This is a genomic window from Nostoc sp. ChiSLP03a (assembly GCF_034531215.2).
In the GTDB taxonomy this organism is placed as follows: domain Bacteria; phylum Cyanobacteriota; class Cyanobacteriia; order Cyanobacteriales; family Nostocaceae; genus Nostoc.
In genome coordinates this window covers 1-43,417 of sequence record NZ_JAVRBQ020000058.1, presented here as the reverse complement: position 1 = coordinate 43,417, position 43,417 = coordinate 1, and the positions used below count along the sequence as shown (strand labels likewise).

Here is a 43,417-nt window from a genome sequence, read left to right as displayed (position 1 = left end):
GGCGCTCGCCACCCGTTACTGATGTAGAGAAACTTGTATCATGAAAAGTACCCTGAAAGCTTTAACCGAATTAACAATAGTGCTTTTAAGCCTGCTATTGAGCGTGGTTCTGGGCTTCTATGGTTACTACATTGGTGAAGTGGTATTGCCACTATCCCGTTGGGAAGATTATCTAATAAGACCAGCCCAGGTCAGGGATCTCATCATGATTTAACCCTAGAGTTCAGATTAATTCTAGGCAATTTTGATGTGTAAAAATTTATGCAATGTAGAAATTTTCACCATTTTTAGCGTTTCTAGCCTGTATTGTGGAGCAAAGAGTTTCTCAGAAGATGAAAGTGGCTCATCAAGCCTAAGCGCGTAACTTTCGGAATCACTGCTCATTTCAACCCTTGTATTGCATTGCAAGCATTTAGCCCAACACACCTGCTTTTCTCAAGTCTGACAGATGGAAAAACTACATTTTTTGACCTTTCCTTCAAGTAATCTTGATATACTACTATTTGAAGTATAAAGACGGGTTGAATTCAGCTTTTGAGGCTAGGACTCACGCACTGAAGTCTGAAACCTAGATCCCCCCTAGCTCCCCTTGCCAAGGGGGTTGGGGGATCTGAGTGCGTAAGTCCTGATCTATTTAATCCACATCTGTAGTCGTGGCGCAATGCCCATTAATGTCAACTTCAGGTTAAAGCCAGTCTAGAAAAAGCTTTTAGCAGATTATCTCGTTTCCAGTCTCCGACTGAGAATGCCCCTGATTGAGGCTTTGCCTCCCTCTCCTCGCGGCAGAACCGCCAAGAGTAGCATTTCCAGCCAGAGGCTGAAAACGAGATTTTAAAAGGGTTTTGGCTTAAGTTGACACCAATGCACAATGCCTCTACGTTTGCCAAGCGTCCCGCAAGGAATATTTTTTAATTGCAAGTTCCTAGAACGCACGGCGTAACTACATCATTCAAAATCAATGAAATCCTTACGGTATAGTAATTACGAATTCCGCATAATTGGTGACAGCTAAATGAAAGCGTCAAAATAGAAGACACAGGCTTTGTACAAAAAGCCTTGCCTTGATTAACGGAGTTATTATCAGTGGTATTACAAGTACAAACAAGCACCTACGAAGCTAAAACTCAAGAAATTGCTAAACAACTTTTAGCCGCAACGCAGGAAAATCGTTCATTTTTTTCTTCCCTGCGGGATCAAATGCGTTGGGATGATAAATTACTAGCTTGGGCAATGAGTAACCCTGGCTTGCGGGTGCAACTATTTCGGTTTATAGATACGTTACCTGCTTTACACAGTAAATCAGAAATTGCCTCACATTTACAAGAATATTTAGGCGATGAATCTGTAGAATTGCCGGCAGCTTTGAAGGGAATGCTAAACTTTGCTAACCCCGACTCGATGCCTGGACAAGTTGCTGCTACAACCGTTGGTACAGCGGTTGAGACACTTGCCCATAAATATATTTCTGGGGAAAATATCAAACAAGTCATCAAAACAGTTGAACGACTGCGAAAAGAAAAAATGGCCTTCACCATCGACTTACTTGGTGAAGCCGTAATTACCGAAGCCGAAGCGCAGTCTTATCTAGAACGCTATCTAGAATTAATCCAACAATTGGTGAAAGCATCGAAGAATTGGGCAGTTATTCCGGCGATTGATGAGGCTGATGGCGAACCGATACCAAAAGTTCAGGTTTCTGTGAAATTAACGGCCTTTTATTCCCAATTTGACCCATTAGATGCTAAGGGTAGTGAAGAGCGAGTTAGCGATCGCATTCGGATTCTCCTACGTCGTGCTAAAGAATTAGGCGCAGCTGTACATTTTGATATGGAACAGTATGCCTATAAGGATATAACTCTCAGCATTCTGAAAAAACTCTTACTAGAAGAAGAATTTCGGCAACGCACAGATATTGGCATGACAATTCAAGCATATCTGCGTGATAGCGAACAAGATGCCAAAGACGTAATTTCTTGGTTGAAAGAACGTGGTTATCCCCTGACAATCCGCTTGGTGAAGGGCGCATATTGGGATCAAGAAACGATTAAAGCAGCGCAGAAGCATTGGCCGCAGCCAGTTTACAACGACAAAGCCGCAACTGATGCTAACTTTGAAACCATCACTCAATTGTTGTTAGAAAATCATCAATATGTGTATTCTGCCATTGGTAGCCATAATGTGCGATCGCACTCTCGCGCTATTGCCATAGCTGAAAGTTTAAATGTCCCCCGTCGTCGCTTTGAGTTGCAAGTCCTCTACGGTATGGGTGATAAAGTTGCCAAGGCTTTGGTTGATAAAGGTTATCGGGTGAGAGTTTACTGTCCCTACGGTGAATTATTGCCTGGAATGGCGTATTTAATTCGCCGATTGTTGGAAAATACCGCTAATAGTTCTTTTTTACGGCAAAATCTTGAAAATCGACCGATTGAAGAATTATTAGCGCCGCCGATTGTCAAAGAAGAAAAAAACTCTTTAACTCCTAACTCCTCACTCCTAACTCCTCACTCTCATTTCTCTGGTGCTGCTGATACCGATTACGCCGAGGAAGAGGTGAGAAAGAAGACAGCGCAAGCTTTCCAAAGCGTTCGTCAACAATTGGGTAAAACTTATTTACCACTGATTAATGGCGAGTATGTTAATCCACCGGAATTTGTTGATTCTCTGAATCCTTCTAAGTTCAGTCAGGTAATTGGTAAAGTTGGGTTGATTAGCGTTGAACAAGCTCAACAGGCGATGCAAGCTGCCAAAGCTGCCTTTCCTGAATGGAAGAAAACACCAGCTAAACAACGCGCTGATATTTTGCGGAAAGCCGGTGATTTGCTGGAACTCCGCCGCGCTGAACTTTCAGCTTGGATAGTTTTGGAAGTTGGGAAACCAGTTAAGGAAGCTGATGGAGAGGTTTCAGAAGCGATAGATTTCTGTCGGTATTACGCTGATGAGATAGAACGGTTAGACGAAGGTGTGAATTATGACATATCTGGCGAAACTAATCGTTATATTTACCAGCCAAGGGGAATTGCTGTAGTGATTTCTCCTTGGAATTTTCCGCTAGCGATCGCTTGTGGAATGACTGTTGCAGCTTTGGTTTCGGGCAATTGCACTCTCCTCAAACCTGCGGAAACTTCTTCTGTAATTGCAGCGAAACTCACAGAAATCTTGGTAGACGCTGGTTTTCCCAAAGGTGTATTTCAATACGTACCTGGTAAGGGTTCGCAAGTCGGCGCTTATTTGGTAAATCATCCAGATACTCATGTAATTGCTTTTACGGGTTCCCAGGAAGTTGGCTGTAGAATTTACGCAGAGGCGGCAATCTTAAAACCCGGACAAAAGCACATGAAACGGGTGATTGCGGAAATGGGAGGTAAAAATGCGATTATTGTGGATGAAAGTGCTGATTTAGACCAAGCTGTTGTCGGGGTAGTGCAATCGGCATTTGGTTACAGCGGACAAAAATGTTCTGCTGCTTCCAGGGTGATTGTGCTGGAACCGATTTATGATGCCTTTGTGCAACGATTGGTGGAAGCGACAAAATCCTTGAACATTGGGGAAGCAGAGTTACCGAGTACACAAGTTGGGCCAGTAATTGATGCTAATGCCCGCGAGCGCATTCGCGAGTATATTGAGAAGGGTAAGGCAGAAGCAGAAGTGGCGTTGGAATTACCAGCACCCGAACAAGGCTACTTTATCGGCCCAGTCATCTTTAGTGAAGTATCGCCAAATGCGGTAATTTCCCAGGAAGAAATTTTTGGCCCTGTGCTGGCAGTAATTCGGGTGAAAGATTTCCAGGAAGCGTTAGCAGTCGCCAACGGTACAAACTACGCCTTAACTGGCGGACTTTATTCTAGAACACCTTCGCATATTCAGCAGGCGCAGACAGAATTTGAAGTTGGTAATTTGTACATCAACCGCAATATTACCGGAGCGATCGTTGGACGGCAACCCTTTGGTGGATTCAAACTTTCGGGAGTAGGTTCTAAAGCAGGGGGCCCTGACTACTTACTGCAATTTTTAGAACCACGCGCGGTGACAGAAAATATTCAACGTCAAGGTTTTGCACCAATTGAAGGAGCAGATTAAACTTAAACCTTTCCCTGATTGGTCGCGGCAGGAAGCAGTGTTTCGACACAACGACCGGCTCAGTGCATAGCTAGGCTCAACAACTGGGCAGTATTCCAACTGAGCCTCCTGCCTCTCTTATTAAATTACAATAGGTAGTAACATCAAACAGAGTTTAATGAGTAATTTAGTTATAAAAGTTGCTGAATTACCTAAAGACTTTCCGGCAATTCAAGTAATTAGAAAATCAGTTTTTAAAGAAGAACAAGGGGTAGATCCCGCTTGATAATTTGATGGCAAAGATGAAATATCCGATCGTCTAATTGCTTATTTAAATGTGGAAGCTGTAAGTATTGCTAGAATAAGATATTTAGATGAAAATATTTTATGAGCAATTAACTAAAATATTTCATTAAAATTGACTCTAGCTGGACTATACGAATTGGCTTGATCAGGTAGTCATCAAAACTACCTGGTAGCATGGCGATTTCCTCTTCTAAAGGTTCGCTAAAGGTCATCATCACAATCGGTAAATGTTCCCGATAAGGCTCTTTTCTAAGGATATTCAGCAAATTCCAGATATGAATATCTTTTACTAACTGCAAATCAAAAAAAACTAAATTTGGTTGAAAGCTTTCTACCTGTTTCAAAAAGTCGTTAACATTATCTATCCACTTGACTTGGTAGCCAATTGTGTGCAGATAATCTTGCAATACTGTTGCTGTGTTTTCCTCTTCTTCTACAAGCAAAATAGTTTTATTTGTGGAGATGCCTGAAGAAGAGGAGGACGAGGTTAAGTTTGCTTCCTCTTCTGTCTCATCAAGATGATTTGTCTCATCTTCCCCATTTTCCGGATGCTCTGGATTTGGTAGAAACAGAGTGAACTGACTGCCCTTTCCTAAAGTTGATGTCACGGTAACATCTCCACAATGTAAACGCGCTAATTTCCGCGTCAAGGCTAAACCCAAACCAGTGCCTTCATACTGCCGATTTAACCGACTGTCAAGCTGTTTAAACGGTTCAAATAAAAATTGAAACTGACTTGAGTCTATACCAATGCCAGTATCTGAAACTGTAAACGTTATCCCTTGTGGCACTTTTTTGACTACCAGCGATACTTCGCCTGCTGGGGTGAATTTAATCGCATTAGTGAGCAAGTTGAGTAGCATTTGCTTGATGCGCCGCTCATCAGCAATGCAAATATCAGCTTCTTGGTCAATTTCATGTGTGAGTTGCAATCCCTTTTCTGAGGCGCGATCGCGCACTGTCCAGATGGCATAATTACATATATCTGCCACTGACAAAGATGATAGTAACAGTTCCTCTTTGCCTGCTTCTACCTTTGATAAATCAAGGATATCGTTAATCACTGCCAGCAGGTGTTCGCCACTACTATATATACAACTTACATATTCGTTCTGCTTTTCATTCAGAGAACCAACTATTTCTTGTTGCAATAACTGTGACAAACCCATAATCGCATTCAGAGGCGTTCGCAACTCATGGCTCATAGTTGCTAAAAATTCAGTTTTTGCTCGATTGGCAGCTTCTGCTGCTTCTTGAGAGGCACGTAGTTTCAACTCTGTTTGTTTACGTTCAGTAATATCCTCAATCATCGCTAGAAAAAACTCAGGTTTACCATTGCTGCCTGGTATAACAGAAACAGAGATATGAGTCCAAAGTAAGTTACCATTTTGATGCTGGCAGCATCTTTCTATCTCAATACGATGTCTTTCAACAAGCTGTTTCTGATGTTTGGATGGTTGCAAACCGTCCCTCGAAGTTTTCTTTAAGTCTGTGCGAATTCCTGACATCAGTTGTTTGTAAAGTTTTAAATCCTCCTTTTCTATGGAAATGTAATCTGTAAAGCATTTGCCGTATAACTCTTCTCGGCTGTATCCTAAAATCTCGCATAATGCCAGATTAGTATCAACTATCTGCCCTTTCATATCTATCAGGCCAATGCCGATAGAGGAACGCTCAAAAATCGCCCGAAATTGTGTCTCACTCTGTCGCAGTGCTTCCTGTACGACGTTTCGCTCACTCGCTTCTATAGCCAATGTCACAAAATCTGCAATTGAGCCAGCAAAACTCTCTTCTTCTAAAGTCCATTGGCGACCTTCACCTATGTGTTCGTGACACACTACGCCTACTAAATGACCCTCTAGCCAAATTGGTGCGTCTATTATAGATGTGATGCCCAAAACTGAAAGATAAGACTCGGATAATTCTTGGGTTCTGGGATCGTTTCTAGCATCATCTGCGGCAATAGTACGCTCCTCTTCTAAAGCCTGGAAATAAACAGGAAAATTTGTTTTTAAAAGCGAGTTACCAAAGGTATGCTTCTTATTCCTGACATCATACAAATCAATGCATTTAATTTTTGAACGTTCTTCATTATATAACCATACCCCAACTCGCTCTACTAACAGCGTCTGAGCAGCAGTTTCTGTAATTTCCCTCAACACCGCATTGAGATTACCTTGCTGAAATGTCTTGCTTCTTGCCAGTTGCACCAGCATCTGGCTTTGTTTTCGCCGACTATTTTCTCTGATTCGTAAAGCCTCTTGGGCCTGGTTGTGCTCTGTTATATTTCTAGCTGACACTACCTGCATTAGTTGCCCTCAAGAAGAAATAATTTGGACTTGCAGTTCTACGGAAAAAGTAGAACTGTCTTTGTATAACTACAATTACTTGCTATGGTTTTTCATAACCGGAAAGTATAATTTTTTTAACTAAATTTTATGATTCTGGCTAATTAGTTATAAGCTAGATTTTGCTGATTACTTCTGTTACTTCATACCAATAATTTTTGCCAGGGGATAATTAGCATTTCTAGTAATTTCACTATTAAGTAATTTTACTATCAAGTAGTATAAGTAGTATAGTATTTTTTATTTGAAACTGGGGAGTGCTAAAGACTTTTCCCAATACCCAATCTTTAGTACAATTTATTGCTTAGTACTGATTAGCAAAATACCCTTGATTCTCCTAGAGAAAGATACCTAATGGCTCAAATTCTGCCAAACTTAAGGTAACGGCAGCTTTTGCGGAGGTGGAGCGATGACAGATAGTGATGTAAGAATTGTTTCCCTGATTCCCGGTGGAACGGAGATTTTAGCGACACTAGGGTTGGTTAATGCTATTGTGGGGCGATCGCACGAATGCGATTACCCTCCAGAAATCCTCAATCGCCCCATTTGTACCCAAGCACGTTTAAATAGTGATGCCTCCAGCAGCCAAATTCACGACGACGTGAACAATTTATTGCAATCTGCTCTGAGTATTTATGAAATCAAAACAGATGTTTTAGAGCAATTGCAGCCTACCCACATTCTCACTCAAGACCAGTGCGATGTTTGTGCTGTCAGCTTACACGATGTTGAAAAGGCAGTTGCTACACTAATTGACAGTAAACCTCAGATTATTTCTTTACAACCCAATATTCTCCAGGATGTTTGGGCTGACATTGAACGAGTCAGCAACATCTTTGGCGTAGACTCGGTAAAAGTCTTAGAAAATTTAGAAGCTCGCGTCAAAATTTGTCAGCAAAAAATCCAAGGACTTTCTTTAGATGAACTGCCTACTGTCGCTTGTATCGAGTGGATCGATCCTTTGATGATCGCCGCTAATTGGATTCCTGAATTAGTTAACTTAGCAGGAGGACAGTCTTTATTTTGCGCTACAGGTCAGCCTTCTCCGATCTTGCCTTGGGAAACACTAGTAACAACTAATCCCGATATAATTATTTTTATGCCTTGTGGCTTTGATTTAAACCGCACTCGCAAAGAAGCTAATTTATTAACTCAACGTCCAGAGTGGGAAAAACTACACGCTACCGAAACTGGTAGAGTCTACATTACCGATGGCAATTCTTATTTCAATCGTCCAGGACCACGACTGGTAGATTCGCTAGAAATTTTGGCAGAAATTTTGCATCCAGAAATTTTTCAATACGGCTACAAAGGAACTGCTTGGGAACGTTTGTAAAAAAGAATTCAGAACTCAGGAGCAAAGCCAGAGACTCCGAAAGCTCCGGTCAGAATTCAGTATGAATTCAAGTCAGGCTGAGTGAGATTGGTTTAAAACCTTGACGCGTTCCAATCGCCCACAAAGACTAATTCTGATTCCTGGATTCTGAATTCTGAATTCTTGTTCAAGGTGTTTGTTCAGAATCTGCCGATGGTTCATTGTTAAATAACAGCAGACGTGCAGCAAGAATGGCAAATCCTACAGCCGCGATCGCTTTTAAAACCCGTGTAGGTAATAATTCGGCTACTGCACCCCCTGCTAACGATCCCAACAGGCTTGTCAACAGCAATGCGCCTGCTGCACCGAAAAATACTGCACGGGGAGAATTAGAACGTCCTGAAAGTGCGATCGCCGCTAGCTGACTTTTGTCACCCAATTCTGATAAAAAAACCGTAATAAAGCTCAGTCCTAATAAATGCCAATCCATATAATTAAGGGGCAGTGGGGAATTTTTCTAATGACCAACGATCTTGTACAGACGCGATTAATCGTGTCTCTACTAACTAATGACTAGTAAATACATCCCAAAACAGCATTAGAGAAATTACCAATAACATCACGCCAGCTGATTTTTCTACAGCTTTTGGGCTGAGTCGGCTGGCTATCCAACTACCTAAAAGTACACCTAATAAACTGGTGGTTATTAGGGCTGCCGCCGAGCCGATAAATACTACCCACGGCGAATGAGATTGTGCGCTCATTAACAAAGTGGATAGCTGAGTTTTATCTCCAATTTCTGCTAGAAAAATGGTTACAAAAGTCGTACCGAAAACTACTAGCGCTGATTGCTGCTTTTGAGGACTATCGGCAATTACAGGCCGAACCAAGGGAGCGATCGCAGGAGTTAAGTTAAAATCATTGCTGTCTTCCAGTTCTAGCTCGATCTCAGTGTGAGATATGCCAGAAATATCCAAAGGTGCAGAATCAAGTTTCACAAGCAGTAGTTTTGGTTTCTAGGGTGTTTTCATATTTCTATCATTTTCTCAGATTTTTGTCATAAATTGCAATCTCACACAAAAAAAGCAGAGTTGGATGTCAAAGGCCGACAGCTTGGTCGAAGCGTAGTATTTCTAAACTGCGATCGCCATAAACTCCTTCTATTTGCTGGCGACAGCAGTCAATAGCAAAATCGTTGACTTCTTCTGGTTCAACCCCATACATATCTTGAAACACTTCTGATTCCACACGGCAGAAGCGCGGACGATTGGGGTAGATGCGACATTCTCGCGTGGTATGGTCGAAATTAACGCACCATCCCCCTTCGCCTACCATGCTGAGGTAAAGTTCTAGTTCTGGTGGAGAGAGGTACTCTTCCAAGTCTGGACGCTCTGCTGGATCGAGATTACAACAGGCTCCACATTGCTTTACACATTGCCAAGTTGACATTTTGGATTAGGGATTGAAGAAGGGAATAGAGAACAGGGAATAGGGTACAGATTATTCCCTGTTCCCTATTCCCAATCCCTCTATTTTACGTTTTTATATCTTTTCTTATAATTTTGTTAAGTAAATTAAATCTAACAGTCCATAGCCATATATGATCGATTTCGGGTTTTCTAATTTAAGTTATTGAATTTTTTAAGACTATTGGCAGGAGAAAAGGAAAAATGTTTGACGCTGTGTCTGACTTGTTTAACGCTTTTACCAGTATCAATTGGGAAGTTATTTTCCAATTGTTGTCCGTGGCGCTCATCGTGATTGCTGGCCCAGCAGTAATCTTTGTGCTGGCATTTCGCAACGGCAACTTATAAGAGTGCTGAGTGCTGACTAAGGAGTTAACAGTTAAGAGTTAGGAGTGAGAAGTTAATAAAGAATTCATAACTCATAACTCATAACTCAGCACTCAGTACTGATAACGCCTGAAGGGCAGCTTGGATAATATTGTCATACTGTGGTTGAGAAATATTAACTTCTTTAGCGTTTTGACGATTAGTGCCCAGCAAACCAATTATATGTCCTGGCTGGATGGCTAAGACTTTACCTTCAGAATTTCTAATTCTTAATTCTGCTTCAATACCGTTTTTATAGAAACCACAAGTATATTGTCGCTGGTTGTATTCAAATGTGATGCTTGACTGGATAGGTGGCGAAGCAAAAAATTGTTGAATCTGAGTTGGCATTCTGACTCCGATTAACTCTAGCTCAATGCTAGTGTTACCGTTAAAGTAATTTTCTCGCAGTTTATAAGCGATATCCACTCGCGGTGGTAAACGGAAGTAGTCGCCCCAACGCCAAGCGATCACTTTAATTCTATATTCCTGATTCTCAACAGTTTGGGCAACGGTCAGTTTGATGTGACCCTTACCAACAATTTTTTGCTCAACCACTTGAACATTAGGTGTCCAGAAAACTGGATCGGGGTTGTCCATACCGCAGGGATGTAGAGCATTAAGCTGTTGATAAAGCTGTTGATTGATGTGATTGAGGTTGACTTCGGCATCAATTTTCAGCAGAGGCTTGAGATGCTGGGGTTCAAGACACTGGTTAGCAAACTCAATCAAACGCGATCGCAACATCTGTAAATTCTCTGCTGGTAGAGAGAATCCCCCGGCTGCTTTGTGTCCGCCAAATTTCCCTAGTAAATCGTGACAATATTCCAAAGCTTCAAACACATGAAACTCTGGAATTGAGCGTGCAGAACCGCGTATATGTCCCTCATCTTCATAAGTCCCAATAAATACAGGAACACCGTAGCGTTCCACCAAACGAGAGGCGACAATCCCAATAACGCCATGATGCCAATTGGGTTGAACAACAATTAATACACGGTCTTTATGTAGAGACGCAACAAATTCCGTCTCTACATAAGCGATCGCTTCTTGTTCAATTTGCTGACACATTTCCTGGCGAGAGGCGTTGACTTGTTCGCACTGCATTGCTCTTTCCAGTGCCACCCCCATATCATCTGTAGTCAGCAATTCAATTACAGTCTGGGGATTACCAATCCGACCTATAGCATTAATTCGTGGCCCCAAGCGAAACCCAATATCTTCAGGCTTAAGCGATTTTGGATTTTGAATTTTGGATTTTGGATTGGCAATTTTCTCCTCTGCTCCCCTGCTCCCCTGCTCCCCTGCTCCCTCATCTCTCGCCTGCACGCCGCCTACCTGAATCAACGCCTGTATTCCAGGTAAGTGGGATTTGGGTAAATGCTGTAAACCACGTTTTACCCAGCGACGATTTACGCCAGTTAAGGGGGCTAAATCTGCGATTGTTCCCAGTGTAAATAATGCTAGCATCGGTTGGATCAAGCCCTTAGTCTGGCCTAGCTGTTGTGCTAGAGAAACTGCCAAAATGTAGGCAACACCAACACCAGCAACACCCCGATAAGGCGAGGATTCAGCTATCAATTTAGGGTTGAGGATAGCGTTAGCTGGCGGCAATTTTTGGGGGATATCATGATGATCGGTGATAATCACTGCTAAACCAAGTTCTCTAGCTCTCGCTACTGGTTCAAACGCAGAGATACCATTATCGACTGTGAGAATTAATCCCACACCTTCACTGTGAAATTCTTCAACTATGCGTTTATTGATACCGTAACCTTCGTGCATCCGGCTGGGGATAGCATAATCTACTTGTGCGCCTAAAGTGCGGAGACTACGCAAAAGTAGAGCAGTGCTGGTCATTCCATCAGCATCGTAATCACCACAAATAGCAATTTTTGTTTGAGAAGCGATCGCATTTTCCAACAATTCCAAACTTATCGCCAAATCTGGGAAATCTTCTAACGGCGAAGGTAAGATTAAAGACTCTGGATTTAAAAATGCTTGTACCTGTTCTGGTGTTTCCATACCCCGATTAATCAATAACTGGCTGACAATCGGTGAAAGATTTGTCAAAACCGCTAACTTTTGGGCAAATTCTGGTTTCTGTGGATAGATTTGCCAGCGCTGATCGGGTAAGCGCCTGCTAGGTTTTGATAGCTCAGATACAGGTCGGTGTAGCACAATACAAGTCAGGAGTTATTAGTTAGGAGTGTTGAATTTAAAATTTTTTCTTAACTTATAACTAATAACATTATTTGCTATCTAAAACACGTTTATTCTGCCATCATCCATAATATATAACGAGCGATCGCCCGGAGAGCGCCAAGTCGGACGGAGTTCTAGCCGCAATGTACCAAAGTTAAGTTTAGAGACAATTGCTTGTAGTGATAAACCTGTTTCGCTCCAAAATATCAGAGATGTATTTGGTTCTGTACCTTCTATTTGTCCTAAATTTAATTTCTGCCCTGGACTTAGGGATATTGCATCAGTCCCAGAGGGTTTTTGAATTTTGATCGGGTTAGGTGTGCTATTTACAACTTCAACTCGGATGTGTTGCCCAGGTGTAAACTGAATTGGGTGCGACCCACACTTAGAGGCACAAGTTCGAGCGAAAGTGGCACTAGGATTATTAATTGATGCAACTAGAATGGTAGCTGCAAGTAAAGCAAATGACATAGGTTTAAACATAATACACAGTATAAGTACTAAACTGAAATATTACTTCAATTTAGTACTATTAAGCCTCAGCATATTTTCCAGAATTAAGCTAAATGCAAAGTCATCATTCTTCGATAAGCGATTTAATTGTGATTTAGCCAGTCGTCGAGTTGTTGTTGAGTCACTACTGGAGCGATCGCTTCGCTATGCTAGTTGGACTGGTGTAAGCCATAATCAAGACAGAATTAGGAATCAGGAACACAGAAGTGAATCATGCACATCCTATCCCTTCATTATCCCGATGATTTGCTTATTACCTCCGGTAAATCACCCCAAGCGTTAGAAGCAGAACTCACATTTTTGCTTGCAGTCAAACTATTTGAGCTACGCAGACTATCGCTTGGTAAAGCCGCCGCCTTTTGCAGCATGAACAAACCGCAGTTCATGTACGAACTAGGACGTTTGCAAATCCCTGTTATCAACTTGGATGATGACCAGATCGCCGACGAATTGCGCGATGATTAACTCTGTCATCGTTGCCGATAGCAGCCCTCTCATTTCCTTGGCAATTATCGCGCAACTGGAACTTTTACCCCAACTTTATCAGCGAATATTACTTCCCACAGCCGTATGGGATGAAGTAACAATCCAAGGTGTAGGTTTACCTGGCGCACAAGCCGTCAGTCAGTTAACTTGGTTGGAAATTCAGGCCCCTGAAGCCCTGATATTAGAACCATTATCAATCCTAGTCGATCGTGGAGAAGCTGAAGCTATTGCCTTGGCTCAGTCCACTCCAGATAGTACGGTACTTTTGGATGATGCTCAAGCACGAAGGGTTGCAGAACGCTTAGGAATTCGCCGGATAGGTACTCTTGGCATTTTGCGTAAGGCGAAAAAAGCAGGCTTGATTGTTGAACTTAAAGTATATATTGAGAAGTTACGCACCAATGGAATTTATATCCGACCTAGCCTCATTGATGCAGTGCTACGGGATGTCGGAGAAATAGATTAATCGCGGGTTCAGATAAAACTCAAACAAAATTTTTTGAGTGTTATGCAGCATAGTGTGACTCTTCTACGCATTATAGATTGAGTCTGTAGTGCGATCGCTATTTTCGTGAGTCTGGTATCACAAAACAAAACCCTGTACAAAATTTACCTTATTGTACAAGGTTATCTATTATCCTAAATACTTAGGATAAGCTCTTTAACCGAAGCGTCCACTGATATAATCCTCAGCTTCTTTGGTTTGAGGAGAACTGAACATTTGCGCTGTCGGATTAAACTCAACTAATTTGCCGCGGCGTTTACCATGCTCGTCAATTTCTGTATTGAAGAAAGCCGTGTAATCTGCCACTCTAGAAGCTTGCTGCATATTGTGTGTCACCATAATGATGGTGTATTGTTCCTTGAGTTCTAAGCAGAGTTCTTCTACTTGGCGGCTAGAAATTGGGTCGAGAGCAGAACATGGTTCATCCATCAATAATACATCTGGCTTCATGGCGATCGCACGCGCAATACAAAGTCGTTGCTGTTGTCCGCCAGATAATGCAGTTCCCTTCTCTTTGAGTTTGTCTTTGACTTCATCCCAGATAGCAGCGCGTCTGAGAGAATCTTCCACCAATTCATCAATGTTACCTTTATAACCGTTAGCCCGCGGCCCAAAGGAAATATTTTCGTATATTGACTTGGGGAAAGGATTCGGTCTTTGAAAAACCATTCCGACTTGGCGGCGTAATTTTACAGAATTGATCTTCGGATCGTAAATATTGCGATCGCGATAATTCAGTCTACCCTCAACTTTAGCTCCAGGGATTAAATCATTCATCCGATTGAAGCAACGCAGTAAGGTACTTTTACCACACCCTGAAGGCCCAATAAAAGCAATAATTTGTTTTTCAGGAATCTTTAAATATACATCTAAAAGTGCCAGAAATCCTCCATACAATACCTTTACACCTTCAACACTAAAGACGCTCTTATCTTGGTCGATTGTGGCACTATCTGATTTACTTCTACTATTGCTATAAGTCATTTGGTTGAACTCCAATATCTGTGAATCTATCCAAATTAGATATTTAATTACCTAATTTATTGAGAAGCGTTGTCGAATATAAATTGCAACACCATTTAAAGCTAAAATCAAAATTAACAACGCAATAATTGTGGCTGCTGCTGCACTAGCAAAACCCGGTTCGGGACGAGTTATATAACTGTAAATTTGAATGGGTAATGCCATAAATCTCTGAAACAAACCAGGGTTAAAGGTGAGAAAACCCACAGCACCGACAACAATCAGAGAAGCTGCATCACCTATAGCGCGCGATATAGAGATAATCACCCCCGTCAGAATACCGGGAACAGCATAAGGTATGACATGATTGCTAATAGTTCGCCATTTTGTGACACCTAATCCGTAAGAAGCATTTCTCAGAGAATCTGGAACAGCGCGAATTGCTTCTCTAGCTGTCACAATAATTACTGGTAAAGACAACAAAGATAAAGTCAATGCACCGGAAATCAAAGCAGGGCCAAACCCAAGCAGATAATTGAAAACCCCTAAACCCAGCAATCCATAGACGATAGAAGGTACACCCGCCAGATTACTGATATTAATCTCAATAATCGCTGTCCACCAAGCTTTAGGTGCATACTCTTCTAGATATAAAGCTGCTCCGACACCAACAGGGACAGTAACTAAAATCACAACCAACCCTAAAAGAATGCTGCTGACAATTGCAGGACGGATACCACCTTGGTCAGGAAAACGAGAAGGAGTTTCTGTGAGAAAGCCGGGTGATAAAAATCTGCCTAATCCGTCTTTCAAAATATCAAAAAGTAGCAACGCTAGGACAAATAAACCAATCAGCAATCCTAACAAAAAAAGTACTTCAAATACTTTCCCTAATGTCTCTCTACTTTCAACATTATTGGTAAATTCTGCCGCCGAATCGAGAGAATCATCTTGTTGATAACTTGTAGCCATATCTATTTAGTCGTATTTTTCTTTAAAGCGATTAGCAATCCAGAAACTCACAATATTCAAAGCAAGGGTAAGTAGAAATAAAACAGCGCCTACAGCATATAATGTTTTGAAATTGAGGCTACCGCGTGGACTATCTCCACCAGAAATTTGTGCCATGTAGGCTGTCATTGTTTCTACTGATTCGGCAAAGTTGATAGTTAGTCTTGGTTGCTGTCCGGCGGCGATGAGGACAGTCATTGTTTCACCCACAGCTCGAGAAATACCCAAAATAATCGAGGCGATGATTCCAGAAAGTGCGGCTGGTAGAACTACTTTAAAAATGGTTTCCAGTTTAGTAATACCTAAAGCATAAGATCCTTCTCGCAAAGAACGTGGAACTGCTCGGATGGCATCTAAGCTGATAGAACCAACGGTAGGAGTAATCATTATCCCCATCATCAATCCCGCACTCAAAGCGTTGAATATTTCCAGAGGGATAACATTTCGCAGTAATGGTGTTAGGAACAACAGAGCAAAGTAACCATATACTACTGTAGGTACTCCTGCCAAAAGTTCCACTGCCGGACGTAAAATAGCTGCTACTTTGGGTTGAGCATACTCACTTAAATAAATCGCAGAAGATAAACCTAGAGGAATAGCAACCGCCATTGCAATAGCTGTAGTTAAAAAAGTGCCATTAATTAAGGGCCAAATGCCAAAATGTTTCTCTGCAAATAGAGGTGTCCATTTAGTATCAAGAAAGAATTTGGCAAAGGAAACTTCTTGGAAAAAACTGAATGTCTCCTGAAAGATAATTACGACAATACCAAAAGTAGTCAAAACCGAAACTAAAGCACAAGCAAATAAAATTACCGCAACAATCTTTTCAGATATATCTTCAGATGGATTTTTATCCAGACAGTCTCTGGATTGTAGATAAAGACCATCTTGAGAATTAGTATTTTGCATAAACAATTAATTTCTCACTAAAATTAAACTACTATGCCTGAGACTTTATTTAAATAAAGTTTGTGATCGGTTCACCTGGTTTTGCTTTTTTAAACTTTGTCCCAGTTTCACCAGTAGCAAATTTTTGTTTGACTTTAAGGTAAGCTTCATCAGGTAATGCTACATAACCTACACTATCTACCCACTTCCAAGAATTTTCTAGATAAAAATCTACAAATTCTTTGACTGCTGGCTTAGTATCTAAAGATTTTTTGCTGACATAGATGAAGAGAGGACGAGACAAAGGTGTATAGATATTTTTAATTACATTATCCACTGGAACTGGTTTTTCACACTTTCCAGTAAGACTTTCTACAGCAACTAAATTCAGTTTTTCTTGATTTTGAATGTAGTAAGATATCCCAACATAACCCAAGGCTGTTACATCACCTGACACTCCTTGTACGAGAAGGTTTTGATTTTGAGTGGCAGTGTAGTCTGTACGGCCATTCTTGGCTTTGCCAGTCACAGCTTGAGTCATATAATCGAATGTTCCCGTATCAGAAGATGGAGCATATAGCTTTAGCTTTTCGTTAGGAAACTTGGGATTAACTTGATTCCATGCCAATATTTTCCCGTCGGATTTGCCGCCCCAAATCTTGCCTAGTTCCTTAATAGTTAGACATTTGGCAAAGTTATTTTTACGGTTGGCAATCACGGCGATGCCATCTAAAGCTACAGGCAACTCAACAAAGTTAATATTTTTACTTTGACATTTTTTGATTTCTTCATCTCTAATGGTGCGAGAAGCACCAGCTATATCAATATCGCCATTACAAAATTTACTGAAACCACCGCCAGTGCCACTTGAGGCAACGCTAACTTGAGCCTCAGGTTTAACTTTACCGTATTCTTCTGCAACTGCTAAAGAAATAGGAAAGCCTACAGCTGCACCATCAATACTCACTTGACTTTTCAATTCTTGCCCACCGTTACAACCACTGATACTGCTGGCAACAAGCATTAAAGATGTTAGGAAAAAGCTATCCTTAAATCGGCTACGAAAGCTCATAAAATTATCAATTTAAAAATGACTGTGAATTACTTATGCTTGGCTATCTGCAAATAAAGAATGTTGCATTAAAAAATACATATCATGCTTTGTTTGCAGCTTGCACTTTGTCAAAAATTGCTCCATCTCCAAAAAACTTTTTTTGAATAATATCCCAGCCACCTAAATCTTGAGATGTGAATAAAGTTTTAATTGGTGGATGTTGTGATGCTACTTCTTGGCTAACGGTGGGATTAACAGGACGATATTGTAATTTGGCGAACTCTCGTTGAGCTTCTGTAGAGTAAAGAAAATCAACAAATGCTTGTGCAACTTCTCTTGTACTGTGTTTATCGACGTTTTTATCAACTACTGCCACAGGATTATCAATAGAAATATTGACTTGGGGTACAACATAAGGCAACTTCGTCCCATTTTGTCCTGCCAAAATTACCTCATTTTCGTAGTTAATTAAAACATCCCCCTCACCTTTTTGGAAGAATAAATTGCTAGCCTCACGGGCATCTTTCGTTAGAGTCGGGATATTTTTATAAACTTTGGTGACATAATCTAGCGCTGTGGCTTCGTCACCACCTGTTAGACTCACCGAACCCCAGAAAGCCAAGAATTCCCAAATAGCAATACCAGAAGTTTTTGGGTTGGCGGCAATCACTTTCACGCCATCTTTTGCTAAGTCTGCCCAAGTATTGATACCTTTAGGATTGCCTTCACGGGTGACGATCGCAGCAACCGATTTACTAACAATACCATTTCTGGGAGCTTCGGTTTCCCAACCTGATTTAATCAAACCTGCTTGTTGAATTTTGCTGACATCCAAGGGAAGTGCTAAGTGTACTATATCTGCTTCTTGCGAACCGTTAATGACAGCAGCCGCTTGAGCGCCAGAACCTCCATAACTTTGCTCAAATGTAACGTTTTGGTTGTGTTCTTGCTTCCACTTTTCGATAAATTTGGGAATTATCTGGTCATGAGCGGCTTTGGTGACAGAGAAAGATACAAGTTTTAGCTTAACATCATTTTTGCTAGCTGAACTGCTTCCAGAACAGGAGGCAACTGCTATACTCAAAAAAATACTTGCTAAAAACAGACTCACAAAGCTTTGTACACTGCGTCCATTCAACCAACTTTTAATTGCGTGTTGATACCGGAGTTGTATACTCTGCAAAGCTTTGATGACATAAGCCTGTATTCCTTCACTTAGAAATTTACTTAATTGTGTCGGTTGTTGCGACTTGCTCATTAGAATCACCCCTAAATCTACGGTATTTCTACACGGATACCGTGATTATGAGAATTATAGGGTATATAGAATAATATTTATCATCTGGATTAATTTTTTTTTTACTCAATGAGTAATTTACGATCAAAAGTAGCAAATAAATCTGATTTACCAACGCATTTCAGAAGACAGTTTTTTTGCTGGAAAGCAAAACAATCTGATTGCATACATAATATTTGCTGAAAATATGTGATTATTAATACAAAACAATAATGGAGGCTCGATATCTTAACTGATTAACTGATGTAGCGTAGACGTGTAGCTATTGGTCGCCAGACATCGCCCCTATTATGAGAACATATAATCAAGCAATAAGGTTTAGGCACCCACCAACTGAGTCAGGCGTTTCAATATACGTGACACGTCGTACAATTCATTTCCAGGGTTACGCATCAAAAAACCCTTTGATAAAGCATAACGTGGTGGATTTCCTTTCACTAATTTAACGAAAATAAACTCGCTTCCCGTGGCAATCATACCAAAACTAGGTTGATCGTTATCTTGATTTCCTAATAGATAAGCAAGAATTTGTGCGAGTCCTTGTTCTACTGAAAACGAAGCTCTTTTAGACTCAATAATCATTAGCCAAAATTGCTCTTTTAAAACTAAGGTATCTATTCTACCTTTGATAATTACATCTTCATCTGGCACAGCAATATCTATAGATTCTTCTGATTTTACATAATACGGAGCTAGATAAAAATCCCCAATAAAAAGCAATGGGTCTACAACTGCCATTCTGACTACATCTTCTAGTAAAGGTGGGTAATCAAGAAGATTAAAATAACCCGTTTTTACCTTATCTAAAAGTTGTTTATCTAAATCATTAATTTCTGGTAAATCTTCTTGCCATTCCCAAAAGAATGAGCCATCCAAAACTAACTCAATACTAAAGTTATCAATTAAATAACGTCAGTCGATGACTTTTGCTGGGATTGTTTGCGTCATATATTTTGGAGAGTGGAAAATAGGGCTTACACAAAATACCTCTATAACTCTGATTTCTCCGTGCCCTTTGCGCCTCTGCGGTTTGTTATTCCATAATAATTGTTAATTACAAATTATTTTATCCTACTCATTAGTTGCTGCTTCCAGCCAAACTTCCACTTCATCTGCTAGCAACTTTTGTGCTGCATCCATCATTGAAGTTGCGATATCTTTAAGGTCTTCGCGGTTATTCAAGTAAGTTTTTAAAGCTTCCATTGGGTCGATGCTACTACTTGCGCTCAATTCAGGAATTCGGGGTCTGGCTAATTGACTGACTAATTCTGCTTGAATGGTGTAGGTATGAGCGGGACTTAAAGCACTATGTAGAGAAGAACTATCAATTAAATCCATCTGTTCGGAGCGGAGTTTGTAAATTAGCCGCACTACAGCATCTTGAATATCATACTTGGCGATCGCTTTGATTAACACCGCTTGCGGATCGTCTGCTTTTGAGACATCAACTTCAATGGTGCGGAAAGTCCGAACTGTTAAAGGGCAAAATTCCCACTCAACGCTTCCCCGCTCCAGTTCTATCATCACATAGCCTTTGTCTTCTTTTTCTTCACTAAAATCTACCCGCTCAATACTCCCTGGATAAATCACCGGCGGGTTGTTAGATTTATTCAGATTTTGGTGGCGGTGGACGTGTCCCAATGCTACATAATCAAAACAAGGTCGCGTCAGCAAAGATAAGGGCAGAGTAAAGCCTTTACCCACCGCTAAAAATCTTTCTGCGCCCAAGCTAGCATTGTCAGCCATCAAGTGAGCCAAAAGGATAGTAGGTACATCTGGGTCAAGACGGCGAACTTCCCCTTCTAAAACAACTCGCAGACGTTCCGTTAATAGTTGGTTGACTTCAGCCAAAGATAAACCTTCAGTCTCTTGGCGAGTCATCAAGGTGGAACGGGTTAGCCAAGGCAGGGTAATTACTTGCACTTTGCCATTACGGGTTTCGATACAGTGCGTAGTTAATGTATCACCAACAACAAACCCTGGCACTCCCAAAGTGCGGTAAATATTTAAACTCGCTCCTCCCTGTCCTTGGGAATGTTGGTCGTGGTTGCCTACCAACAGCACTGTCGGAATATTGGCATCCATCAGACGGCGAAACTGGCTAGCAAACGCTTGTTGTACATAAGGCGGTGGTGTAGCATCCGGGAAAGCATCGCCACCAAATATCACCATATCAACGGCATCTGTCAGCGCTCGGTCAATACATATAGATAGAGTATTGACAAAATCCTCCAACCGTGTATTTAATCCCGTTTCTGGATTAATTCGTCCGTGGGAAAAGCCGCTTCCCATGTGGATATCGGAGAGATGGAGGATTTTAATCATATTTGTCCTTTGTTCTTAGTCATTTGTCCTTTGTCTAATACTAATTACAAATGACTAAATGAGTCCTTAACCGTTTGTCCTTTGTCATTTTTGACCAATGACTAATGACTAATGACAAATGACCAATGACTAAATATGAATTCCACATTCTGTTTTTTCACTTCCCCGCCAGCGTCCGGCGCGTTCGTCTTCGCCTTCGCCTACTTTGGTGGTAATCGGTTGGTCGCCGATGCTGGGATAACCTTGGTCGTGGAGGGGGTTGTAGATGACTCCATGTTCAGCTACGTAAACCCAACTATCTTGGCGTGTCCAAGTAGCTATGGGATTTACTTTCAGCCGACCTTTATTATCAAATTCAAATATGGGCATATTTGCACGGGTTACTGCTTGGTCACGGCGGCGACCGGTAATCCAAGCAACGCTGTTGAGTTCGTCTAAACCCCGTAATAATGGTTCGATTTTTGTAATATTGTGGAATTGGGCAATATCCGTGTCCCAAAGTTTATCGCCGTATTTGGCTTCAAAGGCTTCGCGGGTGTCTACGTCTGGAGTTTTGAAAGTTTGCAAATCCAGATTATAGATTTGTTTGGCTTTGGCAACTAATTCTAGGCTTTCAGGGAAGTGGTGCAAAGTGTCGAGAAAGATTACAGGAACGGGATGCTTCAGTTCGCTGTAAAGAATATGGGTAATTATCATGTCATCCACGTTAAAGGCGCTTGTTTGCACCAGTCCCGTTGGGATATTCTCTATAGACCATGCCAGTATGTCTTTGGGTGTGGCAGTTTCAAATTGCTCATTTAATTTTTCTAAGTCAAAAGCGATCGCTTGATTTCTAGATGCCGTGGAGACTGTCATGATAATCTTCTATTCAAATATTTTCTACCTTGATTAATATCGATCTTACTGCATCAAGACACGTATTCCGCTCGGAGATAAGGTAATTATTTTGGGTGGAAATTACTACATTTTGAAAATGGGGAATGGGACAAGAAAATAACTACGCCATTTACTTAATATAAATTATACAAAAGTGTTTGTGATAGTTTTTATTAAGAAACTTTACGGTAATTTAAGTTTTGCATTAGTTTTATAGATATTTATACTGATTTTGATATGGTTAAGGAACTATTAATAAAAGGGATTTTACTTAAATGAACAACGCAAAATTCAGCAATCCATTAGGTCAGTCTATAATTATGGGCGTTTTAATGATGTTAACCAGCGTTGGGGTTATTACAATCATGAACTTTTTCTAAGATTTAAGATTTCTCATTTTAGAAATAAGACTTCACATAGTCCCGCTCAAAACTGAGTGGGACTTTTACTTTTTTCATCCAGATCGATCGGTGTGTATTAATTTTCTGCTATCACTTTCGGCAGAAAATAATCCAAAAGCCGTGTTATTACGTAGTTTTGCACTCAGAAAATTTAGAATAGGGATGCGATCGCTATTTCTTTATTTCCTTGAACTTAGTGCCCGACTGGCGCTTTCACTCCTGCACCGCCTTTACCCAAAAATAGCAACAGAGGTAATGAGCAAAGAAACCCTATCCCTACCACTCGAAAGCAATCTGCGTAAGATAAAACCGCAGCTTGAATATCTACTGTTTGACTTAATAAAGCTAGTGCTTGTTGTTGTGCTGTTGCCGCATCCATACCTTGGCTTTGAAGTGCCCCATTGAGTAAGTCAAGACGTTGATTGGTTTCTGGGTCATAAGGGCTAAGTTTTGCTAATAAGATAGCTCGATGAAAAGTCTGTCTTTGGTCAAGCAGAGTAGTAAGTAGGGCAATGCCAATACTACCACCTAGTTGTCGAGTCAGGTTGTAGAAACCAGAACCAGCAGAAATATCTTTTTTGGGTAGCGGGCCTAAAACTGCCAAACTCAAAGGGAGAAACATAAATACAGTAAAAGCTCCGCGCCATACCAATGGCCAAAATAAATCGTCTGTGCCGCTTTGTGGAGTAATTGCTGCCAATTGAAACATGACTCCAGATGAGCCGACAGCGCCGATCGCAATTAAAAATCGGGCATCAACTATACTAGTCAGTTTGCCTAATAAAACCATCCCGATCGCAGACGCTAAAGCCCCAGGTGCTAATAATAGTCCTGTTTGTGTTGCCGTAAATTGCAGCACGCTCTGAGCAAATATCGGCACAGCAAACAGTGCGCCATAAAGCCCCATACCCACCACTGCTGAAAGAACGCTTCCCGCAGCTAAAGAACGGTGGCGCAAAACTCTCAAATCCACAGCCGGGTGATCTGTTTTCAGTTCTCGCCAAATAAACAACCCCAAGCCGATAATACCGAGGATAGTCAGAGAGACGATGAAATTAGAGGAAAACCAGTCGTCTGTTTCCCCTTCTTCTAATACAGTTTGTATGCTACCCACGGCCACGATTAAAAAGCCAATTCCCCACCAATCAACAGCTTGGTTCTTTGTATCGCTCTTATCCTTATTTTTTGGCAAAAACGCCAAAGACATCAGGACTGCAACGATCCCAAAGGGAATGTTGACAAAGAAAATCCAGCGCCAGCCTAAACCATCTACTAAAAATCCTCCTAAGGTTGGGCCAATTGCTGGCCCAGCAATTACACCCACGCCAAAAACTGCTTGGGCCAAACCTTGTTCAGCTGGGGGAAAAGTCTCAAATAAAATCGCTTGGGCTTTCGCTAGCAATCCGCCACCGCATAAACCTTGAAGAATTCGAGCCGCAATCAACATCGGTAGATTGAAGGACAGCCCACATAAAATAGAGGAAATCGTAAAACCAACTAGCGAGAAGATAAAGTAGGTTTTACGCCCAAAGTAATCTCCCAACCATGCAGATAAGGGAATTAAGACGACGTTAGCGATCGCATATCCGCTAACTACCCAACCCACTTCACTGACAGTTGCACCCAAGGTAGCTTGGATATCAGTGAGAGCAACGTTAACAATACTAGTATCAATTACTTCTAATATTGCACCAAGAGAAGCCGTAAATGCGATCGCCCACTTCAATGGCCCGTGGACATAACCAAATTGGTCAAAACTAGAACCTTTAATGTTGATAGCCATTATTTAGCACAAATAATATTTGGGAGATGTCAAGCAATGCCAAAGCTAAAATTAAGTATTGTATATATACGCTACGGTAGCGTATCATATAAAAACGGTCAAGAGAGTTTTTTCTGAAAAGTGGCAGAAATACCTATGCTAAAGATGGATGGTCATTAGCTGCTGTTTTAGTGTGTGAGAATTGGGTTATAAAGCTTATTTGTTTCCCAGAAGCGATGTTCTCTGCCCAACAGTGGAGTAAATGACCAAAAAGATATTGCTTGGGGATGATATTTTTATGAGTAAGCAAATCAACAGCACCTCTGGACGCCCACGCAGCATCCACGCCGACCAAGCGATTCTGCAAGCAACTTTGGATCTGCTTGCAGAGGTAGGATATGAAAGCATGAGTATAGAAGCGATCGCTTCTCGTGCTGGAGTTGGTAAAACAACCATCTATCGGCGTTATACTTCCAAAGAAGAACTAGTTGCAGACGCGATCGAAAGTCTCAGAGATGATTTAGCGATCCCCGATACCGACAGCTTTTGGGGAGACATGGATATCCTGATTAAGAATGCCGCCAAAAAAATAGATAGTCCCCTTGGTCGTCAGACACTTGCACTGATTATTAGTACAGCGTCTAGCAATCCTCAGTTTGCCGAGGTTTACTGGACAAAATATACAAAACTCAGACGTGAAGCCTTTTCTAAAATACTTAAACGTGCCAAGTCCAGAGGCGAAATTCACAAGGACGCAGACGTAGACTTAATTATCGACCTTGTAAGCGGTTCACTATATTATGCACTGATCTTCAAACCCACAACCGAGCCAGTAGAAGCATACATGCGCCGCACCATGAATCTTCTCCTCAAAGGCATTGAGAGTGGGGAATAGAGAGACAAGGGAGACAAGAAAGACAAAGAGAATAACCAATCCCAAATCCCAAATCCCAAATCCCCAGTCCCAAATCCCCAGTCCCCAGTCCCCATTTCCAACTTGTTGCAAAAATAACTTTTCATCATCGGTCATAAATGAGATGATGGAGAAATTAGAGAAAAAGGTGAACAATTGTTATTTTTCTCCTTCCACTTCTGGTTGCAGAATGGCATCACAGTATTGAATGAGAGTTGTCAAGCGATCGCTAATCGTTTGAAGTCTCGTTTGTACAGTAGATGCTTGCCGCGCTCCTTGCAAAAACATCACATCTATTTCCAACAGGCGCAATTGCTTGCTCATCTCCGTTTGATAAGACTGCACTCGCCAGTTTTCATCAGCCAAAGGCACAATCTGTTGCCCGAAAAATTGCTGCAACGTGGCTACACGCTGCCGCAGTTCTGGCGTAGCGATTTGGGTAGTTGTGGCATCGGAGCGTAATTGCTCTAACAAAGTTACGAATGCCAGATATTTCTCACGGTTTAAAGACATCCAGTGCTAGTTAAGATAGTATTAATGTCAAGTAATTTTTCTTCTACAATAAACTTTCTTAAAGACTTATCAGCACTAAAAGCCTCAAATCGTAATTTGGGGCTTTATTTGCCATCAATGGATTTTCTTTAACGATCCTTGAAATTCAAACTGGATGACTACCACTGGCAATTGGAGAATCGTCCTTACACTGCTTTTTCCAACCCGTCTTTGGGCAACAGCATCTTTATCAGGGCGATGCTGCTAGTTTTATTTATCATTCACTTATCTACCGATCCATTCAAACCCAAATTGTATGAGCAGTATAGCGATAAATTCATCAGTTGACCTTGCCATTCCCGAATGGTTAAAAAAATGTTTGAAGGAGTCATCGACAAGTAACGGCGCAGCAGAAGATGACCGAAGGCATCATGATGCAGTCTTAATTGGTCGGGCATTTGAATTTGCTTACCAACTGCATGAAGGTCAATATCGCAAATCGGGAGAACCATACATTGCTCATCCCATCGCTGTGGCTGAATTGTTGCGTGACTTGGGAGGCAGTGCTGCTATGATAGCAGCTGGATTTCTCCATGATGTCGTTGAAGATACAGAAGTTACAAGTCAAGAAATAGAAGAACGCTTTGGCCCAGAAGTGCGGCAATTGGTCGAAGGTGTCACCAAGCTTTCTAAAATCAATTTCACCAGCAAAACCGAAAGCCAAGCCGAAAACTTCCGGCGGATGTTTTTGGCAATGGCGCAAGATATTCGGGTAATTGTGGTGAAATTGGCAGATCGTTTGCATAATATGCGAACTTTACAATATATGTCAGAGGCCAGCCGCCGCCGCAGTGCCCAGGAAACGCGAGATATATTCGCACCCTTAGCCAATCGCTTGGGGATTTGGCGAATTAAATGGGAACTGGAAGATTTGGCTTTTAAGTATTTGGAACCGGAAGCTTACCGCCAAATGCAAGAGCATGTCTCTGAAAAACGCACGGCGCGAGAAGAGAAGTTGGTTAGAGCTACGAATATGTTGCAAGAGCGTTTGCAGCAAGCTGGAATCCACTTTCAGGAGATTAGCGGTCGTCCCAAGCACCTTTATAGCATTTACCAAAAAATGCACCGCCAGCAAAAGGAATTTCATGAAATTTACGATTTGGCAGCGCTGCGAATAATTGTTCAAACCAATGAAGAATGCTATCGGGCGTTGGCGGTGGTTCATGATGCTTTTCGCCCAATTCCTGGGAGATTTAAAGACTACATTGGACTGCCAAAACCTAACCGTTACCAGTCGTTGCATACTGGGGTGATTGGATTAACTGGCCGTCCTTTAGAAGTGCAAATTCGGACAATCGAAATGCATCATATCGCCGAGTATGGGATTGCCGCTCATTGGAAGTATAAAGAAACAGGTGGTTCTAGCATTAGCCATTTGACAGCGACAGATGACAAGTTTACTTGGCTGCGGCAACTGCTAGAATGGCAAACCGATCTTAAGGATGCCCAAGAATATCTTGATAGCGTCAAAGATAATCTATTTGAAGATGATGTCTATGTCTTCACCCCTAAGGGGGATGTTGTGCCTTTAAGTCCCGGTGCTACTACTGTAGATTTTGCTTATCGCATTCATACAGAAGTCGGAAACCACTGTTCAGGAGCGCGGGTGAATGGGCGAATGGTGCCATTGTCAACGCGGCTGCACAATGGCGATATTGTAGAAGTTCTCACCCAAAAGAACTGCCATCCGAGTTTAGATTGGTTGAACTTTGTCAGAACTTCGGCAGCGAAATATCGGATAAAACAATGGTACAAGCGATCGCGCCGGGAAGAAAATGTCGCCCGTGGACGGGAGCTGTTAGAAAAGGAACTGGGTAAAACTGGTTTTGATAGTCTGCTGAAGTCGGATGCGATGCAAATTGTCGCTGAAAAGTGTAACTATCACAGCGTAGAAGATTTACTTGCCGGTTTAGGTTACGGAGAAATTACGTTGAACCTAGTGCTAAATCGCTGGCGAGAAGTAGCGAAGGGGCAACAACCAGTTGCCACTGTGTCACCATTTATCCCCAAAGAACCAGCGACATCAAAAGCTTTGCGAGATGCACCTCCAACTACTTCACGCTCCACAGATTCGCCAATTATTGGGGTAGAGGGATTGGTATATTATTTAGCTGGGTGTTGTACCCCGATTCCTGGCGAACCAATTATTGGTGTGGTAACGCGAGGTAGGGGGATTTCAATTCATCGCCAAGGCTGCAATAATCTAGAGACTGTGGAATATGAGCGTTTAGTACCAGTTAGATGGAACCCAGCCGCCGAAAATAGTGGTCGTCCGCATACTTACCCAGTGGATGTTCAAATTGAAGCTCTTGACCGTGTAGGGGTACTAAAGGATATTTTGTCACGGTTGAGTGACCAAGGAATTAATGTCCGTCATGCTCAGGTGAAAACCTCTGCTGGTCAACCTGCATTGATCGACTTAGGAATAGATATACGCGATCGCTCTCAACTAGAGCAAGTGTTTGTCCAAATTAAGAAAATGAGCGACATTTTGAATATCCGCCGCGTTGGTCAAATTGACGAGTAGATGCGCCAATTTTAGGTGCGTTAACACAGTGTAACGCACCAGTTTAAGTTGCAATTTTACTCTCAAGTTTTGAATTTTAAGAAAGCGACAGTCATACTTTAACGATTGCTTCTAATGGCAAAATTACAGTAAATGTAGATCCTTTTCCTAGTTGTGAATCTACTTTAATTTCACCATCCATTAACTGAACCAATCGAGAGACTATTGCTAAACCTAATCCTGTACCATCAGAACTTTGCACTTGGGGAGCAGTTACTTCCCGAAAATAAGGATTGAAGATTTGTGCTTGAGCATCCAAAGAAATACCAATACCACTATCAGTAACAGAGATAGCCCACTGCTGTTGAGATACCGTCCAGCACTCCAAATGAATTGAACCAGATTCTGTGTAGCGAATTGCGTTACTGAGCAGATTTGTCAGAATTTGCTGAAGCCGAAGAGGATCTGCGATCACCTGACTTGGAGCGCGTTCGCATTCAACAACCAAGGATAATTCTTTCGCACGCGCTAATGGCTCAATCATCTCTAAAATAGAGTTGATTAAACTACGCACATCAGTTAGAGTCGGCTGCAATTTCATCTGTCCGGCATCGTAACGCGAAATTTCCAGAGTATCGTTAATTAACCGGACAATAAGTCTACCACTTTTGAGAACTCGCTCGATACTTTCAAGATTTGTATAGGTGTCTTTGAGTTCTGATTGTTGACGCTGCTGGCGCAGAAATAAGTCTGCATAACCGATGATTGAAGTAAGAGGCGTCTTCAGCTCATGAGCCAAATGAGAGAGACTTTCTTTACTAGCACGAACCAAACGAGTTAGCTCTTGGTTAGTCAACCGCAACTGACTTTGGAGTTGTTTAAGCTCTTGTAATCGTCCTTGAGTATAACTATTAAAGCATCGCGCGATCGCTTCATCAATTACTGTATCAATCAAGCGAACAGCCCTTAGCACTTCTTGTGCAGATCCCTGTAATAAATCTTCTTCTAAAAAGGAAAAAATCACAAACCTGAGTAAACGATACTCTCGCGCAATTTCCTCTGGTTCAAATCCCTGTTGGGCGCGGAGTGTACCGTGTTCTAAACTTGCATCTACTACTGTCTGCAAATCGCTCGTTGCAGATTCAGAAAGTACTGTTGCTAATGCTGTCAAAACGCGGGGTAAGCTATCCCGTACAGCTTTGAAAGTAAGTTCATTAGTAGCTTCAATTTGTTCATCTTGGTAAACTGCTTCTACCCATCGATCGAGAATGGCATCACTTTTTGCAATTAGAGTCTGACTAAAATCCATCTTTTGCTCAACCCAACACAGCGAAGCCTCTCCCACTAGAGGTAGATTAGTACGTTTTATGTCAGTTCGCACCTGACAGAAGATAGAGGTTAATGGAAAGACAGGTTCTTACTGAACTAATGACTTCAGGGAGATCCATAAAACTAAATCCCCAGCCTTATTAACTTATTAAAACGAAAGCCTCGTTTCTAGACATCGCAAAGCAAAATATTCTCGGAAACCATATTCTGCACAGTTAGATTTTGAGAAGTAATCCACAGCCATATCAGCAGGCATACCCAATTTTATCTAATCAATACCGAAATCGTCATCGTAGATTTGGATTGTCTAATTTGGGAAGTAGTGGCATTTTTAGTTTACAGTATCCCAATCATCTATGGACAGAAACGGTAAGTGCGATCGCAAAACAAGTAATGAGTGCTAAAACCAAATCTTTTGTATAATCTCTTACGGCGTAGGCTGATGACACAAGCTACCTTACAATCACTGATACCAGAAGCAAAACTAGAAGCTGTCGAAAAAGCACTGCAAACAACCTTCAATACCAAAACTGTTGAAAGCATTGAACTTCTGACGGGTGGGCTTAGTTCTGCGCTGGTTTACAAAATTATAGTGAATGGCAAAGCTTATGTATTAAGAATTGTCATTCAAATTGATGAACTTAGTGACCCAGTGCGGCAATATATTTGTATGAATATTGCCGCCGAAGCTGGTATTGCACCAATTGTCTATTATACTAATGCAGTAGACGCTGTATCGATTACGGATTTTATTAGAACAATATCTTTATCTGAGCATTTTGGTTCACCAGATAATTTTTTACCGGAATTGGCAAATGTGGTAAAGTCGATTCATTCTTTACCAATTTTTCCGAAAATTGTAAATTTTTTAGATGGTATCGATTTATTTATTCAGCAGTTTCAGGCTTTAGAATTTTTGCCAGCCAGTGCCATTGAAGAACATTTAAGATATTACTTAGAAATTCAACAATTTTATCCGCGCTACGATACCGATGTAGTTGCGAGTCATAACGATCTCAATCCGAATAACATTCTTTTTGATGGAAAAAAGATATGGCTTATTGATTGGGAGGTAGCATTTCAAAATGACCGTTATGTTGATTTAGCCAACGTTGCTAATTACTTTATGACCAATGCAGCGCAAGCAGAAATTTACCTGAGATCGTATTTTGGTGACTCCCTTGACGATTATAAACGCGCTCGATTTTTCCTCATGCAGCAGGTTTGTCAGATTTTTTACGCTATAGTATTTCTGAAGTTAGCAGCAGCCTCATGGCCTGAGAATTTACCTATTGAATATAGTATGGTGGTACCTAGTCTTAAAGAATTTCAGCAGCAATTAAGGACTGACAAAGTGATTCTGACAACCCATGAAGGACAATTACTGTATGGGAAAATTCGTCTTAATCAGGCTTTATATAATATGAAGACAGCAAGATTTGCAAAGTCAATTAAGATAATTCGTAATTCATAATTAATTTATATCATAACTTACACAAAAATCAGGTAATTTTGTCATGATGAGCGATCGCCTAAACGCGCAGCAGGGGTATTTTATTTATTGGAAGTCCCTCAGCTTATTTCACCATAAATGCAAGAGCGATCGCTAAGAAGACTGTCGCAGATAAATGGGCGATGCGGAAATTATTACAACGGCAATAATCGCGGCAATGTTTTTTGATGGCAATCATAGTAAGGCTTGCAGCTATATGAAAGATCAAAAATTCATCCTATATGTTAGAAAAATCACGATTTCATCGGCGATTACATAGAATATTGATGCTAATTAACGATTTGTTTCATCTGGAAGCATATCGTTATCTGTTATATCAGGCTGCTCAGAATTAACTTTGCTCATCCTCACTCTGAACGACTTTAGCAATCTCTCAGCAAGATTGTACGTTGTTTTTGAAAAAATATATTTTAGTCCATATATTTTAATACTAAAAGTTTCTCTTATCGATGTAGCATATACCCCAGTAATGATGGATGATTAATATTGATTAATTTGTGTATTTTTTCCAAATCCTATGCAACAGGTCTTTCCCGGAGAAGTATTCGCCAACACTGCGGATTTTGACACTGGTATTCGCCAACTGTTACCGCGATACGATGAGATGTTAGAGGTAATTACCCGTTGTTTAACTTCTACAAGTCGGCGTATTTTAGAATTAGGTTGTGGTACAGGCGAACTTAGTCTCAAGATACTCAACCGCTTTCCAGATTCCCAAGTAATTGCCCTAGATTACTCACCGAGAATGTTGCAATTTGCTCAAGATAAAATTACAGCAGCTAGATATCAACAACGCTGGACTGGTATACAAGCAGATTTTGGCGACTGGGCAGATAATCCAGAGAACTTGGATATTGGTAGCGAATTTGATGCTTGTGTCTCATCTTTGGCAATTCACCATCTCCAAGATGAGATGAAGTTGAAATTATTTGAGCGAATTGCTGCTAGTCTCACTCAAGACGGCTGTTTTTGGAATGCAGATCCTACCTTACCAGAATCACCAGCCTTAGCAGAAGTTTACAAAGCAGCACGAGAGGAATGGGCAGTTCAACAGGGAATTAACTTGACAGAGATTCGCGCTAAACGTGCCACTAGCACTACTCAAGGTTACTCCAGTCAAGACCAGTTAGCTAGCTTAGATGCTCATTTCCAAATGTTGAGCAAAGCTGGATTTAAGACAGTTGCAGTACCTTGGAAATATTATGGTCTAGCAGTGTTTGGTGGCTGTTTGTGAAAATTATCGGTTTTGGATGTCTAGATTTGAGATTAGCTTGTCTCCAATAGGCATTTATAGAATTAACAGCTTGATAGTAACAAAACAGCAATAAATAATATTATTTCTCTCGATCGGAATTAATATATAAACGCATTAGGTCTGTAAAGGAGGTCTTGCTAACTCACACAAGAGTTTTGGCTGAAACTTGCAGTAATTAAGCTGGCTTTGTGTTTTTATACAATATTTCCACATCATAAGTACCCATGAGGGTACGATCGATCCTCTACAGACCTATCCAAAAATACAGAGTAGAAAATTTTCTTCAGAAAAGAAACCAGGAACACGCGATTTGGATTCGTTTTTCTGCTTCTTTCTCCAGTGGAGTTAAAGCCACTGTTTGCCATCACTTAATTTCAAAAGGAGAATATCTTAGATGGCTCGAAATAAAAAGAAATCAGTCGGTTTCAAGCATGAGCAATCACCATACTCTAGATGCCCTATTTGTTGTATTATCCCACCCCATATACTAAAAAATGTCGTGGTGAATGGCAATCCCCAGCAGCGTACTTGGGCATTTCATACATTAAGTATTTCGGCACAATTTCAGGGACGGAGAAACGTCGTAGGTAATATCTCATTTGCGCCTTCTCCCGGTGAGAAACGCCGCACCATCTACGATGCGAAAAATGGGCAGCAACTTCCTGGTACGCTGGTGCGTGCTGAGGGCGATCCTCCCAGCAGCGATCCAACAGTAAATGAAGCCTATGATGCTGCTGGTGCGACTTATGATTTGTTTCATGAGATGTTCGATCGCAATTCCATTGATGATAAAGGACTACGTTTAGACTCCACCGTGCATTATGGTGTCAAATATGATAATGCCTTTTGGAACGGCGACCAAATGGTTTATGGTGATGGCGACGGAGAACTATTTCAACGCTTCACGAAATCAATTGATGTGATTGGACATGAGTTAACTCACGGTATAACCCAGTACGAAGCAGGTTTACAGTATTATGGCGAACCTGGGGCACTGAATGAGTCATTTTCTGATGTCTTTGGTTCCTTGGTGAAACAAAAGACTAAAAATCAGACTGCACAAGAGGCAGATTGGCTGATTGGTGAAGGTCTTTTAGTACCGACTGTCAAAGGTGTTGCCCTTCGCTCCATGAAAACACCTGGAACAGCATACGATGACTCTGTAATGGGTAAAGATCCTCAACCTGCCCATGTGAAAGATAAATATACTGGTACTGAAGATAATGCTGGGGTACATATCAACTCAGGAATCCCTAACTATGCCTTTTATCTAGCTGCTGTTGAAATTGGTGGCTATGCCTGGGAAAAAGCTGGCAAAATATGGTACATAGCTTTACGCGATCGCTTGCGTGCCAAAGCAGATTTTAAAAAAGCTGCCAGCGTCACCATTCAAGTTGCTGGCGAACTCTATGGTAATGACAGTAATGAACAAAAAGCTGTGCGAAATGCTTGGCAAAAGGTAGGAGTTATTTAAAGTTAGGAGTGAGGAGTTAGGAGTTAGGAGTTTTTTCTTAACTTCTAACTCCTAACTCTTAATTTCTAACTTTTTAGATGTGTTGTTTGTTGTTGTTAAACTGGGAGTTGAGAACTATCATCTCCCAGTCTTAGTATGTATTTCAACTAAATAACACAACGGAGAGCAAAAAAATGCGGGTATCATTTGAACGCACGGGCGGCTTTGCTGGAATTACCAAGAAGACAACCGTTGATACAGATACTCTCCCGCCACATGAAGCTGCCACACTTCCCCAACTAGTGGAAGTTGCTGATTTATTTAGGCTACCGGAACTAATTACTTCGTCAAATCCCCAGAGCGATCGCTTTCAATATAAATTAACAGTAGAAGATAATGGCAAGCAGCATACAGTGACTGTCAGTGAGTCAGCATTGCCAGGAACCTTAAGACCCCTAATTGAATGGCTACAAACCAGATCGCAGAAAAGGTAAAAAGTAAAAATAATTACTTATAAGTCTCTGAAGCTAAGTAAGTCGGTGAGAATAAATCAAACTAGATTAAGTAATGTAAAAAATATTGAGATTATTTCGTAGTGTTCGCGAACACCACAAACCTTGAATTATTTACACCGCTCTACTTATAGAATATCTTCTGAATAGTCAAAATTGTGGCAAAGTAATAGTAACGTAGTTTGTAATTATGAATTAAATAATTCATTTTTATTAGTTACTCTCAGGGTTGAGTTCGTTGATTTCTTTGCACTTAGCCTCTGCGGCTTGATATGCTGCCAGATAGTCTTGACCACCCAACATTACATCACCGTAATATTCATAAGGTGGATCGCCATAAATTGGCAATGGATCGTCTTCTGGATAATCTTCTTTTGATTCTTCAATGATGGCTTTCAGTTTTTTAACAGTCAGACTATGTGCTGCAAAATACCAGATTTCTTGAGGATTTTTGTTCAGGTGAGGTAACGTGGGATCGATAATTCGGACATCGGAGGCGTCGTCTAGCTCAATCCAACTGTGTTCAATCGGTCTATATGGCTTCCCAGCAAAAGCTAGAAATCCCTGAATGTACCTTGCTCCCTTTGTAGATAATGCTGCTTTATAAGCATTATCAAACGGAGTGCTAGCTCTGCTGTTTATCTGTTCAGCAATTTTGATTGACAGCGTTTCATCCAATAGTTTGTTCATCAATAGCAAGGATTAGAGCAGCCATAAAAACATATTACCACTGTGACTTACCATTTTGCTTGGGCATTGGAAATTGGTTCTTCACTAATGACAAATGACTAATGACTAATGACTAATGACAAACTCTACTTTGTGCTAATCACCATCTGTAAGTTCATTAACAAGTCGCTTGAAGTGTAGGGCTTGGACAAAAGGGTTTTGACACTATTACCAAGGTTTTTAATCATTGTATGATTGGAGGCTAATCCACTAACACCAATAATTTTGATATCTGGATTAATTTTTTTCAATACATTGATAGTTGTTGGGCCATCCATATATGGCATCATCATATCAACCAACACCACACTAATTTCTTGTTGATGTTTTGTATATAGTGCGATCGCATCAATACCATCACTAGCCACTAAAACTTTATAAGCATTTTGTTCTAACCAGGTTTGAGTAACCTCTCGAATTGAATCTTCATCATCAACAACGAGAATTAATTCTCCATGCCCTGCTGGTAATTCCTGATGTCTAGCTAATTTACTATCTGCTCCGATTGTTTGCGTTACGGGTAAGCAAACTTGAAACTCTGTACCTTTGCCTACTTCACTAACTACATTCACAAAACCGCTGTGGCTTTTGATAATGCCAAGGACTGTTGAAAGACCAAGCCCTGTACCTTTACCTACTTCTTTTGTTGTGAAAAATGGCTCAAAAATTCTATCTATTATTTCTCTTTTAATTCCTATACCTGTATCGCGCACGCTAATCATCACATAAGAACCCGCCTTAGCATCAATATTCATCCGGGCATAATGGCTATCAACCCAGAAATTCTTCGCAGAAATCTTTAGGATACCGCCATGAGGCATAGCATCACGAGCATTAATGCAGAGGTTCATCAGTACTTGGTGTATCTGAGTTGCATCACCAAAGACATCCCACAGGTTTTGCCCAGGAACATCAATGTCGATTTCAATAGCTCTGGAAAATGTTTGCTTAACAATATTTTCGATTTCTAAAATCGAATTCCGTATCTGTAAGGTTTTAAAGTTACCTACAGATCCGCGGGAAAACCATAGCACTTGTTTAACTAAATCTGCTGCACGTTTAATATTTGTTTCCATAATTGTCAGCCATTTCTGACTTTTTTCATCCGGCAGCTTTGCTTCTAAAAGTTGTACTGTCATCATTATCGGTGTCAGTGCATTGTTGAGGTCATGGGCGATGCCACTTGCTAGAGTACCAAGACTCTCCATCCGTTGGGCCCGGAGAAACTGGGCTTCAAGTTGCTTTTTTTCTGTGATGTCGGAGTTGACAATCAGGATGGATTTGGCTTGCCCCTCATCGTCATTTACTAGAGTCCAGCGACTAGCAACAATGATTTCTTTGCCTTGTTTTGTGACTTGATATAACTCACCTTGCCACGCACCACTCTCAGCTAAAGTTTCTTGGATGTTTTTCAATTGCCAAAAACTTTGCTTTTGATAAAAAAGCTGATTAGCATTCTTGCCCACTACTTCTTCTGCCATCCAACCGTAGAGATGTTCAGCCCCTTGATTCCAAAATTGAATTTGGTTAATCAAATTTTGAACGATAATCGCATCTGTGGTGATGTTAAGCAAAGCAGCTTGCTCGCGGATTTTCTGTTCTGCATTTTTGCGTTCGCGTAGCGCAGCTTGCTGTTCGGTAATATCAATTACAAAGCCCGCCATTCGAGCAACTTTACCTGTCGAGTCTAAAAAGATATACCCATTGTTCTCAACTGTGATATAACTGCCATCTTTACGACATACGCGAAATTCAAGATGGAATCGCTCTTTTGTGGATAAAACGCGGTTAATCTCTTTGTTAAAGAAGCTGCGATCGTCAGGATGAATCAATTTTAACCAGCGGTTCAAACCTCCCAACATCTCAGACATAGAGTAACCTAATATTCGCTCCACATTGCCATCATATTTAATCTCATTGGTATGCAAGTGCCAGTCGTAGAGAATCTGACCACTTGCTTGAATTAGTGCTTGATAGCGATTGTTCCACTCATCTAATGCATCTGAATGACATCGTAGTTTTTCCTCTACCCGCTGGCGCTCCAAGATTTCGATCTCTAAACGCTTATTTTGCTCTGTGAGTTTTTTTGTGAGGTTCCGTAAACGTAAATGGGTATTTATCCTAGCTAAAACCTCTTGAGATTCTAAAGGTTTGGTAATGTAATCTACAGCCCCAAGATTCAAACCTTTAACTTTATCTACCTTGTCACTCATGGCAGTTATAAATATTACGGGAATATCTTGAGTGGCTGGATTTTTTTTCAAAATTTTACAAGTCTCAAAACCGTCAATTCCTGGCATTAATACATCCAGTAAAATCAGGTCAGGTGAAGCATATTCTGCCATATAAACGGCACTTTGCCCATCTTCAGATACTAAAACTTGAAAACTGTAATAATCTAAAAACTCAAATAATACTTGTAAATTAACAGGAGTATCATCGACTATTAAAATAACAGGTTTTTCATTTGTATTAACATTCATACTTGCCTCTTATTAAATTTATTTAAAAACTTCTATAATCGATTTTTCTTGAAAATAAAATTTTTAAAATACTTACGTAAAACTACAGGTGGTAGGGGCAATTCATAAATTACTCCTATCTAAAAATCAGGGTTTCAGCTATTGTTTGCGTAACTCCTGTTTTAGCAAGTTGATGAAGATGTGTGGCAGATGGCACTCGATCGTCTACTTGTTGGAATGGCAAAAATAATTTTGCTATTTAAGATATTTCTTGGCTGATTTGAGATACCATACTTTCTGCCAATTTTTTTAGATACACACAAATTTTAGACTTAAATTAAAAATATTTTATTAAATAAAAGTAAACTATTTCCACAAAATAGCGGTTTCCAAGTGATGAAGTATATAGAACAATCTTGAAGCATTCGTGAAAAACAAGATCCTCGGTAACTTTTACGAAGTCGGGGATCTACGGGTTGCAACTCTCACAAATCAAATACTAGTCCTATATACCTCATTTTTATTAGAAAAAACTATATAGCGATCGCACTTTTATTCTCTTTCCAAAAACAAATATATATATGGAAAAGTTAAGGGCGCACAGCTAGCTGCGCGCCCTTACTATGTTTATCTATAAAAATCTATGGGGTTGTGGAGGGATCGAGTTTTAGTCGAGCCGTTTTGGGGCGACAAGGACTTCCCCAACAAACCTGTCCAGAAGGCATATTAATAAAAACACTACTCCGAGCGCCAATTACAGCATTAGCCCCGATTTGCACCCCTGGCCCAACAAAACAATCTGCCGCTACCCATGCACCATTTTCAATGGTGATACTCGCTGTTTTCAACCCAAAGGCAGGATCTTGGAGATCGTGAGTACCAGTACACAGATAACTTTTTTGGGAAATTACGCAATGTTCGCCAATATGGATTCGATCGAGGCTATATAAAACTACGTTATCTCCAATCCAACTGTAGTTGCCAATATTGACTTTCCAGGGGTAGGTAAAGCGGGCTGTAGGTCGAATTAATACACCTTTGCCGATACAAGCGCCAAATAATCGTAGCAAAGCACAACGTACAATATTTAACGGTTGAGGAGTTAGAGGAAAGGCGATCGCTTGTACAAACCACCATAATAAAACATACCAACTTGGACGCCCTCGGTCAAACCAAGATTGGTCATATTTGCGTAAATCTACGAAAGGTTGGTCATTAGTCATTGTCAGGAATCAATGGTCAATAGCTTTGCTTCTGCTTCTCTGCTCCCCTGCTCCCCTGCTCCCTCCTTCGGCGTAGTTGCAGTATTTAAGTGACCACCACAGTTGCGTAATTCGTAAAGTTTAACGCCAATTTGATATTCATATTGACTGAGTAAACGTGCATAGATATATCCTGCTTTGCCATCTAAAAAACCGCGTTGAATTATATAAAATAAAACAAACCGCAAAATGGGTTTAAATGGTAGGTGTACCCAGACTTTTTTCAAAAATCTTTTGCGTTGTACGGCATCACCAAATAGATTAGCGCCGATAGTACCGCTATCATCTTTACCTGTAAGAATATTAAAATAAACCCTGGCTTCCCAGTTGGAATATCTATTGTGCCGTTCTAACCAGTGGTAAAGGTCGCGAAAGTCTTCGTGGAGCATATCATTTTTGAGATATCCAACTTTCCCTTGCAAAATCACGTGTTCGTGAACTTCGTTATCACCAGTATTAGGAATATCTTCTGTATTTAGATTTTCATAGCGACCTTTTTTATGTTGAAATAAACGTAGATTCCAATCAGGATATTTACCGCCATAACGAATCCATTTTCCTAAGAAAAATACGCGGCGGTTGAGATAATAACCTGTATATTCATCATTTTGAATTGCTTGCTCAATTTCTGACCAAAGTTCGGGGGTAATCCGCTCATCACAATCTACAATTAGCACCCATTGATTACGAAAAGGCAAATTATCTAATGACCAATTTTTCTTTTTAGGCCAGCGTCCATTGAAGTTGAATTGTACGACATTTACACCGTAACTTTTAGCAATCTCAATGCTGTTGTCGGTACTTTGAGAATCTACTACAAATATTTCATCTGCTCTGCTGAGGCTAGTAAGGCAAGCAGGCAAGTTAGCTTGTTCGTTTTTTGCCGGAATTAGTACTGAAACTGGTATTTTAGATGACATATTGAGTAAAAATTATGTTACTAGTTATTTCTTATTTGATGTAGATAAAAGACCCTGAATAGCAGCATTTAAGTAACCAATCTGACCGTAAGCATACACCAGTTTGTCAAACCGTTCTGCTGGATCGGAGAAATACTGTAAAGCTTTATATAAGCCTCGCACAAACCGTTCGCTACCTCGCTGTAATTGAGCGATCCCAGCTTTACCAGCGAGTTGTTCTCGATAGCATTCACTGATACCCTGCCACCAGCCCCGGTTTAAAAACCAGGAGCGTTGGAGGCGTTCTGGGGCTACATTGTGAGCGACGAGTGCTTCGGGAAGATAAGCAACTTGCCAACCACGCTGTAGAGCGAATTCGGTCATTTGCAGTTCTTCGTTAGATAATAAATTTTTACCCACTCGACCGAGATGGGGATCGAAACCGCCAATTTCTTCGAGGAAACTGCGGCGGATAGAATAATTTAAGCCTCTGGGTGTTAAGCCAGGTTGCTCAATGTAGATGTTACCGTCACCTAAATCGTATGCACCCAGATTTGCCGCTAGTCCCGGAGATAGCCACCGTGGTTGTTGAATTCCTGGGGGCCACAGGAGAGTGACTTTGCCACCTGCGATCGCTAGCTTAGAATTATTGTAATAGGCAGAATATAAAACTTGTAGCCAGCCCTTACTGGCAACGGCATCGTCATCCAAATAAGCAAGAATATCACCACTGGCTACCTTTGCACCTGTGTTACGGGCGACAGATAAACCAATGGTGGGTTCAAAAACATACTTCAGGCGCGAATCGTAGGTTCTTTGTTCTACAACCTCACGAGTGCGATCGCTAGATCCATTATCAACTATCACAATTTCAAAGTCAGCAGCAAAATCCTGTGCTAAAAGACTATCAATTGCAGCCCCTAAATAGGTATCTCGATTGTAAGTACAGATAATGGCAGAGATTTGGATGTCTGGCATAGATTGAATTTTGGATTTGAGATTTGGGACTTAGGCTACGCTCAGTCGAACGATTTTAGATTAAAATCTAAATCCAACGCATAACTGCTGAGAGTTAATCTAAACCAAAAGTTACCGACCTACCAACCGAGTTTCTTCGGAAATAATCTTTAAAACTTTACGTTTGTTGAATATGACTGTGTAAAACTACAAGAGTTTGCGCCAGTTGACTAAGGCGGGTTTCCAAAGATTGCTTGCGCCCTAACAGTTGACGTAACTTTTGGTAACGAGCGATCGCCATACTAACATTGGGAACCTGATCTGGTGGACATGGACGCGACCAAACTTTACCAGTATCGTCTACACCACAGAGGCGATAACCAGTAATAGATGATTGATAAGATACTTTTCCACCAGTGGCACAAATTTCTTCTACGTAGTTCATCAGGCGGTCAACTTCTGCATGGCGCAGTGTTGCAGTTCCTCCTGGTTCTGGTTCGGTGGGATTGGATTCTAACCAGCCATTGACAATTGGCCCTTCTAAGTAAATATCCTGAATTTGTTTCAAAATATTTTGCAATTCTGTTTGCCAACCGCCGACAGTTTCCTGAATTTCTTGCAATAGATTCATCGCCAATGCTGGATTCGCACCGTGGCGATGGCTACTAAAGGTCGGAGTTTTCAACTTGGGTAGGCTGGGTGTTTTGTTACCATTCTCTTCTGCTTGAAAGGTCTGCACAGATTCATGGTGAGGAAAGAAATTTTGGTCAGAAGGATAATTGTTCTCAGCATTTACATTTAAATCAACTGTTTGTCCTTGTGACTTTACTTCCCCATCCTGAGAGGATGGAATTTGTGTACTTTCTGTAGGTTCGTTAGCTCCGACGCTGATTCTAAAGGAGAAAGGCCGTTTTGTTGTCGAATCAGTTGTTTCGGTAGTAGAGGCAGTGCCGCGATTCCCTAAATCGTGTAAAGTTGCTTCAATGCGTTTTAAGCCTGCGTTCATAAAAACATCCTAAAGTTTGCTGTCCCCAGTAGTATTGAATAATTAAGAATGGGGTAGTTGGGATTTTTGGCTTTTGCCAGTTGTAACATCTAATGATGTTGGTGCTAATTTTATCCCTTAAAAGTTATTTGAAACCAAAAATCTCACCCATGAAGTAAAAAATGTGGCGATCAATTGTAACCGTGGGTATGTAGAGGAGGCAGGAGGCAGGAGATTGGAATTTATCTGTTGCTCTCAACCCCATCTAATTCCAGACCACGAAATCCTAGATTTTGCTGGAGACTTAAACCGCAGGCTCACTTGCAATAATAACCATAGGAGGCGACGGCAATATTCCTTCTGCTTTCTGCCTTCTGCGTCCTGCCTCTCTTGTTAAAATACTCAGTAAAAAACTTTGGGTAAAATCATCTTAGTAACAGGGCCAGCACGATCTGGTAAAAGTGAATGGGCAGAAACTTTAGCTATGCAGTCAGGAAAAGCAGTTATTTATATAGCAACAGCTACCGATAACCCAGATGACCAAGAGTGGCACCAACGCATTTTAGAACACCAACAACGTCGTCCTCAAGACTGGGTAACTCTATCTGTACCTGTGGAACTGTCTGCTACCCTCGCTGATGCCAAACCCTATACTTGCCTCTTAGTTGATTCTTTAGGGACTTGGGTTGCCAATCTCCTAGAACAGGATGAATCTAGCTGGGAAAATACCCTTGCAGAGTTTTTAGAGACGGTGGAATTGGTTGCTGCTGATATGCTGTTTGTAGCAGAAGAAGTGGGTTGGGGTGTGATCCCAGCTTATCCCCTGGGAAGGGCGTTCCGCGATCGCCTCGGTTCTTTAGTAAGACAGCTAGCAACACTTAGCGAAACTGTTTATTTAGTGACTGGCGGCCATATTCTCAATCTCAGCATCCTTGGTTCGCCATTGCCAAATAGAGCTAATGCTGGAACATTCAGAAGTCAAGATTCTTAACTGTTGATTCAAATTAATCTCAAATCCCAAGTCTAAAATCTAGAATTGTAATATGGCAACCAAACAAGAAGTTAAAGGATACCTTGCCTACTGGTTTCAGTTGGGTAAGAGGGTGATTACGGGCAACGGTAAGGCAAGCTTTTTGCCCCAACCGGTGCTAAATGGCGATCGCTATAGTCAAGAATTTGAAGAATGCTGGCAAAAAATTATTTCACCGGAATCGGGTGATTGTTACCTTGAGGGTACATACGAAACTATTGCTGAATTGTTAACACCAGTATGGAATATGCTACCTTGCAGCCGATGCAGTATGCCAGTAGCCGCGCGAAACGTTGGGATGCCAGCGTTGTTATGTCCCTGCAATGATTTACCTAACTGGCCAAATACTGAATTGCCAGCACCGCGAGAGCCAATTAAAACTCAAGACCAACTCCAAATAATTCGCGATCGGCTCGTAAAGAATATTACATAAAAAATTGCTATGGGACTTCCAAATAAAAAAATATCCCACAATTAACAGTCAGCAACTTCAAGCGGGATAATTTATTTCTTGGAGTTCCCTATAAAACCAATCGCAACTTCAATGACTGTCGAAAAACTCATCTGCTCAATAGACCTGTCTTAAAAATAGGGACTGGGGACTGGGAACTGGGGAAGAGATATTTTTATTGTTCCTTGTGAGTTCCATTTATGGAGTCTCTTGCAAAAGTGACTTTTGCTTTCCGGTTGGGGAAAGGGACTCATGTTAAAGGGTAAGAGGAAATTCCATCCCTTTTACCTTTACCCCTTACCGTTTCCCTACAAATGCCAAGAAGTCTAATATCAAGTTCGGATAAATACTTATAATAAAGCTGGGATCGTTGCAGTGTATCTATCTACGTCTTATGCCGAAACGGATTGCGATCGTTAACCACATGAGTACGGAAGAACTACTGGCTCATTATCGTCAGGCGACA

Annotated in this window: 37 protein-coding genes; 14 read left to right on the top strand and 23 right to left on the bottom strand. The window is 41.0% G+C overall.

The window, feature by feature from the left end:
* The first annotated feature begins 1,083 nt into the window (after positions 1-1,083).
* On the top strand, positions 1,084-4,077 hold the full coding sequence (pruA, locus tag RMY32_RS10120; protein WP_322708572.1) for an L-glutamate gamma-semialdehyde dehydrogenase: 2,994 nt from the start codon (positions 1,084-1,086) through the stop codon (positions 4,075-4,077).
* A 374-nt stretch (positions 4,078-4,451) separates the two neighbouring features.
* On the opposite strand, the gene RMY32_RS10115 is transcribed toward pruA, so the two are convergent.
* Positions 4,452-6,671 carry an ATP-binding protein gene (locus tag RMY32_RS10115; protein ID WP_322708571.1) on the bottom strand — a complete coding sequence of 740 codons (2,220 nt, stop codon included), beginning with the start codon at positions 6,669-6,671 and terminating at the stop codon, positions 4,452-4,454.
* Between the two features lie 448 nt (positions 6,672-7,119).
* On the opposite strand from RMY32_RS10115, the gene RMY32_RS10110 reads away from it, so the two are divergent.
* Positions 7,120-8,046, top strand: coding sequence for a cobalamin-binding protein (locus RMY32_RS10110; RefSeq protein WP_322708570.1), 927 nt, complete (start codon positions 7,120-7,122; stop codon positions 8,044-8,046).
* A gap of 166 nt (positions 8,047-8,212) precedes the next feature.
* Here the strand turns inward: RMY32_RS10110 and RMY32_RS10105 are convergent, their stop codons facing one another.
* The 3 genes from RMY32_RS10105 to RMY32_RS10095 all read right to left on the bottom strand — a co-directional run bounded on the left by RMY32_RS10105 (position 8,213) and on the right by RMY32_RS10095 (position 9,474).
* Positions 8,213-8,515: a TMEM165/GDT1 family protein gene (locus RMY32_RS10105; protein ID WP_099100177.1), complete on the bottom strand. Its 303-nt coding sequence runs from the start codon at positions 8,513-8,515 to the stop codon at positions 8,213-8,215.
* Positions 8,516-8,591: 76 nt separating this feature from the next.
* A complete protein-coding gene (locus RMY32_RS10100) occupies positions 8,592-9,023 on the bottom strand; it encodes a TMEM165/GDT1 family protein (protein WP_322708569.1) in 432 nt (143 codons plus the stop codon).
* Positions 9,024-9,123: 100 nt separating this feature from the next.
* A complete protein-coding gene (locus tag RMY32_RS10095) occupies positions 9,124-9,474 on the bottom strand; it encodes a YkgJ family cysteine cluster protein (protein WP_322673585.1) in 351 nt (116 codons plus the stop codon).
* A 221-nt stretch (positions 9,475-9,695) separates the two neighbouring features.
* On the opposite strand from RMY32_RS10095, the gene psb30 reads away from it, so the two are divergent.
* Positions 9,696-9,839, top strand: coding sequence for a photosystem II reaction center protein Ycf12/Psb30 (psb30, locus tag RMY32_RS10090; protein WP_069068686.1), 144 nt, complete (start codon positions 9,696-9,698; stop codon positions 9,837-9,839).
* Between the two features lie 78 nt (positions 9,840-9,917).
* Here the strand turns inward: psb30 and RMY32_RS10085 are convergent, their stop codons facing one another.
* Positions 9,918-12,038: a single-stranded-DNA-specific exonuclease RecJ gene (locus tag RMY32_RS10085; RefSeq protein WP_322708568.1), complete on the bottom strand. Its 2,121-nt coding sequence runs from the start codon at positions 12,036-12,038 to the stop codon at positions 9,918-9,920.
* A gap of 81 nt (positions 12,039-12,119) precedes the next feature.
* Positions 12,120-12,545: a hypothetical protein gene (locus RMY32_RS10080; protein ID WP_322708567.1), complete on the bottom strand. Its 426-nt coding sequence runs from the start codon at positions 12,543-12,545 to the stop codon at positions 12,120-12,122.
* A gap of 243 nt (positions 12,546-12,788) precedes the next feature.
* On the opposite strand from RMY32_RS10080, the gene RMY32_RS10075 reads away from it, so the two are divergent.
* The gene (locus tag RMY32_RS10075) at positions 12,789-13,040 is read left to right on the top strand and encodes a UPF0175 family protein (RefSeq protein ID WP_073645131.1); all 252 of its coding nucleotides are present in this window, start codon (positions 12,789-12,791) and stop codon (positions 13,038-13,040) included.
* A complete protein-coding gene (locus RMY32_RS10070; RefSeq protein ID WP_322708566.1) occupies positions 13,033-13,527 on the top strand; it encodes a DUF3368 domain-containing protein in 495 nt (164 codons plus the stop codon). The genes RMY32_RS10075 and RMY32_RS10070 overlap by 8 nt, the downstream gene beginning before the upstream one ends.
* Before the next feature lie 195 nt (positions 13,528-13,722).
* Here the strand turns inward: RMY32_RS10070 and pstB are convergent, their stop codons facing one another.
* The 9 genes from pstB to RMY32_RS10025 form a co-directional block, all read right to left on the bottom strand.
* Positions 13,723-14,550: a phosphate ABC transporter ATP-binding protein PstB gene (gene pstB, locus RMY32_RS10065; protein WP_322708565.1), complete on the bottom strand. Its 828-nt coding sequence runs from the start codon at positions 14,548-14,550 to the stop codon at positions 13,723-13,725.
* A gap of 51 nt (positions 14,551-14,601) precedes the next feature.
* Positions 14,602-15,501, bottom strand: coding sequence for a phosphate ABC transporter permease PstA (gene pstA, locus RMY32_RS10060; RefSeq protein ID WP_322708564.1), 900 nt, complete (start codon positions 15,499-15,501; stop codon positions 14,602-14,604).
* A gap of 6 nt (positions 15,502-15,507) precedes the next feature.
* The gene (gene pstC / locus RMY32_RS10055; RefSeq protein WP_322708563.1) at positions 15,508-16,449 is read right to left on the bottom strand and encodes a phosphate ABC transporter permease subunit PstC; all 942 of its coding nucleotides are present in this window, start codon (positions 16,447-16,449) and stop codon (positions 15,508-15,510) included.
* 49 nt (positions 16,450-16,498) lie between these two features.
* Positions 16,499-17,500 (bottom strand): PstS family phosphate ABC transporter substrate-binding protein, encoded by a 1,002-nt coding sequence (locus RMY32_RS10050; RefSeq protein WP_322708562.1) that lies wholly within the window; start codon positions 17,498-17,500, stop codon positions 16,499-16,501.
* Between the two features lie 82 nt (positions 17,501-17,582).
* Positions 17,583-18,740 carry a sulfate ABC transporter substrate-binding protein gene (locus RMY32_RS10045; protein ID WP_322708561.1) on the bottom strand — a complete coding sequence of 386 codons (1,158 nt, stop codon included), beginning with the start codon at positions 18,738-18,740 and terminating at the stop codon, positions 17,583-17,585.
* Positions 18,741-19,097: 357 nt separating this feature from the next.
* Positions 19,098-19,682 (bottom strand): restriction endonuclease subunit R, encoded by a 585-nt coding sequence (locus RMY32_RS10040; protein WP_322708574.1) that lies wholly within the window; start codon positions 19,680-19,682, stop codon positions 19,098-19,100.
* A gap of 168 nt (positions 19,683-19,850) precedes the next feature.
* Positions 19,851-21,104 carry an exonuclease SbcCD subunit D gene (locus tag RMY32_RS10035; protein ID WP_322708560.1) on the bottom strand — a complete coding sequence of 418 codons (1,254 nt, stop codon included), beginning with the start codon at positions 21,102-21,104 and terminating at the stop codon, positions 19,851-19,853.
* 129 nt (positions 21,105-21,233) lie between these two features.
* On the bottom strand, positions 21,234-21,959 hold the full coding sequence (cysH, locus tag RMY32_RS10030; RefSeq protein ID WP_322708559.1) for a phosphoadenosine phosphosulfate reductase: 726 nt from the start codon (positions 21,957-21,959) through the stop codon (positions 21,234-21,236).
* 615 nt (positions 21,960-22,574) lie between these two features.
* Positions 22,575-24,164, bottom strand: coding sequence for a DHA2 family efflux MFS transporter permease subunit (locus tag RMY32_RS10025; RefSeq protein WP_322708558.1), 1,590 nt, complete (start codon positions 24,162-24,164; stop codon positions 22,575-22,577).
* A 277-nt stretch (positions 24,165-24,441) separates the two neighbouring features.
* Here RMY32_RS10025 and RMY32_RS10020 point away from each other — a divergent pair, with 277 nt between their 5' ends.
* A complete protein-coding gene (locus tag RMY32_RS10020) occupies positions 24,442-25,038 on the top strand; it encodes a TetR/AcrR family transcriptional regulator (RefSeq protein ID WP_322708557.1) in 597 nt (198 codons plus the stop codon).
* 177 nt (positions 25,039-25,215) lie between these two features.
* On the opposite strand, the gene patD is transcribed toward RMY32_RS10020, so the two are convergent.
* Positions 25,216-25,569, bottom strand: a complete 354-nt coding sequence (gene patD / locus RMY32_RS10015) for a heterocyst frequency control protein PatD (RefSeq protein ID WP_322708556.1) — start codon at positions 25,567-25,569, stop codon at positions 25,216-25,218.
* A gap of 295 nt (positions 25,570-25,864) precedes the next feature.
* Here patD and RMY32_RS10010 point away from each other — a divergent pair, with 295 nt between their 5' ends.
* Positions 25,865-28,135: a bifunctional (p)ppGpp synthetase/guanosine-3',5'-bis(diphosphate) 3'-pyrophosphohydrolase gene (locus RMY32_RS10010; protein WP_322708554.1), complete on the top strand. Its 2,271-nt coding sequence runs from the start codon at positions 25,865-25,867 to the stop codon at positions 28,133-28,135.
* A gap of 91 nt (positions 28,136-28,226) precedes the next feature.
* On the opposite strand, the gene RMY32_RS10005 is transcribed toward RMY32_RS10010, so the two are convergent.
* Positions 28,227-29,423 carry a HAMP domain-containing sensor histidine kinase gene (locus RMY32_RS10005; RefSeq protein ID WP_322708573.1) on the bottom strand — a complete coding sequence of 399 codons (1,197 nt, stop codon included), beginning with the start codon at positions 29,421-29,423 and terminating at the stop codon, positions 28,227-28,229.
* Between the two features lie 242 nt (positions 29,424-29,665).
* Here RMY32_RS10005 and RMY32_RS10000 point away from each other — a divergent pair, with 242 nt between their 5' ends.
* The 5 genes from RMY32_RS10000 to RMY32_RS09980 all read left to right on the top strand — a co-directional run bounded on the left by RMY32_RS10000 (position 29,666) and on the right by RMY32_RS09980 (position 34,158).
* On the top strand, positions 29,666-29,866 hold the full coding sequence (locus RMY32_RS10000) for a hypothetical protein (protein WP_322708553.1): 201 nt from the start codon (positions 29,666-29,668) through the stop codon (positions 29,864-29,866).
* 19 nt (positions 29,867-29,885) lie between these two features.
* Entirely contained in the window at positions 29,886-30,917 is a 1,032-nt protein-coding gene (locus RMY32_RS09995; protein ID WP_322708552.1) for a choline kinase family protein, read from the top strand.
* Positions 30,918-31,473: 556 nt separating this feature from the next.
* Positions 31,474-32,190: a class I SAM-dependent methyltransferase gene (locus RMY32_RS09990; RefSeq protein WP_322708551.1), complete on the top strand. Its 717-nt coding sequence runs from the start codon at positions 31,474-31,476 to the stop codon at positions 32,188-32,190.
* Between the two features lie 415 nt (positions 32,191-32,605).
* Positions 32,606-33,685 carry a M4 family metallopeptidase gene (locus tag RMY32_RS09985; RefSeq protein ID WP_322708550.1) on the top strand — a complete coding sequence of 360 codons (1,080 nt, stop codon included), beginning with the start codon at positions 32,606-32,608 and terminating at the stop codon, positions 33,683-33,685.
* A 173-nt stretch (positions 33,686-33,858) separates the two neighbouring features.
* Positions 33,859-34,158: a protealysin inhibitor emfourin gene (locus RMY32_RS09980; protein WP_322708549.1), complete on the top strand. Its 300-nt coding sequence runs from the start codon at positions 33,859-33,861 to the stop codon at positions 34,156-34,158.
* A 231-nt stretch (positions 34,159-34,389) separates the two neighbouring features.
* On the opposite strand, the gene RMY32_RS09975 is transcribed toward RMY32_RS09980, so the two are convergent.
* The 6 genes from RMY32_RS09975 to RMY32_RS09950 all read right to left on the bottom strand — a co-directional run bounded on the left by RMY32_RS09975 (position 34,390) and on the right by RMY32_RS09950 (position 41,491).
* Complete coding sequence (locus RMY32_RS09975; RefSeq protein WP_322708548.1) at positions 34,390-34,866, bottom strand: hypothetical protein; 477 nt, start codon at positions 34,864-34,866, stop codon at positions 34,390-34,392.
* Positions 34,867-34,991: 125 nt separating this feature from the next.
* Positions 34,992-37,388, bottom strand: a complete 2,397-nt coding sequence (locus RMY32_RS09970) for a response regulator (RefSeq protein WP_322708547.1) — start codon at positions 37,386-37,388, stop codon at positions 34,992-34,994.
* Between the two features lie 620 nt (positions 37,389-38,008).
* Positions 38,009-38,590, bottom strand: a complete 582-nt coding sequence (gene hpsU / locus RMY32_RS09965) for a hormogonium polysaccharide biosynthesis acetyltransferase HpsU (protein ID WP_322708546.1) — start codon at positions 38,588-38,590, stop codon at positions 38,009-38,011.
* Positions 38,591-38,592: 2 nt separating this feature from the next.
* Complete coding sequence (locus RMY32_RS09960) at positions 38,593-39,549, bottom strand: glycosyltransferase family 2 protein (RefSeq protein WP_322708545.1); 957 nt, start codon at positions 39,547-39,549, stop codon at positions 38,593-38,595.
* Between the two features lie 24 nt (positions 39,550-39,573).
* Positions 39,574-40,506 (bottom strand): glycosyltransferase family A protein, encoded by a 933-nt coding sequence (locus RMY32_RS09955; protein ID WP_322708544.1) that lies wholly within the window; start codon positions 40,504-40,506, stop codon positions 39,574-39,576.
* A 157-nt stretch (positions 40,507-40,663) separates the two neighbouring features.
* On the bottom strand, positions 40,664-41,491 hold the full coding sequence (locus tag RMY32_RS09950; RefSeq protein WP_322708543.1) for a hypothetical protein: 828 nt from the start codon (positions 41,489-41,491) through the stop codon (positions 40,664-40,666).
* Between the two features lie 394 nt (positions 41,492-41,885).
* Here RMY32_RS09950 and cobU point away from each other — a divergent pair, with 394 nt between their 5' ends.
* Together cobU and RMY32_RS09940 are read left to right on the top strand one after the other, a co-directional pair.
* Positions 41,886-42,461, top strand: a complete 576-nt coding sequence (gene cobU, locus RMY32_RS09945; protein ID WP_322708542.1) for a bifunctional adenosylcobinamide kinase/adenosylcobinamide-phosphate guanylyltransferase — start codon at positions 41,886-41,888, stop codon at positions 42,459-42,461.
* 52 nt (positions 42,462-42,513) lie between these two features.
* The gene (locus tag RMY32_RS09940) at positions 42,514-42,933 is read left to right on the top strand and encodes a hypothetical protein (RefSeq protein ID WP_322708541.1); all 420 of its coding nucleotides are present in this window, start codon (positions 42,514-42,516) and stop codon (positions 42,931-42,933) included.
* Positions 42,934-43,417: the final 484 nt, after the last annotated feature.

Bases quoted from the DNA above. Each gene is read 5' to 3' on its own strand.
- RMY32_RS10115 (WP_322708571.1), bottom strand. From the start codon at position 6,671: ATGCAGGTAGTGTCAGCTAGAAATATAACAGAGCACAACCAGGCCCAA.
- RMY32_RS10110 (WP_322708570.1), top strand. From the start codon at position 7,120: ATGACAGATAGTGATGTAAGAATTGTTTCCCTGATTCCCGGTGGAACG.
- RMY32_RS10105 (WP_099100177.1), bottom strand. From the start codon at position 8,515: ATGGATTGGCATTTATTAGGACTGAGCTTTATTACGGTTTTTTTATCA.
- RMY32_RS10095 (WP_322673585.1), bottom strand. From the start codon at position 9,474: ATGTCAACTTGGCAATGTGTAAAGCAATGTGGAGCCTGTTGTAATCTC.
- psb30 (WP_069068686.1), top strand. From the start codon at position 9,696: ATGTTTGACGCTGTGTCTGACTTGTTTAACGCTTTTACCAGTATCAAT.
- RMY32_RS10080 (WP_322708567.1), bottom strand. From the start codon at position 12,545: ATGTTTAAACCTATGTCATTTGCTTTACTTGCAGCTACCATTCTAGTT.
- RMY32_RS10075 (WP_073645131.1), top strand. From the start codon at position 12,789: ATGCACATCCTATCCCTTCATTATCCCGATGATTTGCTTATTACCTCC.
- RMY32_RS10070 (WP_322708566.1), top strand. From the start codon at position 13,033: ATGATTAACTCTGTCATCGTTGCCGATAGCAGCCCTCTCATTTCCTTG.
- pstB (WP_322708565.1), bottom strand. From the start codon at position 14,550: ATGACTTATAGCAATAGTAGAAGTAAATCAGATAGTGCCACAATCGAC.
- pstA (WP_322708564.1), bottom strand. From the start codon at position 15,501: ATGGCTACAAGTTATCAACAAGATGATTCTCTCGATTCGGCGGCAGAA.
- pstC (WP_322708563.1), bottom strand. From the start codon at position 16,449: ATGCAAAATACTAATTCTCAAGATGGTCTTTATCTACAATCCAGAGAC.
- RMY32_RS10050 (WP_322708562.1), bottom strand. From the start codon at position 17,500: ATGAGCTTTCGTAGCCGATTTAAGGATAGCTTTTTCCTAACATCTTTA.
- RMY32_RS10045 (WP_322708561.1), bottom strand. From the start codon at position 18,740: ATGAGCAAGTCGCAACAACCGACACAATTAAGTAAATTTCTAAGTGAA.
- RMY32_RS10035 (WP_322708560.1), bottom strand. From the start codon at position 21,104: ATGATTAAAATCCTCCATCTCTCCGATATCCACATGGGAAGCGGCTTT.
- cysH (WP_322708559.1), bottom strand. From the start codon at position 21,959: ATGACAGTCTCCACGGCATCTAGAAATCAAGCGATCGCTTTTGACTTA.
- RMY32_RS10025 (WP_322708558.1), bottom strand. From the start codon at position 24,164: ATGGCTATCAACATTAAAGGTTCTAGTTTTGACCAATTTGGTTATGTC.
- RMY32_RS10020 (WP_322708557.1), top strand. From the start codon at position 24,442: ATGAGTAAGCAAATCAACAGCACCTCTGGACGCCCACGCAGCATCCAC.
- patD (WP_322708556.1), bottom strand. From the start codon at position 25,569: ATGTCTTTAAACCGTGAGAAATATCTGGCATTCGTAACTTTGTTAGAG.
- RMY32_RS10010 (WP_322708554.1), top strand. From the start codon at position 25,865: ATGAGCAGTATAGCGATAAATTCATCAGTTGACCTTGCCATTCCCGAA.
- RMY32_RS10005 (WP_322708573.1), bottom strand. From the start codon at position 29,423: ATGGATTTTAGTCAGACTCTAATTGCAAAAAGTGATGCCATTCTCGAT.
- RMY32_RS09995 (WP_322708552.1), top strand. From the start codon at position 29,886: ATGACACAAGCTACCTTACAATCACTGATACCAGAAGCAAAACTAGAA.
- RMY32_RS09990 (WP_322708551.1), top strand. From the start codon at position 31,474: ATGCAACAGGTCTTTCCCGGAGAAGTATTCGCCAACACTGCGGATTTT.
- RMY32_RS09985 (WP_322708550.1), top strand. From the start codon at position 32,606: ATGGCTCGAAATAAAAAGAAATCAGTCGGTTTCAAGCATGAGCAATCA.
- RMY32_RS09980 (WP_322708549.1), top strand. From the start codon at position 33,859: ATGCGGGTATCATTTGAACGCACGGGCGGCTTTGCTGGAATTACCAAG.
- RMY32_RS09975 (WP_322708548.1), bottom strand. From the start codon at position 34,866: ATGAACAAACTATTGGATGAAACGCTGTCAATCAAAATTGCTGAACAG.
- RMY32_RS09970 (WP_322708547.1), bottom strand. From the start codon at position 37,388: ATGAATGTTAATACAAATGAAAAACCTGTTATTTTAATAGTCGATGAT.
- hpsU (WP_322708546.1), bottom strand. From the start codon at position 38,590: ATGACTAATGACCAACCTTTCGTAGATTTACGCAAATATGACCAATCT.
- RMY32_RS09960 (WP_322708545.1), bottom strand. From the start codon at position 39,549: ATGTCATCTAAAATACCAGTTTCAGTACTAATTCCGGCAAAAAACGAA.
- RMY32_RS09955 (WP_322708544.1), bottom strand. From the start codon at position 40,506: ATGCCAGACATCCAAATCTCTGCCATTATCTGTACTTACAATCGAGAT.
- RMY32_RS09950 (WP_322708543.1), bottom strand. From the start codon at position 41,491: ATGAACGCAGGCTTAAAACGCATTGAAGCAACTTTACACGATTTAGGG.
- RMY32_RS09940 (WP_322708541.1), top strand. From the start codon at position 42,514: ATGGCAACCAAACAAGAAGTTAAAGGATACCTTGCCTACTGGTTTCAG.